Raw genomic sequence first — 57,671 nt, 5'->3', positions numbered from 1 at the left:
TTGTCATCCAACCCCCGGCTCCACTTGTTCAAGACAATCGAGAGCAGCAGTGTCCCTGCAAAAGCGATAAGCGAAAAACCGTAATGCAGTGCCATAACTGCTGGAACTTGTCCAAGCACGACGGCAAGCGCACCCATAATGGCTTGAATAAATGTAAATAAAAATGCGATCAAAGCATACCACCAAGCATCTTTACGTTCTTTCACATGACGCCATACCGCGATGAACAAGACTAGCACAAGAATTCCTACAAGTCCGCTCACAGCACGGTGCGAATATTCAATCATTGAAGTGATCGTATAGGCAGGTACAAATTTGCCATTGCACAGCGGCCATTCCGCGCCACATCCCTGACCGGAACCCGTCTTCGTGACTAATGCACCATTCAAGAGAACCAGCATCATCCCGATACAAGTAATATAAGCAAGCCACTTTAATGTATTCGCTCTCAATCCTTCACCCACTTACTCTCTCAAGAAGTAAATTTCACCATTTCTCATTATACCTGATTTCAAGTTGAAAACGAAGGCGGAATTGTGACAAAACACATTGTAAATGGACAAAAAAAGATATTAAAAAAAGCCACATCATCGTGAGATGACATGGCTTGTTCGAACTTATTTGGATTTCTTAACGGTATTTGCGACGGCGATTGCACGATCCAAGAATTCTTCAATCTCTTCACGTGTCTTACGCAGCTTACTTACGAACCGAATCAGCTCTTGGCCATCTACATAGGCGATAAAACTCGGAATCCCGAGAATGTTATATCGCTCGCACAAGTCCGGTAATTCATCGCGGTCAATATGAACGAAGGTGAGTTGATCGGCATACTTCGCTTCAACCTCCGGCATAAATGGATCGATAAAATGACAGTCCTTGCACCATACGGCTTTAAATACACCGATCGTTGGTTTCGACGAGGCGATGACCTCGTTAAATTGCGCTTCTGACGTTAATTTCTCCATTGTAAACACTCCTTCATTGGGAATTGAATTCCATTAGGAATCTGAAGATTGAACGGCTTGTCCACGCTGCAATCGCATCAATGGCTGGAATACCTTGCGAAGCGGACGCGGATAACTGCTAAGCTCCTGCTGCGTAACGACGCGGAACACGACCAGCATCACGGGATAGAGTACAATCAACACCAATCCGACTAAACTGGATGAGATGAAATACGCGATACGCGCATGCATAACATGAGTTAATTGATTGCCTGCCCATTCGATAAGGTAACCAATGCCTGCTAGGGCAATGACCGTCGTCAAGAAACCAGCCCACCGTGAGCCCAGGATCTGAAAATCGACGATTTGCTTGAGCGAACGTTGATTCAAATACATCGTAACGGCAAAGCAAAGCATCGTTGAACCGACAATCCCATAAATGCCGAAAACATAACCGAGCGTGAAACTTCCGGCTAACTTTACGGCAATACCAATCATCACGTGAAACATCGGTGTCTTAGGTCGTCCAAGACCGAAGAGAATCGAACCCGATACCATCATAACAATTTGGAAAATGGTACAGAACGTTAACAACGAAATAATTCCGCTACCATTCGTACTACTGAATAACAGACCATTCACGGAGAAGGCAGCCGTGCAAAGAATGAGCACGATTGGCGTCCCAGACAGAATCGCAATCCGAAGAGCTAAGGTTACCTGCTTATTCAGATGATCCATCTCTTTACGCGCAAAAGCGCTTGAAATAATCGGAATGATCGATGTACTTAGTGCGATCGCCAGAATCGGGGGAATACCTGCAATGGATTGCGCATTCATCGTTAAGACTTTAAGTGCTTCCTTCGCAAGAGGCTCGCCAATCTGTCCTTTCAGAATTGGAACGATTATACTCGAATCAATGAAGTAAATGATAGGTACTGCAAGCGATGTAATGACGATCGGAATCGAAAGCTTGAAAATATCCTTGTATATTTGACGAAGAGGCATAATAGCGCTCTTATCTTGCCCATTCCGGGCTAGTCCCGCTTCACGGTCTGCCTTCTTCAGCTTCCTAGCATAATACAACATCACGAGAAAGGCGCCGATACTGCCAAGCACACCGCCGAAGGAAGCGCCTGCAGCCATTTTCTCTTCACTGTAGCCCCACGTTAAGAACAGATACGCAAGACCAACAGCTGTTATTACACGTAAAATCTGCTCAATAATTTGCGATATCCCGCCGGGTGCCATTTGATTTCGCCCTTGGAAATAACCGCGCATCATCGCGATAACAGGGAACAAGATCAGCGCTGGCGCTAAAGCCCGAATAGCAAGCGTTGCCTCCGGAACAGAACTCATCTCTGCATAGACAGGCGCGAATATGTAGAGCAGCGCTGTGATGATCCCCCCCATACCTAGGCCGAATAGAATAGCAGCAAAATAAATCCGCTGCGCCTCTTGTGGGCGATTCAGCGCATATTTCTCGGACACCATCTTACCTAACGTGCTTGGAATACCGGCTGTCGCGAATGTCAGTAGCATTAAATAGACATTCGATGCCAATCCAAAGGCCGCCCCTCCGCTTACCCCAAGCATATGCTCCAAAGGCACCCGCTGTACCACACCAAGCACGCGTGCGATTAACGCAGCTGCTGCGAGTATGAGCGTCCCTTTGATAAATGATTCTTTTGCCACGACAACAATCTTCCCTTCTCCTCTACTTACGCACTAACAACCCAGATGATGAAGATTACGATCATAGCAAGCTGTAACACAATCTTCACGAGGGTGCTTGTGAACAAGCCCACTAATGAGCCAAAACCGACCTTAATCGCACGATTCATATCAGAACCCGTCATCATCTCACCAATCATTGCACCGAGCAGCGGCCCGAGCAGTAGACCTGCAACCGGGATCACAAAGGGGCCAATAATAATCCCAATCGTACTCCCAATAATGGATGCGCGTGAACCACCATATTTCTTAACACCCCAGGCGCTGACCACATAATCGGCGATGAACAGCACAATAACGATGACTGTCTGAATACTCCAGAACCATATTCCAAAAGGTTCGAAGCTAATACATAGTCCGTAAACGAAGTATGCCGCATAGATGGCCACTGCCCCCGGTAGAATCGGGTAGATTGTACCAGCCATGCCTACCGCGAATAAGACGACAACCAAGATCCAGCCGATGATCTCTAGAGTCATCTCGAACTCCTCCTATTTCAATAAATATTTACGGATCACTTCAGCGACACCGTCTTCTTCATTAGAAGCTACGACTTGGTCTGCCACTTCCTTCACTGTCTCTTGTGCATTGCCCATCGCAACCCCGAGACCAACGGCTTGAATCGCTGCTAGATCATTAATACTGTCGCCAACGGCAACCACTTCATGCATACCAATCCCGAGCAGCTCACATACATCCAGAAGTCCTGATGCCTTAGATATGCCCTTCGGATTTAATTCAATATTGGTCGGAGAAGAATTCGTAATCTCCAGCCCGCCCATTGCTCGAAGCTGGGATAAGATCTCATGACGCATCCCATCATCTTCAACGGTATATCCAAATTTGAGCCATTCTTTATCCTTGAAGATGATCTCATTATCCCAGCTCGAGCGCAGATAGATTTGACCTACCGAATAAGCCCAGAACCATACATCATAACGCTTCGCGATCTGATACAGCTCCTTCATGACTCCTGCATCCATCAGATGTCTGCGATGAAGCTGATAGGGTGCTGACCATACCTCGCCGCCGTTCACTGTAATCATCGGTGAGTCCAGTCCAAGCTGCTTCGCGTAAGGCATGGCAGAATCGAATCCACGACCCGTTGAGAAGCTGACCGTAATGCCTGCCTTCACAGCCTCCTGTATCCAATACGCTGTATCCGGTGTAATCTGCTGTTGATCATTTAATACTGTTCCATCCATGTCGAGTGCCAGCAATTTATAGTTTCCCATTGTCTCCTCCAATTCTCTATCTGATATTCCGCATTTGCTGCATATCGACATTTTACCATAGATCGTGTTAAAAAGTTAAAAAGACAAGGGCCATCAGAAACCGTTTCAGAGAGGAACTCCATTTACGCCCTTTACGCATCGCATCATCCCACCTCTCGTGAGGGGTTAATTTGTCCCCACATACTCCATTAAATGCAGGACCTTATCCGATTGTTCCGCCCCTCCAAAAAAGTTGGATATAGGAAACTATTGGACGAAAAAAAAGAGAGCAAATTTCTGCTCTCTTCTCACGCATGTGTTATACGAAATTCAACCCACCATTGAAGGGGAGTGGAACGGGAAAAACGTGGTTCAGGAGGGTTCTTAAATCCTCCTCCATGGAAATGGCTTCATTTGAACCGAATAGCACATCCAACAGATCTTCTGGTGTGACTTCGACAGATCGATCACCAACGGTAATTAATGTATGACCATTTTCCAATGACGATACAGCGATCTGTTCTGCAACCTCCGATGATTGCGTCGCCAGATACGGACGCAGTTGTTCGAGCAGTCGCTCTGAACGAATAATCTTCAACGTCCCTCCGCATTTCCGTTCTTCATGATGTACATGCTTCAATTGTTCTTGCATCTCGAGATCATGAGCAGGCACGGTGATGTTAAGCTCCGCTAAGCCTTGCGTTATCATCGCCTGCTCGAACATTGTACGGATCATTGCATGATCTCCTGCGTAATGATACACCTCAGGGCTGACCTCGGTCGATGCTGCTGCAGGGATACTGTAGACAATAAATGCCTGAACCTTACCTTCACGCTCAGCCACCAGTGAATGCATCGTATGCTTCCTATTGCTCGCGACCGCACTGGCCTCAATCAATTGCGCTAAGTCCCATAAGCTCTTCTCATACCGTATGGATTCACATTGGGTAAGATGATGAAGCTGGAACCAATCTGTCGATTGAATTTCCCTAATTACGAATTGATCTGTTGCCTCTCTGAGCTCCTGACTAGAGAAGTGGGATGAATCGTATCGATATCCATACACTCGTCCGAATGGGTAACAACCTGCCCGAGAATACAAAGAACGACTACCGGATACGAACAACATAGTTCCATCTGCATGATCGATATGTGAGAATATTTCACTCAATATATCCCCAGCAATCCCTTGTCCCCGATAATCGGGATGTGTACATACTGAGCCTAGACTATATACATTCAACGCTGCGGGGCCTATGCGAATCACAGCGGGCACGAGTCCCATAAATGAAACTAATCTCCCATCAACAAATGCACCATAGGATTGACCTAAACTACTGGAGAACACATAAGGATATGCTTCCCCCATCGAACGATGCTCATGATCCCGAAATGTAGCATCTGAGAGGGCAATTGCCTCTTTCCATTCTTGCTCAGATTGTAATCTTCGAATATCTGCCATACTATGAACCTCCCCATGCATTACTTGAACAGTTTGATTAACAACATACTTTGACAAAAGCAATCATTTTCCTGCCTGAATCATTCAAAAACAAAAAGAAACCCCAAACTTTCAGGGTTTTCTCAATCCTATTACGTCCGTAGTTCTTGTGTTATCTTCCACTATTGCTCGTGGAACCATTACTTCCGTTTTTATTCGTGGTTGTTGAATCTGTACCTGATGTACCCTTTTGTTGGCCATTCGCAGGTGTCTCTGGCTTCTTCGTCGGGTTCTTCGGCACGCCGTCGAGTCCCACTTCTGCATCATACGCATCGAAAATTTCACGTGCGATCGGGGCTGCCGCCTGTCCGCCGTATCCACCTTCCGGCACAACGACAGCAACAGCAAGCACTGGATTATCCGCAGGAGCATAGGCGATAAATACCGCATTCTCGACTGTTAGATTTCCACCAACCGTCTGTTGGGATGTACCTGTCTTACGATTATACGAATAAGGGAAGCCTTCAAATCCAGTTACTTTAACTTTACTCATTCCTGCTTCGATGGTCTTCCAATGGGAATCGTCAAATTTAACCTCGTTAAGTACCTCAGGCTGGAATTTCTTCACAGTATTACCGTCTGTATCTTGAATTTCTTTCACGAATTGCGGCTTTAATCGTTTACCATGATTCGCAAGCATCGTGACGTACTGTGCCAACTGCAGCGTCGTATATCGACCTTGCTGACCAAAGGACGCGTAAACCATTGCGGATTGATAGCTATCTCGTTCCGCAGAATTATAATAATCAATAATCCCTGTATTTTCATTCAGAAGACCGCTTTGAGTTGATACACCCAGCCCGAACTGCTTCATGTATTCATCCCATTTCTCGACGCTCTGTTTGCCGTAACGATTGATCAACCCATCACCAACCATCGAGGCCATAAATGCATTGGAGGATTTCTCAATCGCTTTACTGGCTGTAATCGGCCCATTTGCCTTACTCGAAGCATTTCTTACCTTTACCTCATGACCTTTTTTACCAAACTGGAAGAATCCATGGTCCTGATATACAGTACGTGAAGTAAATATTTGCTCCTGTAATCCGATTAATACGGATAGCGGCTTTATAACCGAACCTAGTGGAACAATTGAAGACGGATGCTTGTTCTGCTCCTTCTGCGTCTTATATTTCTGCGATACGGAACGAATCGTTCCATTCACATATCGGCTCTCAATTTCGTTATAATCATCTGTGCTAATTTTGCCCCCACGCCAAATGTTCGGATCATAATCCGGCATACTGGCCATGGCGACGACATTGCCTGTCTTCACTTCCATTGCTACCGCATAACCTGCACGAGGATTCGGTTTAAAACCGCGTGACGTGTAAGCATTATCATTAATTCGTTTAATCCCATCCATAATTGCCTGCTCGGTTTTCAATTGGACATTCTTATCCAAAGTTAAAATTAAGTTATCACCTTTAACTGGCTTCGTAAGCTCCATCGGTCCAATTATCCGGCCTGCGTTGTTAACAGGGAATTTCTTAATACCGTTCTTACCGCGCAGTTCCTTCTGGAACAATAGCTCCAGACCGTCAAATCCGACATCTTCGTTTTGCAAATATTTCTCGTCTGATTTAGCATCTAGATTGCTGCTCTCTTCTTCAATTTTTCTATAGTAGTCGAGACCACCCTGTGGATTGATCGCGGATTTATATTTCTTCAGATAACCGACCAATTGAACAGCCACTGTATCGGGATCATAATTCCGAATGCTTTCTTCGACAATATCGATGCCCTTGAATTCTTCCTTATGCTGCATGAAATAAGCGATTTCCTTCTGTGTCAGACCGGATTTAATCCGCCGAGGCACATAACCATAATTGAGCCGTGATTCGACATCCATCTGGTAGCGAATGTCGTCTTCGTTCATCTGAGGCACGTTCGGATCTCCGTATTTATCGAATACCTTTTTCAAGCTGGATATGATTTGATTTAATTCTGCCTTATTCTCGTCCAAGGTATAATTCTTATTTAGCGTAAAATATAAAGACTGTGTGGAGGTGGAATAAGCGATAGGCTCCATATTCGAATCATAAATCGATCCGCGAATCGGAGGAATAGAGACTTCCTTATAGCCCATACGATCCGCGAGCGCCTTCAATTCCGGCCCTTCGACGAATTGTAGAATAGCAAGTCTCACAATTAATACCGAGAAGACAATAAATGAAATGAAGAAAAATATATTAAGCCGCATAGAGAAGTTCCGTCGGTTCGTGATTTCCCGTTTTTGCTGGTCATCCATCGAATGATTGCTCATACTTCGTTAGTCCTTCCTTTTTACCAAATGTCCGTTAAAACTACCAGAAGTAGTGTACCATATTTCACCCCTCTATTGCATCTTTACTATGATTCTTCCCACACAAAAAAACGCCTCGATCACTCCATCGAAGCGTTTTCTATGTAACGAATGAAATATTACTTGGTCGCCTGCTCCATAAACGATTTGACCGTCGCATCATTTAGGCTCATTTCGCCGAGCGATATGCCACGGAATGACACCTTCACTTTATCTTCCTTCGCTTTTCCTGTAATTTCGAGGTTATCTGTCTTTATGCTATAAGTTCCGTCATCATTTTGTGTATATTCAGCATTTTTGGCTTCTTTCAGCATGGCGTTCGTCGCTTGATCTTTGAGTGTCTGAACAGCATCATCTTTGACTGTCGTAACAACCTTGTTAAGATCATCAATCGTATACCCGCTGTAGATCGCCACCCCAAGGATGATTCCGATTACGAGCACCCATTTCAATACCGTCTTCAGGAAGCTAACGACTACGAATAGGACAACGACTGCAACGGCAAGCAGCATCCAATTCTCTTCGAGAAACTTCATAATTACTTCTTGACTCATGGTATTCCCTCCTTTCCACATCTTAACATTATACATGATAGCCATTTTATTCGTAAATCTTACCTTTGAATTAAAATAAGGGCATAAGTTCGTCCCGCGAGGCGTACAAGTAGATAGCAGAGGAGATTACAAATAATTGTTCTTAGATTTTTGAACTACCTTTAAGGAGTGAGTGGCTGTGAAAATTGCTATATGGTTGTATCTGTTCTTATTCGTCGCTTTTTTTGATCTGCATGCGCAGTATCCTATATTAACACCTTTTGCAATTTCTCTCGGAGCCGCCCCGTCCTTTATCGGTCTCATGATGGGAATTTACTCATTCACACACCTGCCTGGTAACTTACTTGCCGGGATAGGCGTAGACCGTTACGGCAGCCGAATTTTCATTCTCGGAAGTTTATTTGGTGCGGGTCTAATTCTTCTGTTCCAAGCGCATGTGACGAATCCATGGCAACTGCTCGTACTCCGCTCCATCAGCGGATTCGTGCTCGCCTTCCTCTCTCCTGCCTGTATGTCGCTCCTCGCGAGACTTGCCCAAGATCATATCACGCAAGGAAAGCTCATGGCTGGAAATGGTCTAGTCCATACATTAGCCTCTGTTGTCTCTCCTGCAGCTGGCGCCCTCCTCGTAGCGAAAATAGGCTTCTCTCAAGCCTTTAATGTACTGGGCTGGGTATTAATTGCTATCGCTGCGATTGCCGTATTTGCCATTCATGATCGACCTGCAGCAGTCACTGATTCCCAAGAGGCGCTTACGCTCCCTGAAAATGCGCCATTACCGCAAATGCCGTGGCGATTCTTCATCTTGCCGCTTGCCATCTCCTGTTCACAAGGCATTCTGTTCTTTGAGCTGCCCCTGATGAAAGAAGCACTTGAATCCATCATGAAAGCTGGCGTTTTTTTCTCCGTCATCAGTCTTGGCGCTTTACTTACACTCAGCTTACTGTTCTTGAATCGATTTTCGCCTTATGTGAGAACATGGATCGGCAGTCTGTCTCTTGCCATTTCCTTTTTTGTTATCGCGATTCCTACGCCGTTCCCCTTAATCGTACTTCTCTTTGTTGTCGGGATGTCGAAAGGTATCATTTTCCCAGCTATGTCCTCCTACCTTATTGAACTGAGTGGCGGCACGCGTTATGGGCAGATGTTCTCCACGATGTCAATCGCATCGTCTATTGGTTATTTTTTCGGACCTTTATTAGCAGGAAATCTGCGCACCTTCGTCTCTCCTTATTTTATTGCATTTTTCATTCTAATGACCGCACTCGTCATACTGCCTGCGCATCATAGAACGCGCACGCAACTCACGCCAACATTACATGAATAGGGATTCACCCATTTTCATAGGCATGGGTATTCGCACAGCACGATAGCCCTCTCCACACATACTATAACATTGTCTCTAACAAGAGCTTGAAAGAGAGGTGACTTAAAATGGGTTTCGATAATTGTGGAATTATATCCCCAGTCGCTGTATCGCCAGTCGTTCCTTGTGGTCCTGCTGTAGGCGGTATTGGATGCGGTGGTTTGGGGACGACAACTGGTGTGATCTTGGTACTGTTCATCTTGCTCGTTATTATTCTTCGTGCTACACGCATCTAATGTTGTGACTCCTCGATTTTTGCGAACTTGCGATTCTTTCCTCTACCACTTGGCTCGCGATAAGCGGGCCCTTTTTTATATGATAATTTATCAGTTTCGGTTTCCCTCAAAGTACCTGAATCAGCTTTGAATTCAAAGCGCACTTTGTGGTGTAATTTTGCATAAAGCTTGTCTAACGCTGTACACTATTGATAAACGGCGCACGACCCGATTGTTAAATATCGACATTTCCCGGGGAATATATACAGATCAGAAACGAGGGATGCAGCATGGAGCCCATAATAATCGTCGAAGGAAAGAACGACCGTAGCCGGCTGAAGCGGTTATTGTCGCCTGACATCACCATACTCTGCACATACGGCACCCTGAGCACAGATCGTCTAGAAGAATTAAAACGGAAGGTTGGAGATGAGGCAGTCTATTTGTTCATGGACAATGACGCATCAGGCAAAAAAATACGAGCCATCCTGCGCGATGCGTTTCCTGATGCAGAACAAATCTATACAAGGCGTGGGTACGCGGGTGTTGAAGGAACACCTGATGAATACATCATTCAACAATTAGAAAAAGCGGGGTTGGAGGAGTATATACAATACCCCGACCCAACCCCGTTCTAAGAGATGAAGTTTTAAATCGCCTGCTTTGATAACGAAGTATCTTCTCGGGAAGCTAATTCGACATCGAATCTTGAACTCAACCGAAAACTCCTGTACTCACGTAGTCTCGCCTACGCTCCGTTTCCTCGTTTTCTAGTTTCATTCAACCTTCTCGGTTCTGAAAACAGACGATTTAAAACACCTATTTATTTTCTTTACTTATGCGCCGTATCGATGATCATGATGATGAAGACCACCATGAGATAGTTGATCGACATGAAGAAATGTTTCTTCGCCCAAATTTCGTCGACCTTTGCCTTAAACCCGCTAAAAGTCATGAATAACCATGCCGCGGAAAGTAATGTTGCAACGCACAAAAAGATCCAACCAACATATCCATATACATAGAATAAGATGGATACAAGCACGAGCAACGCGACATAAGGAATCATCTGGAACTTCGTGCGGCGAATACCTTTGACAACAGGTAATAATGGGAAACCCGCAGCACGATATTCTTCCACTCTACGGATGCCTAGCGCCCAGAAATGCGGCGGCTGCCATAAGAACAACAGAGCGAATAACAAGATCGCCCCCATATCTATAGCGTTCGTTACTGCCACATACCCGATAACCGGTGGCATGGCCCCCGAAATTGCACCCACGGATGTGCTCCATGTCGAAGTACGTTTAAGCCATAACGTATAAATTCCACCATATACCACCATTCCGACAAGACCAAGTACACCTGCTAATACGTTCGTGAATACGAAGAGGACGGCAAGCCCGAGAACCCCAAGCACAATGGAATACCATAACACAACAGTCGGTGTTAATCGGCCTGTTGGAAGTGCCCGGTCACGCGTGCGTGTCATTTTCATATCCAATTCACGATCGTAATAATTGTTAAAAGCACAAGAAGAAGCCATAACAAGCGTTGTACCAAGCAACATCCAGACGAGACTGACAAAGTTAATATCCCATTGCGATGCTAGCCAGAAACCGCCGAATGCAGCAATCAAATTCGAACGTAAAATCCCAGGCTTAATCACATTAATAAAGTCTTTCCAGGAGCCTGCTTGTATCGAAACTTGAGAAAGGGGTGCCGAGTCGGAAGAAGGAGCTTGGTAACTCAACTGTTTATCCACGTTTGAAGATCCTCCTCTAATAATTACAATTACACTACTGTGAGATTTATCATATCAAATGCATTCGATGTTTGACAATGTTCGCCGTCACAGTTCATCAATTTGACAATACATTGATAGGATTTAGTAAGTAATCGACGACTTCGCTCATATTAATATGTATTTCCGTTCATAATAAGTTTAAATATGGTAAATATTGAATAGAACATCATCATGAAGGAGAGAACGATTTGGATACAGGCACACATCTTGTTATGGGCCTTGGTATTGCAGGCCTATCCTATATCGATCCCGCTGTCGCAGCGGATCCTGCTCTGGCATCTGCCGTATTCTTTGGCGCAGTCATTGCAGGGCAAGCGCCTGATTTCGATGGATTTCTTCGACTCAAGAGCAACACCTTGTACATTCGTCATCACCGCGGCATTACGCATTCCCTCCCCTTCCTACTGCTATGGACAGTTCTGATTACGGGGATTTTCTCCTTCTTATGGGGCTTTGCATGGGGAAGCGCTGCGATCTTCCATCTCGGCTTTTGGGTCCTTCTATCGACTTGTTACCATGTCTTCTCCGACTTATTTAATACGTACGGAACACAGGCGGCCAGACCCTTCTCCTCCAAGTGGATTTCGTGGAATATCATTCACATCTTTGATCCGACTATATTCACGACCCATGTTATCGCCATTGTGTTATGGGCATTTGGACTCGCCAAACCCGAGGTCATCTTTCCCATTCTCTACGGGTTCATCGCAATATATTATGTATGGCGAACCGTCGTCCACTGGATTCTAGAACGCCGGTTACCAGAGATAGATCCTGACCATGAACGAGGGGATACGTACATCGCAATCCCAACCGTTTCACTAACGCATTGGCATATCGTCAAAACCAGACGGGACGGATGCTTTGTTCTTGGTCATTATGACCGTATAGGACTTCGATTTATGGAGACAGCTAAATGCGCTAAGCATGCGGCAGTCGAAGGATCCAAAGCAGATCCAACCGTTCAGTCCTTCCTCTACCTGACGAATTACGCTTGTGCTGAGGTGCGAGAAATCCGTGCTGGCTATATTGTACGCTGGTCCGATGTTCGCTATCGGCATCGCAAGCAGTATCCGTTCGTTGCTATTGTCATGATGGATCGTAAGTTCAAAACAATTGATTCCTATGTCGGCTGGATCAGTGACAGCCAAATTGAGAAAAAATGGAGCCTCTTGTTATCTTAGAATTGAAGAAGCACGCTATCTATTGACGCATTCGTTCGAATGCGTCAATATTATGTTCGAATGGAATTTGCCAAAAAGAAAGACCCAGAGCAGTCTGCTCTGAGCCTCTCTCTTATGGATGCTTAGCGAATGCGGTTCGATGAGGAGCCTGCAAGAGACTGCTCAGCGATTTGCACAAGGCGCTTCGTGATATATCCACCAAGGGATCCTGCTTCACGAGAAGTAACATCGCCATAGTATCCACTGGAAGGGATTGAAACACCCAATTCTTGTGCAGCTTCCATTTTCAATTGCTCAAGAGCTGCTGAAGATTGAGGTACAACTAAAGAGTTACGTCCATTTGCCATTCGTAAAAACTCCTTTCACCCTGCTTCTAAAATATGTTTGCTTGCAAGCTTGCAAACTTATTATGACCTTCTTCTAGAATGTTATTCTCAGATATTCAGCCAAATTTGATGGAGGGTATTTCCAAATGACAAAGTCGCTATCGCTCCTTTTTGCCGTCATTAATATCTTGTTCATGCTAGCTATCGCCATCTCCATTGCCATCAGTATATGGCTGGTCTTGTTATTCACGTTATGCCTCATTGGATTCATGGGATTTAGCTTCGCTATGAAAGCACGCCTCGATCGCAAAAAAGCGGAGTGAATCACTCCGCTTTTGCTTTAGTTTAGGATTTTAAGTTTTCGGGGGTTATTTAAGGGAGCAAAAAGCCCATCCGTTCCTTCACATCGCGTACGGTCTGATCTGCAACAGCAGCAGCACGTTCAGCGCCCTGACGCAGAATGTTATGAATCTCGCCAGACTCACGGATCTCACGATAACGCTGCTGCAGCGGCTCAAGGACCGATACAACAACCTCTGCTAAATCCTTTTTAAACGCCCCATAGCCTTGTCCCTCGTATTTCGCTTCAATCTGTTCAATGGACAACCCCGCACAATGCGAGTAGATGCTGAGTAGATTACTTACTTCCGGTTTATCCGCAGGATCGAATTTCACTTCACGACCTGAGTCTGTTGTTGCCCGGCTAATTTTCTTCCGTACCACATCTGGCGGATCCAGAAGTGCGATGAAGCTGCCAGGGTTCGGATTGCTCTTACTCATTTTCTTCGATGCGTCATCCAGTGACATCACACGCGCACCAATCTTCGGAATATAAGGCTCTGGTACAGTGAAATAGTCTCCATAACGACTGTTGAACCGACCTGCGAGATCACGAGTCAATTCCAGATGCTGCTTCTGATCATCTCCTACAGGTACTAGATCCGCGTTGTAGATCAGAATATCTGCAGCCATAAGCGCTGGATAGACGAACAACCCCGTGCCAATCGACTCTTTGCCGGCTGACTTATCTTTGAACTGCGTCATCCGCTCTAATTCGCCCATATAGCTTAACGTCGTTAATAACCAACCTAGCTCCGCATGTCCGCGCACATGGGATTGCATGAAAATGTTCGCCTTGGCCGGATCGATCCCTGCGGCCACATACAATGTTGCTACCGCCTCCGATTGTTCGCGCAGCGCAGCTGGATCTTGCGGCACAGTAATTGCATGCAAATCCACCACCATAAAATAACATTCATGATCATTCTGTAACTTCACGAAATTCTGCATCGCTCCAATGTAATTTCCGAGGGTAAGCTGCCCGCTCGGCTGAATCCCTGATAATACTTTTTTCATTTCCTATGACCTCCTTCATTCCTTATCAAACAATACAAAAAGGCCTCCCGCCGCAAGGGACGAGAGACCGTGGTGCCACCCTAATTTATCTGCTGCCAGTCATTCCTCAGCAGCAAATCTTTCGTATTCCGTAACGTGGAACTACGGCTGGCATACTAGACCCGGCTTACGTAAGTAAGCTCCATAATCGTTCTGCGCTCAGCACTCCAGGGTCCATTCGGTTCATGTGATACACCGGTTCGCAGCGTACACCGGCTTTCTGAAGTATCATTCCATCAACTTACTTATCCCTTTCACGGCTTTAAACAGATATTTGCGCTAATCATAACAATCTGACCCCTAATTGTCAATCAAGAAGGGACAGGCTGTGAACCTAGGTGCACTTATGACTTTACACGGAACATCTGGTATGATGAAGTAGTGAGATGTCGGTTATTATCAATAAAAGGAGTTGAGCAACTATGTATCAAGTGACGAAAGGCCAGTGGAGCGGACAAGATACATATATATTAAATAGCGATCAGCTTGCCGTTACGCTGCTGCCTGGGCTTGGAAATAATGTGATTCGAATTTGGGACAAAGTGCTAGAGCGCGATGTACTGCGTAAACCGGAAGAATCAGATTATGAGTTCTACATGCAGAAGCCTTATCACTTTGGGATTCCAATCTTGATCCCGCCTGGCCGTATTCGCAGAGGCAAATTCGAATATTCTGGCGTACAGTACCAATTCGACCAAAATACAGCCAACAATAATCATATTCACGGCCTGCACCGTACACAATCTTGGAAGGTTACCGATTTGCAGGAGCAAGATGATTACTGTTCGATTACGACAACCTTCTATACGAAAGAAGATCCAAATTGGATCCGTCAATACCCTACCCCATTGAAGCTCGAAGTCGTTCTTGAGCTCCGGGGCACAGAATTGAAGCAGACTCTGCATGTTCAGAATCTAGGAGAACAATCTGCTCCGTTCGGATATGGCGTTCATACGTGGTTCATGATCGATGGGACTCCAGATCAATGGAATGTACAAGTCCCCGTTGATGCAATCTATGCATTAGATGAAGAACTGATTACAACAGGCGAAGTTGTATCACTCGGTGAATTTAGCGAATTGCCTAACGGATTGAACTTACAAGGAGTCAACTTGGATACCGTCTTCCGCGGCACTCAAGATCAACCCTTCGAGGCTCAATTAACGCGCAATGACGGACTCAAGATCAAATATAGCGCAAATCAACCATACTTCAAACATTGGGTATTATATACAAAAGGTGAGGCCGATCAATTCATTTGCTTAGAGCCATACACCTGGTTAACCGATGCGCCTAACTCCAAATTCGGCAGTGATGTTACAGGATTAATCGACATGCAGCCGCAAGAGCAAATTGAGCTCACGATTACACTTGATATCGAACATCCATAACATAATAAAAAAGCAATGCCGGTTTACGCTTTACAGGCGATAACCATGGCATTGCTTTTTTTGATTCGAATTACATCCCATAAATACGTTGAATGCCTAATTCTTCGAACACAGCATCCATCGAAGATTCGAGGGGAGCGTCCGTAACACAAGCGTGCAATTGATCTAGTGGAGCTATCGAGAATAAAGAGGCTTTGTTGACCTTCGTGCGGTCGAATACCGCAATTGTATGCTTCGCACGGCTCATGAGCATTCGCCCTGTCTGTGCCTCGAGCTCAGAATACGTCGTAATCCCCTGCTCCGCAGATATCCCATCCACTCCAATGAATAACTTCTCAATATTCAAATGTGCGATCGTCTTCTCCGCAAGTGGTCCGCAAAGCTCAAAGCTCTTATTCCGCATAACCCCTCCGACGACAACGACTTGAATCCCTTCGCTATCAGCAAGTTCCATCGCGATATTGACAGCATTCGTGACGACGGTCACGCCATGACGCTGCTTCAGTTCCCTTGCAATGAGGAACGTTGTGGTACCACCAGTCAGACAAATGCTGTCTCCTTCTTCAATAAGCTCAACAGCTTTGCTGGCAATGGCTTCCTTCTCGAGCCACAAATGCTGCTTCTTCTCTGCAAAAGGCATTTCACGGATAGGAGAGATCCCATCGAATAGTGCCCCGCCAATCGTACGTATAATTTCGCCTTTGCGATCAAGCAGATCGAGATCTCGACGCGCCGTTGCCTCAGAGCAGTCGAACTGATCAATAATTTCCTGTATCGTGATACGACCTTGTTGTTTCAACAATTGCAACATTTGTTGTCTTCGTTGCTCGCCTTTGGAAGGGTTCAAGCCTGCCATCAATTATCACACCTACTATTTATATTTCTACGAATTGCGTAAGATTTCTTGGATCATCTGGATTAAGTCCTAATTTCATCGCTGTATAGTAGCCATTATACTGAATCCATGGTAAGTATAGCACACTTCTTGCTTCATCGCTAAGCGATTGTCCACCTGTTTCTAGTACAAGATCAGCAAAAGTGGTATCGCTTCCTGCAGCTGCCGTAATGATCACGACGGTTGCACCGTAGCCTTTCATTTCACGAGCGACTTTAAGCTCGAACTCACGTGCAGACTCCGACAACATTAATACAACTTGCGAGCCTGGTTCGATAATGGATTTCGGGCCGTGACGGAACTCAAGCGTACCGTAAGCCTCTGTCCATGTGCAAGTCATCTCTTTCAACTTCAAGCACGCTTCAAGTGCAAGTCCACCAAAGGCACCCATACCAAGGAACACTGTACGGGAGAATTCATGGGTCTGAACCCAATCTTTCATGACATCATCAGCTTTTTTGACCAGGGCTGCATCAAGGGCCAACACTTGCTCAAGTTCAGCCATTAATTCCGGTTTGCCTGCCACAAGAGCAATCGCTGCTTGCATCATGAATGTCATACTGCTAAGCGATTTCGTCATCACGGTACTTTTTTCTTTTCCTAATGGAGATAGAAGGCAATCCGTCATTTGCGCCATTTTACTCGTCTCATGACATGTGATACCGCAATGATCCCAGTTCGCAACGTCTTTGAACGAATCCAGAGCAATGATCACTTCATGAGATTCACCAGAACGAGATACCCCTACAATAAGAAGCTTCTTATTCACATTCAATGTCTGTTCACGGAACAAGAAGATGTCGGAGGATGGATACGCTGCCGCACTGCGTCCTGTCCATTTGCGGTAAGTAGCAGCCATTGTAAGCGCTTGATAGTAGGACGAACCTGATCCGATGAAAATAACTTCCTCGTACTTCTCATTTCCTATATATTGGGCCACCCAATCTTTCTGCTGTTGCAATTGTTCCCATGCTGCATTTAAAGCTTCGGCTTGAGCACTAATTTCCGTATACGTAAGTTCACCTGCACCAATTGACACTGTTAAAGTCCTCCTTTATAATCGAGTTAATGAAATTATAAATCATATTTTTGATTGTTTCAATCATTTTATTGGGAGGGTTTATGAAATGGGTCATTTGATATCATCAACAAGAATGCTTGAAGTCGCGCGGGCAAACGGATACGGTGTGACAGCCTTCAATGTCCATACATTAGAAATGCTGCAAGCCGTCGTCGAAGCAGCTGAGGAAGCACAAGCTCCACTCATTCTTCAGACAACGGTAGGAACTGTAAAACACTTAGGACCGGAATATATCGTAGCTGCTGCACAAGTCGCTGCCAAGCAGTCTTCCATCCCGATTGCACTGCATTTGGACCATTGTACGGACTATGAATTGCTTGTCCAATGTATTCGTGCAGGCTATACTTCCGTGATGATCGATGCGTCCATGCATCCATTCGAAGAGAACGTTCGCCGGACTGCTGAAGTGGTACGCGTTGCTCGTGCAGCAGGTGTGAATGTCGAAGCTGAGCTGGGCAAAGTCGGCGGCGTTGAAGATGACATTATCGTCAGTGAAGAAGATGCACGCCTTGCTGATCCTAACGAATGTGTGGAATTTGTAGAACGGACGGGTGTAGCTACATTTGCACCAGCGATCGGTACAGCGCATGGCATTTACAAAGGTGAGCCGAATATCGCATTCCATAAACTTGAGCAAATTTATAATCTCGTTCAAGTTCCACTTGTCTTGCATGGCGGTTCCGGTATCCCTGCTGAGCAAGTGAAACGCTGTGTCGCGCTGGGTATGGGTAAAATGAATGTTGCAACTGAACTGCGTATTGCATTCTCCGATGCGATTAAGCATATTTTCGAACAGAATCCTAATGAAAATGATCCGCGCAAATATATGGTTCCAGCAAAACAAGCTGTGAAGCAATTAGCTCTTGAGAAAATGCAGCTTACAGGTTGTGTAGGACGGGCGAAAGATGTCTACATCTAATCCGAATATGAATTCACGAATTGTGACCGTGACATTAAATGCAGCGATTGATAAGACTTACACGGTACCTCAATTTAATCTGAATTATGCCTTTCGCGTGAATGATATGGTAGCGACTGCTGGCGGCAAAGGAATTAATGTTGCCAGGGTCGCTTCGACCTTACAGCAGCCTGTTATCGCATCTGGTTTTGTTGCAGGTTCCCAAGGACGTTTCATTACGGAGGGACTGAATCAAGAAGGAATTACACATGATTTTGTTGAGGTTCCGGGCGAGTCGCGAGTATGTATCACCATCTTAGACCCTGCCAGACCCAATGAACAGACGGAGCTTCTCGAGCCTGGGCCGCGAATTACGCCAGACGCGATTGATGCGTTGTCGTTGAAATTGCAAGAGCTCGCGAAGACTTCTACCTGCATGGCTTTCTCAGGAAGCTTGCCGATGGGTTGTCCTACGGACACCTACGCAAGACTCATTCGGGATGTGAGGACCGGTAATCCGGATCTTCGGATTGTACTCGACGCAAGCGGTGATGCCCTCGTCGCTGGACTCGAAGCGAAGCCTTTCCTCATCAAACCTAATGAACATGAGATTGAGAAACTTGTCGGCAAGAGCATCCAGTCGCCTGATGAACTGCACGAGTGCATTCTCTCATTAATGGCTGACGGCGTCGATTGTGTCGTCGTGTCTCTAGGAAAAGACGGCGCGATTGCTGGCTATGAAGGCAAGCTATACCGCGTCACCTTCCCACCACTCGAGATTGTAAATCCCGTCGGAAGCGGCGACTCCATGGTCAGCGGTATGATAATTGCCCTAGAACGTGGCTATAGCATTGAAGATACGCTGCGACTAGGCTCTGCGTGCGGCAGTGCAAATGCGCTCATGATTGGTGCTGGCTCTGTTCAACCGATAGATGTCGAGCGATTGTTCGCGAATGTCCACGTCGAAGTAATTCCTGTTGAAGGCTAGAATATAATAGAACACCTCCAGAATTGATGTTCGATTCTGGAGGTGTTCTTCATTTTTGTACGTATGCGAATCACGAATTAAAATTAAATAATTATGAGTCCAAGTTCGATCCTGCATACACATTCGTATTACGTTGGTTCATTCGAATCATGACGTTCGCCATATTGTAATGCGATTCAAATTGTGCGCTTGCGATAAGCATCTGTTGGCGAATTGTAAAATCGAAACAAATTTCTCCGTGGGTCCAGCCCTTCTTGAAGTTCAAAGCCTCAATAGCCATATTGCGGAATGCTCTCTGCTGTGATGCATCTAGGCCCTTAGAAGGTCTACTCCCAGTGCTTTCGATACAATCAATCGGATTATGACGTATGCCAAATTTACCAATTGTATTGTTTCGAATTTGAAGGAATAATGTTCCCGAAGTTAAGGTACCTAGCTCCTCACCCAGTTCTTTAAACGCCATGTCTGTCTGTCTAGCAAGAGAAATTTGTTCTAAATTCAATTAATTCCCTCCCATTATGTTGTCAGTTTAGGTCATAATTTGTAGGACTTATTCCTCATTATACGGAAGAATTTTCCTTTTTACAACAATTTAATACATAATATTGGAATATATTTTAAATTGTGCAAATCGTTCTTATAGACCATATCTGAATTGACTGATATAATATGGATTAATCTTCCCATAAAGGAGCGTTCATATGAACTGGTTCCATTCTTTATCTTTTAAGCTTAAATTGCTAATTGGCTGTTACACGCTTGTAGGTATTTTCTCCCTTGCGACAATTATCCTACTCCTGACAGCTGGCGGTTCATTTATTCCCGGATTGATCGTCATTGTTGTGTTGGTCGCAGCTAGCTATCCGCTCATCAATTGGCTGGAACAGTTATTAACAGAACCGATTGTGAACATCTCTCGTGTTGCATTGAACATTTCCAAAGGGGACTTCTCCACCAAAATCAACGTATCATCGAATGATGCACTAGGACAATTAGGGCATTCGTTCAACAGTATGATCGATAAATTGAAAGAAATCCTGAATGATACATCGAATATTTCCCGACTCGTCGCTGACGCAAGCCGAGATATCTACTATAAGAACAACAACATGAAGCTTGTTATGGAACAAGTCGCCTCCTCTTCCAATGAGCTTGCTACAGGGGCATCGGAGATTTCGGAAGATGTCGCATCCGTATCGGAATCCATCAAGGATATCGAGAGCAAAGTCGAAGCTTATGCCCACTCGACCAAAGCGATGAATAATCGCTCCGAGCAGACGATCCAGCTCGTCGAGAAAGGTCGAAGCGCTGTCGAAAGCCAGAGCCACGGCATGGAGAAAAATATTGAAGCGACGGCGAATGTTGCGATGACGATAGAAGAATTGGCGAAGCAAGCCGATGGGATTACGAAAATTACGAGGACGATCTCTGAAATTGCTGAGCAGACAAATTTGCTATCCTTGAACGCATCAATCGAAGCCGCTCGTGCTGGTGAGCATGGCAAAGGATTCGCGGTTGTTGCTCAGGAAGTACGCAAACTGGCTGAAGAATCCTCCGCATCGACGAAAGAAGTCTTCCTACTCGTTCGCGGAATTGAGCAAGGTATTAAGAAAGCGATCACAAATATTCAGACGAATGAAAATATCGTTCAAATTCAGACCGAACTTATTCGTGAAACCGAGCGCGTATTCGCAGAGATTGTGAACAGCGTCAGATTCATTACAGAAGAAATTTATAACTTCTCCAAAGAAAGCGATGTCATGCTTGAAGGTGCACAGAAAATCTCAAGCACGATTGAGAACATATCGGCTATTACGCAACAATCTGCAGCTGGAACAGAGCAGGTCTCAGCTTCCATGAATGAACAGATTCAATCCGTTCTCGCCATGGTTGAGCAGACAGAGAAGATGCAGCAAGTCGTTGTTCAGTTGCAACGTACGATTTCCGTCTTTAAACTCTAATACATACATACGAATGAACAGGGCTGAACTTCAGTCCTGTTTTTTCAAATCAAATTATAGAAATGAGGCACCATAGATGAAAACACCTTATGAAATTGTAGATGCAACCTTAGCTGATCTGGATCGTATTGTTGAAATTTACAACTCCACCATAGCGGGACGCATGGTGACGGCGGATCTTGAGCCCGTCACTGTGGAGAGCCGTATGACATGGTTCGATGAGCATTCACCAGATTTCCGCCCTCTGTGGGTTTTGAAGCAGAATGGGCGAATTGCAGCATGGTTAAGCTTCCAATCCTTCTATGGCCGACCAGCATACAATGCGACAGCTGAGATTAGCATCTATATTGCTGAGGAATACCGAGGGCAAGGGATCGGAAATCTCCTCATTCAACGGGCGATTGAAGCATGTCCAAAGCTTGATATCCACACCTTGTTAGGGTTCGTATTCGGTCATAATGAACCTAGCTTGGCACTGCTTCGCAAGTTCGGTTTTGAGGCTTGGGGAACCTTGCCGCGGGTAGCGAATTTGGACGGGATCGAGCGTGATCTGGTGATCGTGGGGAGAAGAATTTAAATTAGGAGTGTGAGCATAGATGGGAGGAGATGGGGTCTCTCTACAGCCGATTCTTGTCCGCCCATTGCTTGATTAGATAAGTTGGATGCAATGGGCTCCCAAAGATCGGACGTAAACTCTTCCATGAGACCCCACCCTCCTCCTTTTAGCTCACAAGAGATTTAAATACTTCTACTCTAGGGGAGGAAGCCGGGAGTGTGAGCTATTGAGCATCCCATAGGGGAAGTGAGGGACTCCTTCCGGGCGCTTCTTGTCCGCCATTTACTTTGATGAGATAGAAGGCGGTAAATGGCTCCCAAAGATCGGACGCAGGCTCCTACACGAGTTCCCTCCCTTCCCTTTTATGCCCTATAGCTCACAAGAGATTTAAATTCTTCTCCGAAGTGGAGGAAGTAGGGAAAAGCAAAGGAGGCAGCGACCACGCTGCCTCCTTTTTGTTCAATTAATACTTCTTATACATGCCCACAGAACGAGGAGCCGTATGAGCAAAACCATATTTCTGATATAACTGATCCGCAGGAACATCAGCGATCAGACTCACATAGGAGTCCTTCGGTGCATTCGTATCCAAGTAATTCATGAGTTCAGCCATTATCGTTTTGCCATAACCTTTTCCTTGGTATGCTGGGTCCACGGCAATATCTACGATTTGATAAAAACAACCGCCATCACCAATGATCCTTCCCATTCCTATAAGCTGTTTATCCGCATTTCTCAACGATACGGCGAAGACGGAGTTTTTGCAGTCCGATCTTCGCACCTTCTATACTTTTCGGACTTAGTCCTGCTGTGACGCGGAGTGCCATATATTCATCTGCATCTGGTACCTGATGAATGACATCGATAGAAGGATTCATAGGCTTATTCTGTCATTGCCATGAACTCACGAACATCGGCGATCGAGAGATCTACTGCTTTTTGCCAGAATTCCGGCTTCGTCAGATCGACGCCTAAATGCTTCTGAGCCAATTCCTCAACCGTCATACGTGCTGTATCCCGCAGCAAATCGATATAACGCTGCTCGAATGCTGCACCTTCTTGCATCGCTTGCGCATAAATACCTGCGCTGAACAAGTACCCGAACGTATACGGGAAGTTATAGAACGGCACATCCGTGATGTAGAAATGAAGCTTCGACGCCCAGAAGTGCGGATGGTACTCGGAGAGTGCATCACAAAAAGCTTCCTTCTGTGCCGCCACCATCAGCTCATTCAATTCCTCAACTCCGACGAGTCCTTCTTTACGTTTCGCATAGAAACGCGTCTCGAACAAGAACCGTGCATGAATATTCATGAAGAATGCGATGGAGTTCTGAATTTTATTTTCGAGCAATGCCAACTTCTCATCGTCGCTCTTCGCCATCTTCACAACAGAATCTGATACAATCAATTCCGCGAAGGTTGATGCCGTTTCTGCCACATTCATTGCATATTCTTGCGCCATCGCTGGCAATCCATCGGTCACATGTTGATGATAGGCGTGCCCTAGCTCATGGGCTAACGTTGAGACATTTGAAGGCGTTCCCGCATACGTCATGAAGATCCGCGTCTCTTTGCTCACCGGCAATGAAGTACAGAATCCACCAGGACGTTTACCTGCACGATCTTCGGCTTCGATCCAACGCTTCTCGAATGCTTGAACCGTGAAATCCGCCAGTTTAGGGCTGAATTTGCGGAATTGTTCTTCAATGATCTGTGCACCTTCATCATAGGAAATCACTTGACTCGAAGCACCCACTGGTGCCTCGACATCCACCCAGCTTAGACGTTCCGTACCGAGAAGCTTCGCTTTCCGATTCAAATACTCGATGAAGATCGGTTTATTCTTAATGATGACATCCCACATGACATTCAATGTCTCTTCAGACATTCGGTTAATGGCAAGCGGCTCTTTGAGGATCGAATCCCAGCCGCGTTTCTCATATAATTTCAGACGGAACCCTGCCAAGTGATTCAAGGCATCGCCACAGAAATCTGCTTTCTCGCCCCATGCCTCTTCCCACTTTTTGAACATTTCAGCGCGAACTTCACTGCTGCCATCTGACAATTTATTGTACGCTTGACCGGCGGACAAATGCGTTGTCTTGTCGCCTTCTTGCCAAGGAATCTGTACGCTGCCGACAATTGTGTTATACAGCTCTCCCCATGCATGATACCCGGAAACCGCAAGATCCCCTGCAAGTGCTTCGAGCTCTGGAGACAGTTTTTCTTTGGCCCATTCGCGACGTTCATTCAAGTTAAATGCTACCTCAGCGATCTCTGACTGCTTCAGCCATTCGCTCCAGACTCCGTCATCCAACGAACGGATTTGCTCATCAAACACCGTCATGACGGACAACAACTGCGCATCGATTGTCGTAACACGTCCTACGAGCATGGTCGCTTTTTTATCCTTCTGATTCTCTGCTGTTAGACAAGAAGCGAAGGAAGCTGCCTCACGAACACGAAGCGTAATATCTTGAAGCGATTGAAGCGATGCTTTAAATGAATTCACGTCTGTAGAACCTGCAGCCGATGTTAGCTGTTGTTCGAGTCCCTTAATATCGCTCTCGATCTGTAGTAGAAATTGTGCGAACGAGTCCGAGGAGGATCCTCCTGCAAAGATGGATTCTAGATCCCATGTTTGTTGTAATGGTTGTTGCATGAATTTTTCACCTGTCCTTTTGTCCATTTCTGATGAATGGTATACTGGAATAGCATTGAATTGCATTTGAATTGACCCGAATTATTGTCCCACAAAGGAGGAACTGTATGAAACCTTTACAAATATCGCCTGAAACCGCTATCGCATTGTCTAAGAAGCTTGGTGTCCCGCTTGAGCATTTAATGCATATGCCGCAACATATTCTAATGCAGAAAATTGCCGATCTCGCCAAAGCTAATACAGCAATAACAGACGCCCCGTCTAAAGAGGATAAGCAATGATTCCGTTCGAAAATACATGGCCTTATGAACAGATCATGAACGATATTTACATCCACGCCTGCCCATTCTGTACCAAAGAGAATGTTCTCTTGCCCTTAAAGCCGAAGGAGCTGCAAGACATTCATGACGGGAAAAAGAAGCTGCTCGTCTTCCCATGCTGCTCGCATCGTGTTACCTTGGTCGATATGGATCATGACTATCTGCTAGCATCGGAACCTCTACGAGGACGGCGGTAGACTGGGAATCAAGATGAAGACGCAACAAAGCCGCAATCCAAACCTAGGACATTCCATTCTTCATGGTACGTGCGGCTTTTTGTTGCGTCCATTATGTATACAAGCACTACTTACTTCGCTTCGCTCATTTCCTCAGACAAATCCATATGCTGCTCCTGCATTTCTTCGCGAAGGAGTTTCCACTGTTCACGTGACGCATGAATCATCGCAGAATCAACAATATTCTTATCGTTGATTACACGAGAGAACCATTTCACGGCTTCATGATTGTTACCCACGCGGCGATATAATTCTCCGATGAGATACAATAACCTCGCGTTATTCGCACCCACCCCATCCAGCTCATAAACATGAATATACGCCTCAAGCGAGAAATTCAGGAATCTTTGCTCTTGTTCGGTATTCTCTTGATAACGATAGAGCCATGCAATATGCTGCAGCAGACTGGCAATAAGCCTTTCAGAATCTTGAATCGTCTGCGCGCACAAGAGCGCAAGTTGATAGGTCTCAAGTGCTTTCTCCCATGTCCGTTCCCCACCATACTCACGCTGGACCCAGCGCGGCTGAATTTGTTCAGCAAATGCTTTTCGCTGCTTATCTGTCAGCTTTTCCGTCCCATTCTCCGTCGAAGCATAGCCGCAATTCGGACAGACCCGTACAACATAATAATCCGGATTGGCATCTTTATAATGCGAACAGAAATCGGTATCTGTCTTGTACGGTTTCTTAAGACTTTGGCGTACGCGTGAAGTACGATATTCCATTTCACAGAAAATACAGTTCACTTTAATTTGATAAAGCGGTTCGAGCGCCATGTGCATGCCTCCAATACTGTCTAAGGTGTATTCACAAAATGATAAGCCGGACCTGATAATCTCTCTAACACAAAATTGCGCAGACTATCCTCAATTTCAATTTCTTGTAGCGCTTCGTTCATACACTGGAGCCAAGCATCCGCGTGCTCCTTCGTTACCGGGAAATGCATATGTCTAGCCCGCATCATCGGATGTCCGTACTGATCAGAGTATAAAGAAGGGCCTCCAAAAAACTGGCTCAAGAACATATACTGTTTCTCTTGCACAGGCATAATATCTTCTGGAAACAGCGGTCCGAGCAGCGCATTGCGCTGCACGCGTGGATAGAAGGCTGCCACCAAGCGACGAACAGAATCCTCACCACCCAAAGCTTCGTAAATTGTACTATTCGGTTTCACGTTCCACCCATCCTCTCTTTATCTTCGTTGCCTCATTATTATAACAAAAATAAACGCGCTGCATATCTGCTAAATGTTACTCGAGTATACGCAAAAGAAATCCGTGCCTCATAGACACGGATTTCCTTATCTCTTAGCCTCAGGCAGTCAGATAACAGCCCTACATCATGGTTCTAAAGGTCTAGCTATCCCACTCTTCTTCGCCGGGTGTTAAAGACGCTCTAATAACATAAACAAAAGCACATACGAGAATGCCCGCCACAAGACTCATCTTCATCACACCACTTTCTAAAAAATGTATTTCTGCCGTTGACCCCTCTTTTTTCGTATATAGTTCTATTGTAGCATAGGATGCGAAAAATTAAACGTGTTTTGTAACCGTTTTCTTAAACTATTTTTCATCCCTTGTCCTATCCAAGGGTCATGTTTGTCCTGCTTTTTTCATATATTGACTAGGAAGTACTCTAACATTTTGACGAGCAGGAGGCTTACCCATTTGCGATTACGATTAACAATGACACCTATCATTGCTTTGATAACATGTGCAATTGTCGTATTCATGATCATTTTTCCGAGCGCGACCCTGGAATCCTCAGTTCGCGGTCTTGCCATTTGGTGGGATGTCCTGTTTCCCGCTCTGTTTCCCTTCTTTGTCATTTCGGAAATGCTGCTCGGCTTCGGAATTGTCCATTTCGTAGGTACCCTATTGGATCCGCTGATGCGTCCGATTTTTCGCATTCCTGGGACAGGCGGGTTCGTCGTTGCGATTAGCTTCGCTTCCGGCTATCCTGTAGGTGCCAAATTAACGGCTCAACTCTGGGATCAGAAACTGGTCAATCGGGAAGAAGGGGAACGGCTTGTCGCCTTTACGACAACTTCGGACCCGATCTTTCTCATCGGTGCTGTATCTGTTGGCTTTTTCCAAGATGCCCGTGTTGCGCCTATTCTTGCACTTGCTCACTATGGTGCGGGGATACTTATTGGTTTTCTTATGCGATTTCATGGTGCACGTTCATCTTCGACGAAGCCCATGCAGCCCTCAACGGGAGTATCCAGTGAAAGCCGCATCCGACTTGCCATTCGCGCGATGCATCAGGCACGTCTTCGTGATGGCCGAGATCTAGGGAAGCTATTGAGCGATTCCCTCCAATCCTCCCTGAAGCTCATGATGGTCGTCGGCGGACTTGTCGTCTTTTTCTCTGTTATACTCGAATTACTCACCTCCGCACACGTCATGAACGGCATGTATAGTCTGATTCAGTCCATCTTGGGGTTGTTCGGCATGCCACCTGAAATGTCCAAATCGATTATGAACGGCATCTTCGAGGTTACACTCGGTGCAAAATCGGCCGGAACCGCGGGAATCGATATTCCGCTTGTTACCAAGCTTGCCGTTGCCGCATTTGTTCTTTCTTGGGGTGGGCTATCCGTACACGCCCAAGTTGCAAGCATTCTGAACGCAACGAACTTACGCTACTGGCCTTTCCTCATCGCAAGATTCGCACACGGGATCCTCGCCATGATCTTTGTCTTCTTATTCTACAAATCCTGACAAACAAACATTGTATTCTCTCTGCAGATTGATTATGATCTAATGAGGCAAGCATATCATTTTCACAAGACAAAGGGGCTCTTATTCCATTGAGATACAATGTGCAAAATCGTAATGATGAAATATCCAACCAACTCACAGCGAATTTTCATCGCTTGGCTGCGGATCGCGGTATGAAATTTGATGAGGAAGCACCCGAAGTTGTCGTATCGATCGGCGGCGACGGCACGATGCTGCACGCTTTTCATAAATATAGCGATCAATTGGATCGTATTTCTTTCGTTGGGGTCCATACGGGGCATTTGGGCTTCTATGCCGATTGGCAAGCCGATGAACTAGAACAGCTCGTTAACTTGATGGCAGGTACGAAGCTCCCAGACTCGATTACACCTCGCATTGTACAATATCCGCTCATTGAGCTAGAGATTGTCAGCGAACATGGCCTCGAGAAATATCAAGTACTGAATGAGTTTACGTTAAAAGGGGTCGACGGTACACTCGTAGCCCAAATCGATATCAATGATCAAATATTCGAAATGTTCCGTGGGGATGGCATCTGTATCTCAACACCATCCGGCAGTACGGCTTATAACAAAAGTGTCGGCGGCGCTCTGATCCATCCGAGTATTGAAGCACTGCAAATCGCCGAAATTGCGTCCATTAACAACCGGGTATATCGTACGCTGGGTTCCTCGCTGATTCTGCCGAAGCATCATCATTGCGATATTTACTCCAGCAAAACTCAACGTCTTATCTTATCACTCGATCATTTAACCATCGCGGTAGATCAACTACAGTCCATTCGTTGTGCTGTATCCGCTCAAAAGGTAAGCTTTGCAAGATTTCGTCCGTTCCCCTTCTGGAATCGGGTCAAACAAGCCTTCATCGGGCAAGGCTTTCAATAAGTAATTAACATTCAAACCAGGTCTGCGTACAACGAGATCTGGTTTTTTATTATGAAATATGTCCCAATGAAAAAAAACGAGACTCCCTATTCGGAAGTCCCGCTGCTCGCTTGTACGAGTGGTTGTGTTGATGATGATGGTTGTTGGCCTTTTTCTGCTTTCTCAGGCTTGCTGTCAGCCTTATTATCAACCTTTTGTTGCTGTTGCTGAGTCTGCTGCTGTTTCTTCGCATGCTGCTGCTTCTGCGCGGGCTGCCCGCCGCCATCCTGCTGCACCTTTTCAGGTTTATCCGATTTCTCGGACTTCTCGGACTTCTCGGATTTCTCTGGCTTGTCCGTCTTCTCTGTCTTTTCTGGCTTCTCAGGTTTGTCAGATTTCTCTGGCTTCTGCTCACGTACTTTCTCCACCACGAAATAAGCACATCCGAAGTTGCAATACTCATTAATGTAATCGACCATACTGGCAATCATCGTATCCTTGGTCGCTTTGGAGTTATTATCTCGGAAAAAGCCTTTAAGTCTGAGCTGATTGTATCCCCAGTCGCCAATGATGTAGTCGTAACGGTCGAGCACATCACTATACCGTTCTTTGAACGCTTCTGGGTTCCATCCGTTCTTATGATCCGTTATTACCTCATACGTTTTGCCGGTGATATGAATCAAGCCTACCCTCTCCTCGACCCTATGAACTGATTAACACTACATATAAGCTTATACTTGTTGTGCTGCATCTGCCTTCGACGCAGATTGTACTTGCTCATGTGCATGGTACGAACTACGAACTAATGGTCCGGATTCCACATGGCTAAATCCACGCTTCATGCCTTCTTCCTTCAATTTCGCGAACTCGTCTGGATGGTAATATTTCTCGACATTTAGATGCTTCTTCGTCGGCTGCAAATATTGACCAATCGTTAAAATATTACAACCCACGGTACGCAGATCATCCATCGTCTGAAGAATTTCATCCCATTCTTCGCCAACGCCAAGCATAATACTTGATTTCGTCGGGATCTGTGGCTGCATCTCTTTCGCACGACGCAACAGCTCCAGCGTACGATCATATTTCGCTTTGGCACGTACACGATCCGATAGACGTTCAACCGTCTCGACGTTATGATTCAGAATATCTGGCTTCGCATCCATTACCACGCGCAGCGCATCCTCATTCCCCATGAAATCTGGAATCAATACCTCGACACTGCAGAACGGCATTCTACGGCGAATCGCCTTAACGGTCTCTGCGAAGATCATCGCACCGCCATCTTGCAAGTCATCACGCGCAACCGAAGTGACGACGCAATGCTTAAGTCCCATCTGTTCTGTAGACTCAGCGACCCGTTCCGGCTCTTGCAAGTCAAGTTCCGTGGGCAATCCCGTATTTACCGCACAGAAACGGCAAGCCCGTGTACAAATATCCCCAAGAATCATGAATGTAGCTGTTCGATTCGCCCAGCATTCATAAATATTCGGGCAACGTGCTTCTTCACATACTGTATGCAATGTTTTGGAACGCATCATATTTTTAATTTCGGTATAATTCTCACCGGTTGTAAGTTTTATTTTGATCCATTCTGGTTTACGTTCTCGCTGTTCCGTTGTCATGCTGCTACCTTCTTTCGTATAACAATCACATTTGATTTGGCTCATACCTTCGTAATTATACCACATAATTAGCTTGGATAAAATGAACATCCTTGATTCAACCTAATGATATGATAAAAAAATTGGAGGGAACTGTTTGTGCTCTGGAACCATCGAACGTTACGGATCGGCTTACGTTGTCTGGCTGCGACAACAGCAATCAGTCTGTCGATTGTCTTGATTGACACCACTTCCCATCGTATAGCAGCACACGCTAAAGTTTACACTGAGCAAGCATCACAGCCGGACTCAAAGGAAGAGACTCTACGTAAACGAAAAAACATTTATGACAATATTCAAGCTAAGACACGTCTTTCCTGGAATCGACTGGCTGCCATTGACCAATATGAGCGCACGATTGCGAAGACACCGAAAAAGTCGGCTGCTACTACCATTCAACAACAAGCTACCAATCGAATTACCGCAATAGCTATTCAGGAACCGGCATGGAGCGGCTGGCTAAACCCAGACTATGCAGATCAGAATCCGAAGTCAATCTCGATCTATTCAGGACTTGGCAAAGACGGCTCCGGTGATGGAATTGCAGATCCGACCAACGATCTCGATCTCCTCTATAGCATCGCGTCCTACGTTAGCAGCTATGGCACCTCAGCGGACGATTTCAGCATCGGACTCTGGAATTATTACCATAACTCGAACGCTGTGACACGTATTAATCAGTTCGCCAACATCTACGCGACATTCGGCTATGGAGCCCTTGATGAGCATGCTTTCCCTGTCCCGCTTCATGCGGATTATTCATACCGCAGCACATGGGGGACTTCCCGCAGCTGGGGCGGTTTTCGTATCCATGAGGGAACGGATATCTTCGCAAGATATGGTGTACCTGTACGCAGCACCTGCTATGGGATCGTAGAGACAAAGGGTTGGAATCCATTTGGAGGCTGGCGCGTTGGAATTCGTGATTTGAGTAATTATTACCACTACTATGCGCACTTATCAGGATTCGAGAAGACGCTGAAAGTCGGAGATCTTGTCAAGCCAAGCCAAGTCATTGGCTGGGTCGGCAGTTCGGGATACGGCAAACCCGGTACACAAGGAAAATTTCCACCGCATCTGCATTATGGAATTTACCGTGATCGTGGATGGACAGAGTGGTCCTTCGACCCTTATCCACTCCTACGTAAGTGGGAGAACGATGAACGACGCGCATTGAAAAAGGCAGGCAACCAATAGAGGTTGACTGCCTTATTTTTCGTTCCAACAGAGAGATTATTTCTTGCCTTCTTGATTTGCATTAACATCGACAGCAACATCCGACGGTTGTTCATGCGAATCGGTAATGACCGTTGTCGTCGTGCCTTGTGATTTTTTCGATGCATCCTGTTCCGAAGAAGGTGTGTTAAGACCCGGTAACGCCAGGCTAGGCGCTCCACCACTATTGTCACCTATGGCTTTACCTTTATTGTCATAATAATATTGCGGAACATTGCCAACCACCATCATATAGGAGATCGGTATATTAGACTCGACCACTTCGGGTTCGGTATCGAACGGAATAATGATGGATACCTCTGCTACAATACGGATGTATACTTCGACCAGAACCATATTAATGCCTGCATCCTGCTGTTTTGTATTCAACTCCACTTTTACGGCGCCTTGCGGTTCTAAGCGAATTGGAATTTGAGGCCCGAAAGAGGCAATCACGGCGCTCCCTAATGCTTGACCGAGCGGAATATGCTCGTTCAAATCTTCAATGTTCTTCAAGGTACCCTCGACAACCTCTTTGGTACGAGAAGTAATTCGCATATTCTCCGCATAATTCATCATAAATCCAGCGACCTTGCCATCCCGATCCGTCTTCCAATCAATCAAATTCTGAAAGTTACTGCCGCTGGCAATTTGTTCCGAGATCGCATTATTGATGGCCTGGGTCGCGATTTGTTTAATCCGAATTTTGGCTAACGCCATAATTGGCGGCTTTAGATTTTTCTCTAAGAATATTAAAGATTGCAGCGATAGTAAGGTAAAGACAACGAGTGCGATAAAGAACAGCTTTCGTTTGCTCCCGGGCTTGCGAGTAGGCTTGCTTCGCCACCCTTTCCTAATCTGCATAGGCGTTCCTCCTGTGGGACACATCATACCGTTAACTCTAACAGTCTATGCGGCATGGCCCAGAAAAAGAAGAACAGGCTATCAGTGATAGTTCAAAAGTCATCTTTTGCCCACGAAGTGCTACAAGAAGCGAATTCGACATCGAATCTTGCGTTCATCCTTCTTCAGATTCTCACAACCTTAGCTGATACTTACGAAGCAAGTTTTCTTTGAAAACTCTTAGGTGCTGAAAAGCCGACTTTTTGAACACGCATTATATTCTTTTGCATCGCTTCGACATGAAGAAGAGCACGGCATACACCCGTGCTCTTCCCTTCTGATCATCATATGCAACTATGTAAATCGCCGTTGCCTAAGCGCCTCATATAGCAATACGGATGTCGCCATCGCAACATTAAGCGATTCCGCACGGCCCGGCATCGGGATAATAATCCGATCATCGACATAGGCTTCTGCCTCTGCCGATACCCCCTTGCCTTCATTCCCGACGAGCAACCATATCGATGGACGAAAATCATAGGCATAGCACGTGTGCTCCGCTTGCAAGCTGGTACTCACAATCCGTGCGCCACCTTGCTTGGCTGCAGGGAGTAATTCATTCAGATTCCCTTCCAGAATCGGCAAATGAAACATTGAACCCATCGTTGCGCGAATCGTCTTCGGATTGTACAGATCCACTGTGCCTTTCCCGAGAATCACTGCATCAGCCAGCACAGCATCCGCACTGCGAATGATCGTACCGAGATTGCCTGGATCTTGTACGCCATCTACGACGACGACTAGCGCATTCTCTCGTTCCATGAATGCGCCCATGTCCGAGCTTTGCTTGTGAACGACTGCGAAGACAGGCTGCGGCGTCTCGGTCGAACTGCATTTGGTGATGATCGCTGACGTAACACCGATCCATTCCACATCCAAGTGTGATGCCGTCAACTTCTCAATTTCCGCAGGCATGCCCTGTTCCAAGCTATACACGATACATTCAACCGATGCACCTGAGATGAGCGCTTCCTGTACCAGATGAATGCCTTCAATAATATATTTGTGTTCTTTATCTCGCGTTTTTTTCTCCAGAAGCTGCGCCCATTGCTTCACCCGCGGATTCTGTAAAGATGTAATTTCCATGTACCCCTCACCCATTCGAATAGTGAATCTCCATCTTCTGAAGATCTTTGTTAGCCCCGACAATAATGAGAATATCATCGGATTTGATGCCATCATCCGCATTTGGAGAAATGTTCATTTTCCCATTATTTTTAATCGCCATGACGTTGCACCCGAATTTCGCACGCACATCTAATTCCTTCAAGTTCTTGCCTACCATCTGAGGCGCGGCTTGCATCTCGATAATACTATGATCACTCGACAGTTCGATAAAATCCATAATGTTCGGGGAGACTAAATGATGCGCGACGCGAAGTCCCATATCCCGCTCCGGATAAATGACTTTATCCGCCCCAATTTTATTGAGCACTTTTCCGTGTAATTCATTCTGCGCTTTGACAATAATCCTTGGAACACCAAGATCTTTAAGAATCAACGTTGTCAAAATACTGGATTGAATATCTTGTCCAATCGAAACAACAACCACATCGAAGTTACGAATACCGAGTGCTTTTAACGCTTCTTCATCTGTCGAATCGGCAGATACGGCATGTGTGACAATATTGACGATATCCTGCACACGACCTTCATCACTATCGATCGCTAGAACCTCAAACCCCATATCGCTAATGGCACGAGCCACACTAGAGCCGAATCGCCCCATCCCAATGACTGCAAATTGTTTTTTAGCCAATTCTGTCACCTTCCCCGTAGAAATCTCAATTGTGCTTATTATACCACACAACCTTCGAACGCATAAAAGCACATTTTCTCAAGAATCATTCCGGTTAATCTTGGGCATAGTACACAAGAATCCACTCTGGAGGTGCAAGTACATGGGTATACAACTGGATTTGCGACAAGCTATTCTCCGTAAAGTACAGAATAAGACCGATGCCGAGATTGCCGACATGATTGAGGATTCAATCGATTATGACGAAAAGGCGCTTCCCGGGCTTGGCGTGTTGTTCGAGTTGATCTGGAAACAGGTTGATGACAAGACACATCATGAGCTTATCCATGCGCTGCAAGAGAAGCTCTCCACCGACGCCCCCGCTCACTCGTAAATAATCGCGAACCTTTCCCTATATTGGGAAAGGTTTTTCACATTTTCATCACATTTCTATGCAACAAATTTCGTAGAAAAGAGAAACGAAAAGCCTTCTGATACGTTCTAGTATAGTATTTACATAAAATAGGGTTCAGAAAGGTGACTTCTTTTTGAGCTGCCTTTATGGCGATGAAGGGGAAGTTGATAGATTCTTCGTCTAATTCCATAGCACCATACTAGAAAGGAGGCTGCATCTTGCTGCGTGTAGAACATTTATCCCACGTCTTTCGCAACGGGAGCGAAGACACCCCAGTCCTCAGAGACATTAATTTCACAATACATAAGGGCGAGATCGTCGCACTGCTCGGCAGTTCCGGTTCTGGTAAATCCACGCTGCTCAACTTGATGGCAGGTCTGATGAAACCGACAGAAGGAACGATCTTGATTGCGGATCAAGCCATTGAGAAGATGAGCGAAAATAAACTGGCCGAATTTCGGCGTACGAACATTGGCTTTATTTTTCAGGCCTATGAATTAATCTCGCACATGACCGTACGCGAGAATGTGGAGCTTCCTCTTGTATTCCAAGGGGTCAAGCCTAGCAGCCGTAAAGAGAGAGCTATATCCCTGCTCGAGAAGGTTGGACTCAAAGAAAAGACCGAGATGTTCCCTTCTCAGCTCTCCGGTGGACAGCAGCAGCGTGTCAGTATCGCGCGATCGCTTATTACGATGCCTTCCATTGTGTTCGCAGATGAACCTACAGGGAACTTGGATACAAAGACAGAGAATGAAATTATCGATCTACTCGTTGAATTGAACCAATCGCTTCAGCTGACCTTCGTCATCGTCACTCACGAGAAGGAAGTTGCTGATCGTACGAAAAGGATCATTCAATTGCGGGATGGCTATTTGATCGACCAGACGGTTGAGACGGGAGGTCAGGCCACATGAGAATACGCGATTATTTGAACATTGGTTGGGACCAGCTCAAACGGCGCAAAGTCGTTACGGCCATGTGTACCATCGGAATCGCCATCGGTTCCGCTGCTATTATCGTTGCCTTATCCTTAGGCGAGTCCGCACAGCAATACGCGCAGGAACAAGTCAATTCTTTTCTCAAAATTGATGAGATTACGATAACGAATGAAGCTAACACCTCTCAAGATAGCAGTTCATCCGATTCAGACCGTGGCGTCATTACGAAACAGAAGCTCGATATTATTGCGCAGCTTCCTCATGTCAAGGCCGTAGGAACCTACAAAAGTATTGGAAACTTCGGATTCAGTGTCGATGAGACCAAGGAAGGACGTCTAGAGCTGACTGCGACCAATTTGGAATCGCTCGAAGCGTTCGATAACAAATTCAAGCAAGGCGGCATCTCGGAGCAAGAGAATACCGTCGTGCTCAGTTATGGCGCGATGATGGGGCTTATGGATCAAGAAGCGATGGAGGCAAGGGACAAGCAAATCCGGGCCAACCCGAATGATGAAGCCCTCTGGGAGCAATTCCGAGAAATGGATAAAATCGTGACACCACTCTACCAGAAGCAGTTGAAGCTGAAAGTCGACGTCACCCAAGATCTGAACAATCCCAAAATCGTAGAAATCCCGCTCCGAGTTGTTGGCGTGCTAGCCAAACCATCTGGTGTATCGGATAATCAAGTCTCCTGGATGAAGGATGCTTATATCTCCCATGCACTAGCTGATCAAATTACCGACTTAATGAAAGCTGCGCGACCTGGCACCGAACTTTCTCCAGAGCTAAGCGCAGAATTCAACAAAGCTGTCGTCAAAGTCGATGACATCAAGAATGTCGAGACATTAGACAAAACGATCAAGAAACTAAGGTTAACACCTCAGAACAATTTACATCAGCAGGATCGACTCGCAGAACAATTCGCCATCGTTCGTACTGTTGCACTTGGGGTCGGGTTATTCGTCTTGTTCATTGCATCCATATCGATTGTTGTTGCCATGACCATGTCAACCTATCAACGAAGAAGACAGATCGGGATTATGAAGGTGCTTGGTGCGAACCTCGCGCAAATCCGCAACATGTTCATCGTAGAATCGGCACTCCTCGGACTTGTCGGCGGTGTGTTCGGCATTCTATTTTCCTATTGGGTCGTCTGGGGGATTAATGCACTCCTCATGGCAACCGAGGGCGGAGACCAGAGCATCCTCTTTATTTCCACCTGGATTCTTGGCGTTGGCATTTTCTTCGCCGTCCTGACCGGCATACTATCTGGCATTTACCCAGCGATCAGCGCATCGAGAACGGATGCTCTAACAGCCATCAAACGAGACTAGAACACGAACTATTACAGGAGAGTGACATCGATCATGAAAAAGAAAATATGGCTTGGGATCACGGCCTTAATCATTATTGGGATTAGCTTCGGTCTCTACAGCCTCAGCTCGCCGAAACCGCCTGTTGTTGCCGATGGGCTGGACTCGGCCTTGCAATTTGAAGTTACCAAAGAGAACTTATCCAAGACCATTGATGTAAAAGGCAAGTCCTCCTACCTCAATGAGACGGTCATTTATGCTCCTTATGACGCTTCCATCCTCAAATGGAATGTCAAGGACGGCATGCAGATCAAGCAAGGAGCGACGTTATTTTCCCTTGATCGTACGAAGATACATAATGAGATTGCGCAGCTCGAAGCGCAGCTTCAGAAATCTGCTCTTGAAGCCAGACTTAGTGACCTTCAGGCCAATGTTGCGGATACAGAAGCCACGTTAAGCCTATCTGAGGCGGACGCAAAGCGTGGGTTCGTGGAACGTGAGAAGAACAAAATTATGAATGAGCTGAACCAAGTGAATGACCAGATCAGCAAGACAGAGCTGGATTCGAAGCGCAAGAAGCTGCAGCAATCGGATTTCAAGACGCCAGCTTCCGGGATCTTCCTGTTCGATGATGCGAATGCGATTCCGAAGTCGGTGCGTGAGAATGACCGAATCGGTAAAATTGTCGACTTAGATAAGCTTCAGCTCGTGAGCTATGTCGGCGAACAAGATGTCTTTCAGATCAAAGAAGGCATGCCTGTCAAAGTAAAAATCAATGCGCTCAAGAACGTTACGCTTACCGGGAAGGTCGTTAGCGTATCGAAATTCGCGAAAACAGGCACCGAGCAGAATGCCTCCCAATCCGCACAGTTCCAAGTGAATATCAGCCTGTCCAAAAATGAAAACCTCATCGCGGGTCTCAGCTTAACGGGATCCATAGAGGTTGCAAATAAACCGGATGTATTGGTCATTCCGACAATTGCTGTACAACGTGAGAAAGATCAATATTACGTTATGCTCAAATCAGGAAATGGTCTGGAGAAGAAGTATATCAAAATTGGCCTTGAAACGCCGGATAAGACGGAAGTCGTTGAAGGATTGAAGGAGAAAGACACGGTTGTATTGCAGTAGATGAACCGGAATTATATTAATATTTCATACAAACCGATAAGGCACAACAGGATGCCTGCTAACACATTGGAGTAACGCCCGAACCATGTTCTAGCCATTCTCCTGCCGACGTTGGAGCCTACGCCGATGAATAATATAGAGAGTATACCAGTGATTACCGTCGTCCAGAGCGCTGATATTCCTGTTGCGCCGGCGCCAATGCCGGTAGCAATATTATTCAGCGTAAGCGCTAGGCCAAGTGCTAGAGATTCTTTCCATGAAATCACTTGATTATGATCCTGATCCGCATGGATCGGATTGCGCAGTACCTCAGATAAGGTAGGAGCTTCAAGCTCCTCCTTGGAGTCTGAGGACCGTATACTTCCCCATAGCGTCCAAATCCCGATAAGAATAATAACAAGCGCTCCTGACAAATTCGCCATGTCGCTTGAGATGAATTGGACCAGCCATTCACCCATCCGCATCGAGAAATAAGTACCGATCATTGTGATACATGCAATCAGAATATTCGGTAGCCAAGGAATTCGAGTTCTTTTCATTCCAAAAGACAAACCAATCCCCAAATTATCCAAATTGGAAGCAACTGCAAACATAATCACAGATATCCAATGCATATTCAATCACCTCTTCTATATCCCCTCCTACTCTATGCCCATTGTAAGAAGATGTGACAGAAACCGATATCTATTATCCAAATTGGATTGTGTCCGTCGAAGGAGCCACTACATTAGCATGAGGATCGATCTGCTCCATCAGCTTGATAAGCGCTTGCCGTTGCTGTTCCTCAAGCTCATTCGCCATAGCGCCTAACTCCGGACGCAACTGAAATTCAATCGACGTATCCCGCTTCAGCCACGCCGTATTCCTTCTTGCCGCACTACGCTGTACATCCTCGATCGTTGCCATAGGAACCGCGTGCGCTTCACCATATGCTGCAGAAATCGCAGCTTGACGGTACGATTGACGCAGCTCGAGCACAGGTCTGATCGTACCGATCCCAACCGTTACATTCGTTCCATACATGTAATCCAAGAGCTTATAGAGGCGTTCAGCACGTAATAATGCAGCTTCACCTAGCGAGGTCTGATCATCTTCAGTGATGAAGAAAACCGTCATATATCGATTCATCATAGGGCTAGATACACATGGAGCTAGCTGCTTCGCAAATTGATTCACAGCATCATAATATCTAGATAAGCGCATATGATTCTCCGTCGGGCTAATCCCCTCAATCTGGGGGAAAGCAATCATCATTGCATACCCTGTATTCCATTGAAGATTGAGAATTTCTGTAAGCTGCCGGAACTTGGTATCCTGCATCGCCTCCATCATAAGTGAAATGGCCAATAAATTCTCAGTAATCGAGATTAACGTTGTTGTAGGCTTCGAAGCCATACGGAGCTCTAACCGCTTCCATTGCTCCAGATCTAAATCCTGTACCTGTCTGCGAAGTGCATTTAGTAAGTCTTCATCCGAATCCCGAGCGTCCCGGAAAGCGTATAATATCCTGCATTGAGGGGCGAGCTGCTTCATCGCACAAGAGCGATCAACATCTGTATCATTCAACAACAGGATATCGATTCCCCTCTGCTCGATACACCGTATCATTATCTCTTCGTTTTCTACTCGAAGGAGCTGGAATATCCCTGGCAACCGCCGAGTAATGAGCTCCTCTAACCTATCCTGTTCCTCAGGCTCATCGTTTACGATGAGTAACCGATACATAGTAATTCCCTCCTTAGCTGCAATCCATAGTACCTGCTGCTGCGCTTTTTTCGCCTCACCCTCTTTCCTTGGATGCGCTTTCACGAATTGGTAATATGATACAGTTTATCATAAAAAAATAAGGTTATCGATAGCCAAAGCTGATCGATAACCTTAAGTTTTGATGAATGTTTTGTTACGGTGCTGTTTCAAGGAATTTTGCCGTTGGATTCTTGTCCATTGCCGTCCGCATCGCGTATTCATTCTCGAAGAGGACAACATAATTGCCCTTCTTATCCGTCACGAGCTGTGAATTAATACGGAACTTGCCTGAATCGATTTTATTCTCCTCATCGACAATCCAACGAGCAAATTGATATGACATACGCTGCAATTGCACATCGACGCCATACTCGCCCTTCATCCGGTATTCGAATACCTCGAATTGGAGTTGTCCGACGACGCCTAGGATCGTCTCATCGAAGCCGCTAGCCGATTGGAAGACCTGAATCGTACCTTCTTCTGTCAGCTGGTCAACACCTTTTTGATATTGCTTATGCTTCAATGCGTTCTTCACCGTTACTTTCGCGAAGATCTCCGGCGAGAACGTCGGCAGCTCATCGAATACAACCTCACTGCTCTGACTTAACGAATCTCCAATACGGAATATACCTGGATCGAATAAACCAATAATATCCCCTGGATATGCATATTCAACAATATCCCGGTCTTGTGCAAGGAATTGCTGCGGTTGCGACAGCTTAATGTCCTTACCCGCACGTACATGGCGTACGCTCATGCCGCGTTGGAACTTCCCAGAGCAGATACGCAAGAAAGCAATACGGTCACGGTGAGCCGGGTTCATGTTCGCTTGAATTTTGAAAACATATCCTGTGAACTTCTCATTCTCGAGCGGATCGATTGAACCAGCCGTACTGTTACGTGCTGTTGGCTTCGGTGCAAGCTCCAAGAAGTTCTCGAGGAATGTCTGCACCCCGAAGTTATTAATCGCGCTTCCGAAGAATACAGGTGTTAATTCACCGCGTTTGACTTTCTCGAGATCGAACGGATCACCCGCAACATCTAACAGCTCGAGCTCCTGACACAATTGATCATGCAAGAATTCGCCCGCCATCTCACGAATGACTGGATCCTCGTAGCTATCCACCTTGCGAACTTGAATTTCGGAATGATCATTTCCTTGGAACAATTCCACTTGGTTATGGACACGATCATAGACGCCGCATAAGTCACGGCCTGTGCCGATTGGCCAGTTCATCGGTACCGAACGAATGCCAAGCACTTCCTCCAGCTCTTCCATCAGTTCGAATGGGCTGCGGCCTTCACGGTCCAATTTGTTAATGAACGTGAAGATTGGAATCCCACGCTTCGCGCAGACTTGGAACAATTTCACGGTCTGAGCCTCGACCCCTTTGGCGACGTCAATCAACATGACTGCGCTATCCGCAGCTGTCAGCGTACGGTACGTATCTTCACTGAAGTCTTGGTGACCTGGCGTATCCAGAATGTTAATCCGATGACCTTTATAATCAAATTGCATCACAGAGGACGTTACCGAGATACCACGCTGCTTCTCGATCTCCATCCAGTCCGATGTTGCATGCTTGCTTGCCTTACGCGCTTTTACCGATCCCGCTTCGCGAATCGCGCCCCCGAATAAGAGCAATTTCTCCGTCAATGTCGTTTTACCAGCATCCGGGTGAGAAATGATTGCGAACGTGCGTCGTTTATTGACTTCAATCTGTAATTCTTCGGCTAATGTTTTGCTCATGCCCCATGTCCCTTCATCTACAAAATCATAACTTATATTGTAACATATTGAAGCGTGAAAATGTATTCGAATTGGAAGCGATAGCACCCATTTCATGAAAAAGACGCCTTCCTCTACCTCACGGCAGGAAAGCGTCTCAATATATCTCTTATTGGGCTGCCAATGCACGAATAACAACCGAAATGACTTGATCCTCACCTTGACGTTCATGTTCGATAACGACCCAATTGGCAGCTAGGGCTGATTTTAAAGCTTCAACATTCACTGAAGATAGACGAAGCTGATCTACACGTCCTTCACTCGCCGTGAAGTCACGCCCCGCTTCAACACCGAAACGCTCGAAGAGCCAGATTTTCAACCCGTTATTCGTATTGAAAGTAATCTTGTAGCCTTCGCGAATCGCTTGCTCTAGAGGCTCGCCATTCTCCTCTGCATAAGAGAGAAAATCATCATAGCTGTAATACTCTTCCTCAGCGACTTTAAGCGGTGATAAATCACCTGTATGAACCACGTTAAGCAGCACATCATCGGTTATACCGAAGCGGCGCGCCCGCTCCATCATAATCGCCGTATTCTGCGAGATTCTTACGATATTGCTCATAGCCAGCACATCCCTTCCCCATAATTCCAAGTTTCACTTAGTATAAATGACAGGCTGTATAATGACCTGGCGATATTTCTTTCCATTCCGGCTCTTCTGCACGGCAGTGATCTGTCGCGAACGGGCACCGGGAAGCGAACTTGCAACCCTGCATGTCATTCAGCGGACTCGGCAAATCGCCCTTGAGCAATTCGGACGGCATCGCAGCAGCCTTTGGATCGGGTACCGGAATGGCTGATAGCAGCGCTTGTGTATATGGGTGTGCCGGATGGGTGTAGAGCTCATCACTCGGTGCCAGTTCAACCAGCTTACCCAAATACATCACCCCGATCCGATTCGAGATATGTCGAACCATCGATAGGTCGTGGGCAATGAATAGGTACGTCAGACCGAATTCACCCTGTAAATCCTCCAGCATATTTACCACTTGCGCTTGTACAGACACGTCTAGCGCCGAGATCGGCTCATCACATAGGATGAATTCCGGATTGACGGACAGAGCCCTTGCGATACTGATCCGTTGTCTCTGCCCACCACTAAACTCATGCGGGTACCGATCAATATATTCAGATTTAAGCCCTACCTTATTGAGAAGCTCGAGCACACGCTCCTGACGATCCTGGCGGCTGCCGAACCCGTGAATCTCCATCGGTTCATTAATGATTTGCGAGACGTTCATGCTTGGGTTCAGTGAAGAATAGGGATCTTGGAAAATCGCCTGCATCCGCTTGCGGAATGGCTTAAGCTCCTTCTCCTTCATCTTCGCGACATCTTTGCCGTCGAACCAAATCTCACCGTCTGTCACCTCATGAAGACGTACGATGCTTCGGCCTGTTGTTGATTTCCCACAACCGGATTCGCCGACAAGTCCAAATGTTTCGCCTCGGTTGATATGAAAGCTGATATTATCAACGGCCTTAAGTACCTTCTTATCACGTCCGAAACCCCCGGAACCCATTGGGAAATATTTTTTCAGATTTCGAACATCGAGCAATACATCGTCCTTCTTAGTCATTGTACTTCCTCCCCTCGACCCTTAGCACCATGCTTCATGTCATCTGAGAGCAACCAGCAGAGTGAACGATGCCCTTCTTCTGGTACGAAATAAGGCGGCATCTCACGGCATTTGTCCATCGCATGCGGGCAACGTTCCATGAATGGGCAACCTGAAGGCGGATGAAGCAAGTTCGGCGGCGTCCCTTCAATGGACGCCAGGCGCTCACGCTGCCCTTCCTTTACGCGCGGAATCGAACGCAGTAAGCCTTGCGTGTAAGGATGGCTTGGACGTTCGAAAATATCCTCAACCGTGCCTTCCTCCATAATCATGCCGCCGTACATGACGATGACGCGGGTACATACTTGAGCAACGACGCCCAAATCGTGTGTAATCAGTAGGATCGAAGTCTTCGTGTTATCTCGCAGCTGCTTCATGAGCGTAAGAATCTGCGCTTGAATCGTCACGTCGAGTGCCGTCGTTGGCTCATCGGCAATGAGAAGCTCAGGCTTACAAGATAAAGCCATCGCAATCATAACGCGCTGACGCATCCCGCCGCTGAATTCATGCGGATATTGATCAATCCGCTGCTCTGGCGAAGGAATTCCTACTTCCCTCAACAACTCAATCGCACGTTTACGGCTATCTGCCTTACTTAATTTCTGATGCCGACGAATCACTTCAATCATCTGCGATCCAACTCGCTTCACCGGATTGAGCGAAGTCATCGGATCTTGGAAGATCATCGCGATTCTGTTCCCGCGAATTTGACGCAGCTGAGGTTCCGACATTTGGCGTAGATCTTGGCCGTGAAATAGAACCTTACCATCCTTAATGACACCAGGAGGCTGGATTAGCCCTAAGATGGATTTCGCAGTAATACTCTTCCCACTGCCTGACTCGCCAACGATGCCAATAACCTCGCCTTGCTGCACGTCAAAGCTAACCCCGCGGACCGACTCGACCTCACCATCACGCGTCATAAAAGACGTTTTTAAATTTTGCACGGATAATAATTCTGTCATACGTCTCACTCCGTTAAGTCATAATTCACGGGTTAACGCCGATTCACCTTCGGTTCGAATGCGACGCGGAATACATCCCCGAGAAAATTAAATGAAAGCACTGTTAATAGAATAAAAAGCCCTGGGAATATCGCCATATACGGCGCTTCCCCGATAAAGCCTTGCGCATTGTTCAGCATGCTACCCCATGAAGAGTTTGGTTGCTGAACACCAAGACCTAAGAAGCTGAGTGACGATTCCATCAAAATCGCGGACGCGATATTAATGGACGCCGATACAATAATGGTCGGCAGAATGCTCGGTACAATATGTTTCGTAATGATCCGCAGCGTGCTCTGACCCGATACACGTGCATACATCACATATTCCCGCTCCTTCACCGATAGTGTCTCCGCGCGGACAATCCGCGCAATACTCATCCAGCTGAGCAGCCCGATAATAATGATAATCGTCGGAATACTTGGTTTCAAATAAGCATTGAGAATAAGCATTAAGAAGAACGACGGAATAGACATCAGGACATCAACCATACGCATTAACAGGTTATCAATGAACCCGCCAAAATAACCACTGACCGCGCCTACGGCTGTCCCTACAACGACGGCAATGGCCATCGCCAAAAATCCGACACTTAAAGATACACGTCCCCCGTATAATGCCCTCGCAAAGTAATCCCGTCCGTAGTCATCCGTTCCGAACCAATGCGTCGCACTTGGCGGTAGCAACCGCTCTGTCGGGACAAGTTTGTTCGGATCGTAAGGGGACAAGAACGCGAACACGGCCCCGATGATGAAAATAGTAAGAATAATAAGGGCTACGATGCCCGTCTTTTGCTCTTTGAATTGTGCTTTTACATTACGCCATCTCATTCGATTCATCTGTCTAATCACCTCATCGTCTTGATACGCGGATCAACGACACTATATAAGATGTCCGCCACCAAGTTTCCAATCACGAGCATAAACGATGAGAACATCGTAATCCCCATAATCACGGGGTAATCCAGGCCGAATACCGAAGAGATCCCGAGGGAACCCATGCCCGGCCAAGAGAATACCGTCTCTGTAATGAACGCTCCTGCAATCAGATCTGCGAAGGACATCCCCAGGATTGTAATAATCGGGAGCAGCACATTCTTCAGGACATGACGCCAGAGAACACTGCGCTTGGTTGCACCATAGGCATATTGGATTTGAACATAATCTTCTTCTAGCTGACTGATCGCTTGGGAGCGAATATATCTTGAATACATCGATACATTGATAAACGTTAGGACCGCACACGGCAGAATACCATGCTTCACAATATCCCAGAAGGAATCCACGCCAATCGTACGCATCCCCATACTTGGCAGCCAGTGCAATTTCACGGCGAAAATATAAATCAACATGATCCCGAACCAGAAGCTTGGAATCGAGATCCCGATGTACGAAATCATGCTAATGCCGCGATCGAGCAGCCGATTTTTACGGGATGCCGCGATGATACTAAGTGGAATAGCAATAATCAGTGAAAGGAATAATGCTGAACCCATCAAGCCAATTGTCGCAGGCAGACGCTCTAGAATCAATTCCAACACCGGACGATGATTCGTTAAGGAATATCCGAAGTTGCCTTGCAGCACATTCTTTAGCCAGATGAAGTATTGCATAATGACCGGCTGATCCAGGCCCAGACTATGCCGAATTCTCTCGACGTCTTCCGCGCTCATATTCGGTGTGACGAATGAATTCACCGGATCCCCCGGTGCGAGCTTAATTAATGCGAATGACACGACGGAGATAAACCAAAGCAACGGGATCGATTGTAGAACCCGTTGCAAGATGTTTTTTTTCAAAGGTGTCCCCTCCGAACTGAACACTCGGCGTTGCCGCCGAGTGCCCGTGAAATGTTCTATTTAGTTACATACAATTTCGATAGATCCTCAAGCATAACAACCGGTTTCGTTACCGCTTCCTCCACACCGCCATAGCGTTTGTCGAGTGCTACTACACCTTTTGTATAAGCAATCGGGAAGACCGTCATTTCATTCGCAACGGTTTGTTGAATTTGTTTGTACAATTCGCCGCGTTTTGCTGTATCGGTCTGTACTGCTGCTTGATCCCATAATTTATCGAAGTCTGTATTTTTATAATGTGAATAGTTATAAGCTTCATTACTCATGTAGAGCGTACGGTAAGCATCTGGCTCAAAGCCCATGATATAACCACCGAAGGAGAGATCATACTCTTTGTTGTTCATATCCAAGGATTTGTTACCGAAAGCCGTAATATCAAGCGGCATCAATTCCACTTCGATACCGACTTCTTTCAACTTTTGTTGAACATATAGTGCTAAGCTCGTTTGCGGTTTGTTCGAGTTCGTATAAGCAAGTTTCAATTTCAAATTCGATACGCCTGCTTGCGCGAGCAATTCTTTGGCCTTATCCAAGTTGTGGTCATACTTCTCAACATCATTGGTCTGATATAACGTGTCTGGCGTAAGGATTGAAGCTGCTGGTTCTGCATACTCACCGGATGTGTAAGCTGCTGTAATCATTTCGTTCTTATCGAGCGCATAAGCAATCGCCTGACGTACTTCCTTCTTCTTCATAACATCCACATTCAAGTTAAATACCATGTAGGACAAGCGGCCTTCTAGGTAAGTTAGGATGTTGAAATTGCCTGTATTCTTAAGTGTATTTACATCTTGTGTGTCAATCATACGCATTTGAATTTCGCCGTTCTGAAGGGCAAGATTCGCAGCATTCGGATCTTTCGCTACACGGTATGTGACGGAATCCAATTTCGGTGCGCCGCCAACATACTTGTCGAAGCGCTCTAATGTTACATATTCCCCTGCACGGTATTCTTTAAATTTGAATGGACCAGAACCGACCGGGTTGCTGTTCTTTGGACTTTTCTCGATATCCGCTTCCCCTTCGAAGATGTGTTTAGGAATTGGGAAGATTTGAACGAGCATGCCTTCGAATGCTGCGGATACTTTCGGAAGAACGAAGTCCACCGTACGGTCGTCCACTTTCTTCATCGTTAACGGCTTGCCGTCATAGACGAATGAACCACGGAAGAAGCTATGCTGTTTCTCATCAAGAATACTGTTCATCGTGAAAATAATATCGTCAGCCGTCAATGGCTGTCCGTCGTGCCAAGTTAGACCTTCACGCAGTTTCAACGTGTATGTCAAGTTATCTGCAGATGGCGTCAAGCTCTCTGCAAGTACGAACGTCTTCTTGTCTCCATTAACGTTGAATAGTGGTGCATACAACGCTTGGTCAATCGTTAATGTAACACGATCTCCCGCATAAATTGGGTTCAATACTTTAGGATCATCCTGAACGGCAATGACGAGGCTGCCCCCATTTTTTGCTGTCCCGGCAGGTGCCGTTGATCCTTGATCTTCTGCCTTTTTGTCGCTTGAAGCACTACCGCATGCACTCATGGTTAGAATCACAAGTGCCATTATCGCAGCAGTCCACATATTTCTACGCTTCATATTCGTTTACCCCCTGTAACATCATGTCGAATATTGTCTTTGGTTAAAACTAGTATACCAGTATCTTTTCATAAAGCAACTATTTTTTCCGAGTTTACAGGTAGGAATTAAAATCACCCTAATACCACACGAAAAAAAAGGCACTCTGATAACATCAGAGCGCCTCCCTTCCAACGATGATCCTATTGTCCAATGAGAAGTGCACATGCCGGAGCCGCTTCAATTCCCGTCATTTTCAGTGGGCTGTCTTTTATGAATTTTTCCAGATCACTTCGTCCTCATCTTGCCCATTAACAGGCCACCAGTGGAAGCCGTCTTTGGCAAGAAGCTCATCCACCTTCTCAGGCCCCCATGAACCAGCTGGGTAATGTTCGATAGCAGATGGGTTCGCTGCCCATGCTTCGGCAATGCGATCAACGAATGCCCAAGCGGAGGACACTTCGTCCCAGCGTGTGAAATACGTAGAATCACCACGCGCAGCATCGAAGATTAGGCGCTCATAAGCTTCAGGCGAGTTAATGCCGACCAAGCAGCTCTGGCAGAAATCCATCGCAAGCGGTTGAATATCGGATTCCGATCCCGGTCTCTTCGCATTGATCTTCACATAGATGCCTTCCATTGGATTCACCCGAATGACGAGCAAGTTCGGCTCTAAGTTATGCTTCTGTCCGAGGTAGACATTCGTAGGCATCCGTTTGAATTCGACCACCACTTCTGTCGTCTTCACCGGTAGACGCTTGCCTGTACGAATATAGAACGGCACACCTGCCCAGCGGAAATTATCGACGAATACTTTGGCAGCGAAATAGGTCTCGGTATTGGACTCCGGATTGACGGATTCCTCTTCGCGATAACCTGGCAATGCCTTGCCTTTCAACGATCCGCTCGTATATTGTCCGCGAACGACATTCGCTTCCACTTCTTCCTTCGACGTATATGCACGTAGAGAGCGAAGCACTTTCACCTTCTCATCGCGAATATCCTCCGCAACTAACCGGCTAGGCGGCTCCATTGCGATCATCGTGAGCAGCTGCAGCATATGATTCTGTCCCATATCACGCAGTGCACCCGCATGATCATAGTATCCACCGCGCTCTTCGACACCAACCGTCTCGCCAAGTGTGATCTGAATGTTCGCAATATGTTTGTTATTCCATAACGGCTCGAAGAAGGAGTTCGCGAATCGAATGACTTCGATGTTCTGAACCATCTCTTTGCCAAGGTAGTGATCAATCCGGTAAATCTCCTCTTCACGGAACACTTCGTTAATCTGCTTATTCAGCTCTTCCGCCGATTTCAGATCATAACCGAATGGCTTCTCGATCACAAGACGATGCCAGCCTTGGGATTCAAGCATACCGCCCTTCCGCAAATTCTGTGATACACCGCTGAACAGCTCCGGCGCAAGTGCAAGATAGAATAGACGATTGCCTTCGATATTGAACTCTTGTTCGAGCACACGCGTCTGTTGATCGAGCTCCCGGAAACCATCAACATTATTAATATCTAGTGATTTATATTCAAAATGTCTAACAAAGTCATTCCAATCTGTATTGGCTTCTGGCTTGTAGCGGCAGAACTCCTTAATGGATTGAATAATATCCTCACGGAATTGATCATTCGTGCGTGGACGACGAGCAACACCGATTACCGCAAAACGCTCGCCTAGCTTGCCTTCACGATATAAGCTATAGATAGCTGGATACAACTTGCGACGTGCCAAATCTCCTGTCGCTCCAAAAATAAAAAAGACAGCGCCAGATGCTAAACTCGTTAGGTTATTCTCTATTTCGTTCATGGCTCCTCATTCTCTTCCTTATGTATTTTTATACAAAAAATTGACTCCCATCATCCAAGTGTTTCACATCTGTATCTTATGCCATTTTATCACAACCATCTCGTTGTTGCTATTCTCAGAAGACCAAATTTTTGCACATTCCTACATAATTTTTTTTGCATGTATTGCCTAATATTCCGTTGTTATAAGGGGAAGACCGATAGACACCCGCTCTTGATCTGTGCCGCTGATTTGATGAACAGCCATCTGAAGATGCAGCTCATGCTTACCACTTACGATACCTTGGCCCAACTCAGGGGCTGAATAAGATGCACTATAGGTGCCATTGTCTGTATATTTTTCCATTTGAATGAGTTTGACTTCCTTCGCAATTACTTGCTCCAGTTGTTCTACGGTTACTTGTGCTGAACCCTTCGCTTGTCGTTCTTTCTCGCCTTGCACAGTACCATTCCAGTTATAATCCAAACCCAAGTCATTCAATTGACGTACGAATTTTGCTTGTGTCGCCTGTACTTCTGAATATAATTGCTTCTCGGATTGTGTAGAATCCACCCGTTTTGCTTCAATCTGATAGACCCAGAAGAATCGGTTCGCTTCACGTTGAACAGCCATCCAGTTCACACGCGAACCATTTACTTGCCAGCTTGCGCTCACGATGACCTTTCCATTCTTCGTTTGTAGTTCGATTTTTTTCCCGGCAAGAAGTCCTTCGCTCCACGCCTCTACCTGACCCTTTAAAGACTTGCTACCATCCATGAATTCCATCTCGCCATTGATTTTCACAACCCAGCGCGTCGGCTGCGCTTGCATCGATTCACTTAATTTCCATAGCTGTGCGAGGCGGTGTTCTGCCGTGGAGACTCCATCGCGCTGCTTGAATCCGGTTAGCATTGTGGCACTTAGCCACACGAGACACAAGCACATACAGCCTACCATCCATTTCCGCATCATCACCAGTTCCCCCATTCACGTCTTCGATTCTATGAATCTAGTAAATAGGATATCCGTTCCACCTCTCCCTTATACGCCTCATGCAAAAATAGGCACTTCACTGCTAGGTAAGTAACCATACACGTTTATCCCCGTCTGAATAGATTATTGTGAACCACAGACAAATGCCGTATTCACATGAAACGGATCGTTAATTATAGGAGGTGTCGAACCTTATGATTCCGGTTTACCCTGTCAATGAAGAGAGCATTGGTCGTATAACAGGTCGAATGGTATGTGTCGTGACAAGCCATGGAGAGCGTTTTATCGGTCGGGTCGCAGGCTGCAGGAATGGCAAGATCGTACTGTTTGATGATGAAGATGAATCGCCTTTTAGCCCGCCGTCCCATGAACATCATCATGAAGGTCCTAAGCATGAAGAAGAGCATCATAAGAAACATAAGAAACATCATAAGAAGGGCAAGAAACATCACTCCGAACACAAACCCCACAAGCATAAAAAACACAAGCACCACAAAAAAAGCCCATGCCGTATCGCCAAAACTTCAAGCTTCATCCCTAACCATGACAATCGCCGCAGATTTTTCGAAATCGACCTTGCACTCATCTCCTTTCTTTTCCTGCTTGTGCTATAAAAAACGCAGAAGAACCCGGAATCGCTCACGACCGCAGCAATTCGGGTTCTTCCTGTTTGTTACTCAACTATTATTCGGCTAAACCATTCTTATACGCATAAATGGCGGCTTGTGTGCGATCGTCCACACCGAGCTTCGCCAGAATATTCGTGACATGAAATTTCACAGTCTTGATTCCAATGAACAGCGCGTCTGCAATATCTTGATTCGACTTGCCTTCGGCGAGGAGACGAAGCACATCCATCTCTCGCTCTGTTAAATCTTCGTGTGCAGCAGCATGCTGCTTCGGTTGACGAAGACGATTCATCATCTTCGATGCAACCTGGGACTCCAGTACGGATTGGCCTCGAGCTGCCGCTCGTATCGCCTCTGCAATCTCGGTCGCACGGGAAGTTTTCAAGAGATAGCTGAATGCCCCCGCTTCAATCACCGGATACATCTTCTCATCATCCAAGAAGCTCGTAAGCACAATAACCTTGCATTCTGGGTACAATTCAAGCAGCTTACGTGTTGTCTCGATTCCATCCATGCCTTCCATCACCAAATCCATCAATACGACATTTGGTCGGTATTCTTGGGCAAGACGGATACCTTCGATTCCATTGCTAGCTTCACCAACAACTTCGATCCCATCCTCTGTACCTAGAACTGCGGCAAGACCGATACGAACCATTTCATGATCATCCACGAGCAATACTTTAATCGGCGTCTCCAATCCCTTCACCCCATCCACTTTCCTCGTTTAATACCGGAATACGAATCTCTATTCTAGTCCCTTTGCCTGGCGCAGTAATTAACTGCAATGATCCACCAATTTCATTCACGCGTTCCTGCATCGTTGATAACCCATAAGAGGTCTGCTTCTTCACATCAAGCTCAAACCCAATCCCGTTATCTCGCAATAACAGGCGCACCCCATCCTGACGTTGATGCAACTTGATCTCCATCTTCGTTGCCTTCGAATGCCTTAATGTATTCGATAAAGCCTCCTGTACAATCCGGAATAGATGATTCTCAATCCCCTTCATTAAGGCAATGTCCTCATCCACCTCGTAGATAATCTCCATAGGAACTTTCGCTTTCATCTCGTGCAGGAGCTCTCTGAGACCTTCAGCAAGCGGCTTACCCTCCAAGTGTACAGGCCTCAAATGAAGCAGCAGCGCTCGCATCTCTGATTGGGCAACAGAAGCCATTTCTTCAATCAAGTTCACTTGCCGGAGTGCTCTGTCAAAATCTTCTTTCTCGAGGGTTCTGCCTACTGCGGTTGCTGTCATCGAGATCGCGAACAACTGCTGACTCACGGCATCATGAAGCTCCCTTGCAAGCCGCTGCCGCTCTTCAATAATAGCAGTAAAACGAGCCTTTTCTGCCAACTGCGCGTTGTTCGTCGATAGTCGTTGCAGCGAGCTCACTTGCTCTTCCCATTTCTTACTCATCCGACCTAACTGCTCTGCCAGTCGACCTACTTCGTCTTCACCTAGATCCGGCAGCGGGCGAGATAAATTTCCTTTCTCCATCTGAAGAACAGAATCTCTAAGCGTCTCCAACCTTCTACGCACATGGTAACTCTGATAGAACCCGAATATGGCTCCAAGCCCAATAGATATCGATACACCCGTAAGACTAATCCAGACGCCCTGCAGCCATGTCGTGAGCGGTTTCATATAGCCGTAGGACTGTAAGAAATAGATCGACGCTCCGAATAACAACATGGAGAAGAGGATCGTCTGGCCCATACTCCGTATAACCATATTGGTCGTTTTGGTCGTTTCCATGGCACCGATCCCCTTCCTGTTAATTAATTCGAATATCAATATCTCCTACGATATAGGAAATGACGAGTTTTACTTTTTGATCACACAAATCATAATGCGGTGACTTCCACACCCGTTTATTCATGAATCCTGCTTCCTTCTCATGGTTGAAATTAATCTGTCCCAAAACAACATTCGCTTCAAGCTCGAGCCCAATATCGTCTGGGATTGAGACATCAATATCCCCTAGCGCACCTTGAAGTACGACCGTGCACTCCTTCTCCTCCATAATGGCAAGTGATAGATCAAAATTCACTTCTCCCACGACATGCCAGAGGCTCATATTCCGCAATACCCATGGCTCGCGATCCCATTTCAAGCTGCTCATTAGATTCTGCTTCTGTATATATCGTTCATCTCGCTGCTCTTTCTTCGATTTTGCATAGAATAGACCGAGTGAGATTAAGATTATTCCGAGTAAAAGTGTAAAATGATCCAGCAGCAATAGAATGCCGCCAATGACAAAGAGCATATAGCCCCTTCGTGTATTTCCTCGTTTACGAATTTGATCTAAGCCTATGAAAAATAGAATGAGTGCGGCAATCGTCAAGAAGCTAATCCAATCGCCCAATAACATAAATAGACCTATACCGATCATAATAAATGCGATATTGCGATTTTTGCTTTGCATGTGCCGCCCTCCTCTCTTGATGGTATAAGGATGGAAAAGCCATGACAACGCAAATCTTGCGCTGTATGGCTTAACCTTTCATAGCATATCACAATTCGACATTATTACGAAATACTAATTTTGATTCAGTTTGTTCTTAAGTGCTTGAAGCTGCTCATCAACCATAAGTTCTTTGCTTGGATCTACAGGGGCTTGATAGCGTCCTGCTACACCGCCTGGTACGCGCATAACATCAGCTTCTGCTTCCAATTGCATGATTTTCTCTTCCATGCGGTGGAATCCGCGAGATGCGCTACCGCCTTCGATCGTATGCAAGCTGCTGATCGTAGCCATTTGTTTCTTCGCTTTCGCCATTTGAGCACGGGATGCAAGCTCATTACGCTTATTGCGCAGTTTGTAGAACTCATCCTTCATCTCATGAAGCTGCTGCATCAAATCTTTTGCTTGTTCGCTGGATTGCGTATGCAAATCCGTATATTCAGTTATTTTTTGGTCGTGGTACAATTTCTCTTCGAGCAATTTACGAGCAACTTCCTCTTGACCATTACGAAGTGCATGCTCTGCTTGACGCTCACGCTCACCGCTTAGTCGGATGGATTCTTCAAGACGTTGCTTCACGCGACGCTCGTTAGCCATTTGTTTCGCTACAGTAACCTCTGCTTCATGAATTTCACTTTCCATATCACGAAGATACTGGTTTAGCATTACCACCGGATCTTCAACCTTATCCAACAATTCATGTACCGATGCCTTTGTCATGTCCTTAATTCTTTTAAATACTCCCATTTTACTTATCTCCCTTCTCGAATTGCGCAACTTTGGCGCGTAATTGTTCTAATTCTTTTTGCATTGCTTTCTTCTCGATATCCTCCATCATAGAGTCGAACGATGAAGATGTTGTAGATGATGTAGTGTTTGTCTTTGGTGCGCCATACTTGTTCATGTCTGAATAACCGCCTGATGTATAGGAAGGTCCTGAACCATATGTTGGTCCTTGGCCGTAATTCGTTCCACTACCATACCTAGGTCCTTGATGATAAGGATTCAAGGGATCCATCGGTTCCTTTGGAACAACCAAGCTAGCGACAATATAGACGAACAACGCAGTTCCACCAGTACAGACAGTTACGATAATGAGCGCTAAGCGTATGAACGTTGAATCGATATTCATGTACTGCGCAATCCCACCGCATAGTCCCGATACTTTTTTGTCATAAATCGAACGATACAGCTTATTCATCCTTTGTTACTCCTTTCTATCATTCTCCAGCTTTTGCTTCAGACGATCGAGTTCTCGATCTAAGACACCTTGGATTTGAGTACCTGCCTGGTACATCATATCTTGGCCCATTCGCTTTATATCCCGCAGACTTCGCGTCTCAAGCTCAAGGTCCGATACTCGATCTTCGAGGCGATTGAACATGCGAGGAATCGTGTTCGATCCGTAAGCATGTGTACGTTGGTTCATTCGTTGTTGAATCCGAATATTCTCCATTCGCGCAACATAATATTGGCGTTTATCGTATACCGTCTGGTATTCGTTCTTTAGCAAATTCAACTGCTCTTCGAGTTCAATGATCGTGCTCTTGCTCTGTTCATATAGCTCCCCATATTGGGCTGCTTTTTCTTCGTGGATCATCTTCTCTTGAAGCGCCATCTTCGCAACATGTTCTTCGTCTGCCTTGAGTGCTAATAAGGCTTGCTGCTCACGTTTGTCTCGCATGCTCTCCGCTTGTAGTACTTGATTCTTAAGCTGGTTGGCGTGCATAAGCACTTGTTGATACAATTTCTCTGATTCTACGATTTCATGTTTAGTCGACATGAGGAATTGATCGATTAATCTTACAGGATCCTCTGAACGTTCCAAACGGTCATTCAATGTTGCTGCCGTAATATCACGTACTCTTTTCATCACACTCATGATTCTCTCGAACCTCCTTATTCGTTTAATATGCCGTATTAGTAAGTTCTATTGTTTCGCTTGTTACTTAGCATTGATACACCTACAACTATCAACCCTATAGCGAGTAACAAGCCGAAGATCCAAGCGAGCTTACTGAAAAGGATAATGGCGCCGAGGACCATGATGATCCATCCAAAATACCGACTACCATTCTTTACGCCGTAATACCCAAGGGCGATCATCAATATTGGAACCAAGTAAGCCATCAATCCGCTTAAGAAACCAAATGCGAACTTCCCTAGTAGGATGACAACCCCGAGTCCGATGAGCAAGGCTGCAAATCCTGTTTTATTATTTCGATTCATCGTCGTTCACCGCCTTTCGTTTCTCTCTTGCTTATGTCTTTATTTTAGGCGGTTTAAGACTTTTCCAAAACGGACCCCCGGCGGTTTTTAATCCTAGACCTTGGTCCAGTCCGATCACAGACCTTAGGGACGTATGAATTATTCATATCAATTGTATAATTCCGATTTTCATTGTAAGATATAGAAGGAATTTAAATTTGGGAATATATAGAAGATGCAAACCCTTTGTACATAGATGGCTCGGGAGGAATATCGTATGCTTAATCTTCAATCGCAATTCGCGAATATTCTATTAGGTCAACGATTAAAACACGATCTTTTTAACCATTCGGGAGTTCTTATCATTCCAGCGAAGACGGTCATCACCGAAGAACATTTGCAGATCGTATCCATGCATCACATTCCAATCTCGATTCATGATTTAGAAGAGATTACATTGTCCGAAGGAACAGATGGCTGTCAATTAATTGATCGCAGCGTTCTTATTATTCAAGATTTATATGAACGAGTAAGCTATAGGCGGGCCATTCCCATACTCGATATAAAGTCACACATTCTTCCGATTATTCAACACACCGTCAAGCATACAGACTTGTTCACATTACTCTCTTGGCTCAAATCTTCAGATGACTATACCTATCGCCACATGGTGGCTGTCTCCATTCTCTCCACGTTAATAGGCAAATGGCTTCAATTAAACGAAAAAGAACTTCAAGATCTTACGATGGCAGCCATCTTACATGATGTTGGCAAAATCAATATCCCTCTAGAGATACTTAATAAACCAGGGGCTCTCACCCCAGAAGAATTTGAAATCGTCAAAAAACATACGAAAGATGGCTATGAGTTGATCAAAGCTACATCTGGAACGACCATGCGCCAAGCGCTCGTTGCCCTCCAACATCACGAACGTCAAGATGGCAGCGGCTATCCACTCGGACTTCGTAGCGATAATATTGATCTCTATTCCCGCATCGTCGCTGTTGCCGATGTATTTCATGCCATGTCCTCTGAACGTGTCTATCGCAATGCATCACCCTTCTATACATTATTGAATGAATTGTATCAATTTGCTTTTGGGAAACTGGACGCCAAGATCGTCCGCTTATTCTTAGACCGATTAATGCAAGCGCTTGTAGGAAATGAGGTCCTCCTTACGGATGGTCGTCGAGCGATTATTGTTATGATCAATTCCCATGATCCGATTCATCCGTTAGTCCGTGTAGGTGATGCTTTCGTGGATTTGAGTAAATGCTCGATTCAGATTGAAGAGGTTCTTGCGTAGGTTTTAATTGAATTGGACACTGACGTATGCAATTCGATGCTGCGTCTTTTTCTTTTGATCAAATATATGTATAAACAGCAAAAACACCTTAAGGATTAAATCCCTAAGGTGTTCATCATTTCATTTTCATTTGAAGAAGTGGTGCCGGTGAAGGGACTCGAACCCCCACGGTTTCCCTCACGATTTTGAGTCGCGCGCGTCTGCCAATTCCGCCACACC

The 57,671-nt window shown here is 45.9% G+C and carries 64 protein-coding genes and 1 other annotated feature (1 of these 65 running past the window's edge); of the genes, 21 read left to right on the top strand and 43 right to left on the bottom strand.

Translation table 11 applies throughout. The annotated features are described in order from the left end of the window. From AC3WU2_RS27625 to AC3WU2_RS27590, 8 genes are all read right to left on the bottom strand, one after another. Positions 1-452, bottom strand: the 5' portion of a protein-coding gene (locus tag AC3WU2_RS27625) for a COX15/CtaA family protein (RefSeq protein WP_018758893.1). It extends 469 nt beyond the left edge of the window; 452 of the gene's 921 nt are visible here — the first part of the coding sequence; the start codon lies at positions 450-452; its stop codon lies off the left edge, out of view. 165 nt (positions 453-617) lie between these two features. Then, a complete protein-coding gene (locus AC3WU2_RS27620) occupies positions 618-968 on the bottom strand; it encodes a thioredoxin family protein (protein WP_379345109.1) in 351 nt (116 codons plus the stop codon). A gap of 33 nt (positions 969-1,001) precedes the next feature. Continuing rightward, positions 1,002-2,639: a putative polysaccharide biosynthesis protein gene (locus AC3WU2_RS27615; protein WP_492458140.1), complete on the bottom strand. Its 1,638-nt coding sequence runs from the start codon at positions 2,637-2,639 to the stop codon at positions 1,002-1,004. A 26-nt stretch (positions 2,640-2,665) separates the two neighbouring features. Further along, the gene (locus tag AC3WU2_RS27610) at positions 2,666-3,157 is read right to left on the bottom strand and encodes a DUF456 domain-containing protein (RefSeq protein ID WP_018758896.1); all 492 of its coding nucleotides are present in this window, start codon (positions 3,155-3,157) and stop codon (positions 2,666-2,668) included. Positions 3,158-3,169: 12 nt separating this feature from the next. Then, a complete protein-coding gene (locus tag AC3WU2_RS27605; RefSeq protein WP_492458139.1) occupies positions 3,170-3,913 on the bottom strand; it encodes a Cof-type HAD-IIB family hydrolase in 744 nt (247 codons plus the stop codon). A 298-nt stretch (positions 3,914-4,211) separates the two neighbouring features. Next, complete coding sequence (locus tag AC3WU2_RS27600) at positions 4,212-5,354, bottom strand: GNAT family N-acetyltransferase (RefSeq protein WP_492458138.1); 1,143 nt, start codon at positions 5,352-5,354, stop codon at positions 4,212-4,214. Between the two features lie 151 nt (positions 5,355-5,505). Continuing rightward, positions 5,506-7,659 carry a peptidoglycan D,D-transpeptidase FtsI family protein gene (locus AC3WU2_RS27595; RefSeq protein ID WP_492458136.1) on the bottom strand — a complete coding sequence of 718 codons (2,154 nt, stop codon included), beginning with the start codon at positions 7,657-7,659 and terminating at the stop codon, positions 5,506-5,508. 158 nt (positions 7,660-7,817) lie between these two features. Then, positions 7,818-8,252, bottom strand: coding sequence for a hypothetical protein (locus AC3WU2_RS27590; RefSeq protein WP_018758900.1), 435 nt, complete (start codon positions 8,250-8,252; stop codon positions 7,818-7,820). Between the two features lie 178 nt (positions 8,253-8,430). Here AC3WU2_RS27590 and AC3WU2_RS27585 point away from each other — a divergent pair, with 178 nt between their 5' ends. The 3 genes from AC3WU2_RS27585 (at position 8,431) to AC3WU2_RS27575 (ending at position 10,471) form a co-directional block, all read left to right on the top strand. Next, positions 8,431-9,579, top strand: a complete 1,149-nt coding sequence (locus AC3WU2_RS27585) for an MFS transporter (RefSeq protein WP_492458135.1) — start codon at positions 8,431-8,433, stop codon at positions 9,577-9,579. Between the two features lie 185 nt (positions 9,580-9,764). Beyond that, complete coding sequence (locus AC3WU2_RS27580) at positions 9,765-9,854, top strand: YjcZ family sporulation protein (RefSeq protein WP_492458157.1); 90 nt, start codon at positions 9,765-9,767, stop codon at positions 9,852-9,854. Positions 9,855-10,123: 269 nt separating this feature from the next. Beyond that, complete coding sequence (locus AC3WU2_RS27575; protein ID WP_492458134.1) at positions 10,124-10,471, top strand: toprim domain-containing protein; 348 nt, start codon at positions 10,124-10,126, stop codon at positions 10,469-10,471. A gap of 194 nt (positions 10,472-10,665) precedes the next feature. Here AC3WU2_RS27575 and cyoE read toward each other — a convergent pair whose 3' ends face one another. Continuing rightward, entirely contained in the window at positions 10,666-11,598 is a 933-nt protein-coding gene (gene cyoE / locus AC3WU2_RS27570) for a heme o synthase (RefSeq protein WP_492458133.1), read from the bottom strand. A 230-nt stretch (positions 11,599-11,828) separates the two neighbouring features. Here cyoE and AC3WU2_RS27565 point away from each other — a divergent pair, with 230 nt between their 5' ends. After that, positions 11,829-12,824, top strand: coding sequence for a metal-dependent hydrolase (locus AC3WU2_RS27565; RefSeq protein WP_492458132.1), 996 nt, complete (start codon positions 11,829-11,831; stop codon positions 12,822-12,824). Positions 12,825-12,946: 122 nt separating this feature from the next. Here AC3WU2_RS27565 and AC3WU2_RS27560 read toward each other — a convergent pair whose 3' ends face one another. Then, positions 12,947-13,171 (bottom strand): alpha/beta-type small acid-soluble spore protein, encoded by a 225-nt coding sequence (locus AC3WU2_RS27560; RefSeq protein WP_152396806.1) that lies wholly within the window; start codon positions 13,169-13,171, stop codon positions 12,947-12,949. A 125-nt stretch (positions 13,172-13,296) separates the two neighbouring features. On the opposite strand from AC3WU2_RS27560, the gene AC3WU2_RS27555 reads away from it, so the two are divergent. Then, a complete protein-coding gene (locus AC3WU2_RS27555) occupies positions 13,297-13,473 on the top strand; it encodes a DUF5325 family protein (protein ID WP_018758907.1) in 177 nt (58 codons plus the stop codon). Positions 13,474-13,522: 49 nt separating this feature from the next. Here the strand turns inward: AC3WU2_RS27555 and trpS are convergent, their stop codons facing one another. Further along, positions 13,523-14,506: a tryptophan--tRNA ligase gene (gene trpS / locus AC3WU2_RS27550; RefSeq protein ID WP_018758908.1), complete on the bottom strand. Its 984-nt coding sequence runs from the start codon at positions 14,504-14,506 to the stop codon at positions 13,523-13,525. Positions 14,507-14,558: 52 nt separating this feature from the next. Further along, positions 14,559-14,812 (bottom strand) — a binding site (T-box leader). A 155-nt stretch (positions 14,813-14,967) separates the two neighbouring features. Between trpS and AC3WU2_RS27545 the strand changes: the two genes are divergently transcribed. Beyond that, complete coding sequence (locus AC3WU2_RS27545; protein WP_018758909.1) at positions 14,968-15,936, top strand: aldose 1-epimerase; 969 nt, start codon at positions 14,968-14,970, stop codon at positions 15,934-15,936. 70 nt (positions 15,937-16,006) lie between these two features. Here AC3WU2_RS27545 and AC3WU2_RS27540 read toward each other — a convergent pair whose 3' ends face one another. Continuing rightward, positions 16,007-16,792: a DeoR/GlpR family DNA-binding transcription regulator gene (locus AC3WU2_RS27540; protein ID WP_314591191.1), complete on the bottom strand. Its 786-nt coding sequence runs from the start codon at positions 16,790-16,792 to the stop codon at positions 16,007-16,009. A gap of 19 nt (positions 16,793-16,811) precedes the next feature. After that, a complete protein-coding gene (locus AC3WU2_RS27535; RefSeq protein WP_492458131.1) occupies positions 16,812-17,870 on the bottom strand; it encodes an SIS domain-containing protein in 1,059 nt (352 codons plus the stop codon). A gap of 88 nt (positions 17,871-17,958) precedes the next feature. Between AC3WU2_RS27535 and AC3WU2_RS27530 the strand changes: the two genes are divergently transcribed. Both AC3WU2_RS27530 and pfkB read left to right on the top strand, forming a co-directional pair. After that, positions 17,959-18,831: a class II fructose-bisphosphate aldolase gene (locus AC3WU2_RS27530; protein ID WP_314591195.1), complete on the top strand. Its 873-nt coding sequence runs from the start codon at positions 17,959-17,961 to the stop codon at positions 18,829-18,831. Further along, a complete protein-coding gene (pfkB, locus tag AC3WU2_RS27525; protein ID WP_492458130.1) occupies positions 18,818-19,798 on the top strand; it encodes a 1-phosphofructokinase in 981 nt (326 codons plus the stop codon). The genes AC3WU2_RS27530 and pfkB overlap by 14 nt, the downstream gene beginning before the upstream one ends. 91 nt (positions 19,799-19,889) lie before the next feature. Here pfkB and AC3WU2_RS27520 read toward each other — a convergent pair whose 3' ends face one another. Further along, positions 19,890-20,300, bottom strand: coding sequence for a hypothetical protein (locus AC3WU2_RS27520; RefSeq protein WP_018758914.1), 411 nt, complete (start codon positions 20,298-20,300; stop codon positions 19,890-19,892). A gap of 199 nt (positions 20,301-20,499) precedes the next feature. On the opposite strand from AC3WU2_RS27520, the gene AC3WU2_RS27515 reads away from it, so the two are divergent. After that, positions 20,500-21,759: a methyl-accepting chemotaxis protein gene (locus AC3WU2_RS27515; protein WP_018758915.1), complete on the top strand. Its 1,260-nt coding sequence runs from the start codon at positions 20,500-20,502 to the stop codon at positions 21,757-21,759. Positions 21,760-21,835: 76 nt separating this feature from the next. Further along, the gene (locus AC3WU2_RS27510) at positions 21,836-22,336 is read left to right on the top strand and encodes a GNAT family N-acetyltransferase (RefSeq protein ID WP_492458129.1); all 501 of its coding nucleotides are present in this window, start codon (positions 21,836-21,838) and stop codon (positions 22,334-22,336) included. On the opposite strand, the gene AC3WU2_RS27505 is transcribed toward AC3WU2_RS27510, so the two are convergent. The 4 genes from AC3WU2_RS27505 to AC3WU2_RS27490 all read right to left on the bottom strand — a co-directional run bounded on the left by AC3WU2_RS27505 (position 22,333) and on the right by AC3WU2_RS27490 (position 24,979). Next, positions 22,333-22,461, bottom strand: coding sequence for a hypothetical protein (locus AC3WU2_RS27505; protein WP_492458128.1), 129 nt, complete (start codon positions 22,459-22,461; stop codon positions 22,333-22,335). The genes AC3WU2_RS27510 and AC3WU2_RS27505 overlap by 4 nt on opposite strands. Positions 22,462-22,778: 317 nt before the next feature. Further along, entirely contained in the window at positions 22,779-23,024 is a 246-nt protein-coding gene (locus AC3WU2_RS27500; RefSeq protein WP_492458127.1) for a GNAT family N-acetyltransferase, read from the bottom strand. Between the two features lie 13 nt (positions 23,025-23,037). Continuing rightward, positions 23,038-23,193 carry a hypothetical protein gene (locus AC3WU2_RS27495; RefSeq protein WP_492458126.1) on the bottom strand — a complete coding sequence of 52 codons (156 nt, stop codon included), beginning with the start codon at positions 23,191-23,193 and terminating at the stop codon, positions 23,038-23,040. A 4-nt stretch (positions 23,194-23,197) separates the two neighbouring features. Beyond that, entirely contained in the window at positions 23,198-24,979 is a 1,782-nt protein-coding gene (locus AC3WU2_RS27490) for a M3 family oligoendopeptidase (RefSeq protein ID WP_492458125.1), read from the bottom strand. Positions 24,980-25,086: 107 nt separating this feature from the next. Between AC3WU2_RS27490 and AC3WU2_RS27485 the strand changes: the two genes are divergently transcribed. Next, positions 25,087-25,260 (top strand): YycC family protein, encoded by a 174-nt coding sequence (locus AC3WU2_RS27485; RefSeq protein WP_492458124.1) that lies wholly within the window; start codon positions 25,087-25,089, stop codon positions 25,258-25,260. Further along, entirely contained in the window at positions 25,257-25,496 is a 240-nt protein-coding gene (locus tag AC3WU2_RS27480) for a hypothetical protein (RefSeq protein WP_492458123.1), read from the top strand. Before AC3WU2_RS27485 ends, AC3WU2_RS27480 begins: the two co-directional genes overlap by 4 nt. Positions 25,497-25,606: 110 nt before the next feature. Here AC3WU2_RS27480 and AC3WU2_RS27475 read toward each other — a convergent pair whose 3' ends face one another. Together AC3WU2_RS27475 and AC3WU2_RS27470 are read right to left on the bottom strand one after the other, a co-directional pair. Further along, a complete protein-coding gene (locus tag AC3WU2_RS27475) occupies positions 25,607-26,311 on the bottom strand; it encodes a DUF2225 domain-containing protein (protein ID WP_492458122.1) in 705 nt (234 codons plus the stop codon). 20 nt (positions 26,312-26,331) lie between these two features. After that, complete coding sequence (locus AC3WU2_RS27470; protein ID WP_492458121.1) at positions 26,332-26,709, bottom strand: globin domain-containing protein; 378 nt, start codon at positions 26,707-26,709, stop codon at positions 26,332-26,334. A gap of 514 nt (positions 26,710-27,223) precedes the next feature. Here AC3WU2_RS27470 and ylbJ point away from each other — a divergent pair. Together ylbJ and AC3WU2_RS27460 are read left to right on the top strand one after the other, a co-directional pair. Further along, on the top strand, positions 27,224-28,261 hold the full coding sequence (gene ylbJ / locus AC3WU2_RS27465) for a sporulation integral membrane protein YlbJ (protein WP_492458156.1): 1,038 nt from the start codon (positions 27,224-27,226) through the stop codon (positions 28,259-28,261). Between the two features lie 89 nt (positions 28,262-28,350). Beyond that, positions 28,351-29,166: an NAD kinase gene (locus tag AC3WU2_RS27460; RefSeq protein ID WP_379345061.1), complete on the top strand. Its 816-nt coding sequence runs from the start codon at positions 28,351-28,353 to the stop codon at positions 29,164-29,166. 86 nt (positions 29,167-29,252) lie between these two features. On the opposite strand, the gene AC3WU2_RS27455 is transcribed toward AC3WU2_RS27460, so the two are convergent. Then, positions 29,253-29,828, bottom strand: coding sequence for a YutD family protein (locus AC3WU2_RS27455; protein WP_492458120.1), 576 nt, complete (start codon positions 29,826-29,828; stop codon positions 29,253-29,255). A 48-nt stretch (positions 29,829-29,876) separates the two neighbouring features. Then, positions 29,877-30,770: a lipoyl synthase gene (gene lipA, locus AC3WU2_RS27450; protein ID WP_492458119.1), complete on the bottom strand. Its 894-nt coding sequence runs from the start codon at positions 30,768-30,770 to the stop codon at positions 29,877-29,879. A 138-nt stretch (positions 30,771-30,908) separates the two neighbouring features. Here lipA and AC3WU2_RS27445 point away from each other — a divergent pair, with 138 nt between their 5' ends. Beyond that, on the top strand, positions 30,909-32,006 hold the full coding sequence (locus AC3WU2_RS27445) for a M23 family metallopeptidase (RefSeq protein WP_492458118.1): 1,098 nt from the start codon (positions 30,909-30,911) through the stop codon (positions 32,004-32,006). 36 nt (positions 32,007-32,042) lie between these two features. Here the strand turns inward: AC3WU2_RS27445 and yunB are convergent, their stop codons facing one another. From yunB to AC3WU2_RS27430, 3 genes are all read right to left on the bottom strand, one after another. Continuing rightward, entirely contained in the window at positions 32,043-32,888 is an 846-nt protein-coding gene (gene yunB, locus AC3WU2_RS27440; RefSeq protein ID WP_492458117.1) for a sporulation protein YunB, read from the bottom strand. A gap of 333 nt (positions 32,889-33,221) precedes the next feature. Then, the gene (locus AC3WU2_RS27435; protein ID WP_492458116.1) at positions 33,222-34,013 is read right to left on the bottom strand and encodes a TrmH family RNA methyltransferase; all 792 of its coding nucleotides are present in this window, start codon (positions 34,011-34,013) and stop codon (positions 33,222-33,224) included. 7 nt (positions 34,014-34,020) lie between these two features. Then, entirely contained in the window at positions 34,021-34,686 is a 666-nt protein-coding gene (locus tag AC3WU2_RS27430; RefSeq protein WP_018758930.1) for a potassium channel family protein, read from the bottom strand. A gap of 142 nt (positions 34,687-34,828) precedes the next feature. Here AC3WU2_RS27430 and sspI point away from each other — a divergent pair, with 142 nt between their 5' ends. From sspI to AC3WU2_RS27410, 4 genes are all read left to right on the top strand, one after another. Continuing rightward, a complete protein-coding gene (sspI, locus tag AC3WU2_RS27425) occupies positions 34,829-35,059 on the top strand; it encodes a small acid-soluble spore protein SspI (protein WP_018758931.1) in 231 nt (76 codons plus the stop codon). 239 nt (positions 35,060-35,298) lie between these two features. Then, the gene (locus AC3WU2_RS27420) at positions 35,299-35,994 is read left to right on the top strand and encodes an ABC transporter ATP-binding protein (protein WP_492458115.1); all 696 of its coding nucleotides are present in this window, start codon (positions 35,299-35,301) and stop codon (positions 35,992-35,994) included. Then, on the top strand, positions 35,991-37,352 hold the full coding sequence (locus tag AC3WU2_RS27415) for an ABC transporter permease (RefSeq protein ID WP_492458114.1): 1,362 nt from the start codon (positions 35,991-35,993) through the stop codon (positions 37,350-37,352). The genes AC3WU2_RS27420 and AC3WU2_RS27415 overlap by 4 nt, the downstream gene beginning before the upstream one ends. A gap of 33 nt (positions 37,353-37,385) precedes the next feature. Continuing rightward, positions 37,386-38,462, top strand: a complete 1,077-nt coding sequence (locus AC3WU2_RS27410; RefSeq protein WP_314591231.1) for an efflux RND transporter periplasmic adaptor subunit — start codon at positions 37,386-37,388, stop codon at positions 38,460-38,462. An 11-nt stretch (positions 38,463-38,473) separates the two neighbouring features. Here AC3WU2_RS27410 and ytaF read toward each other — a convergent pair whose 3' ends face one another. The 11 genes from ytaF to AC3WU2_RS27355 all read right to left on the bottom strand — a co-directional run bounded on the left by ytaF (position 38,474) and on the right by AC3WU2_RS27355 (position 50,819). Beyond that, on the bottom strand, positions 38,474-39,076 hold the full coding sequence (gene ytaF, locus AC3WU2_RS27405; protein ID WP_492458113.1) for a sporulation membrane protein YtaF: 603 nt from the start codon (positions 39,074-39,076) through the stop codon (positions 38,474-38,476). A 73-nt stretch (positions 39,077-39,149) separates the two neighbouring features. Beyond that, on the bottom strand, positions 39,150-40,187 hold the full coding sequence (locus AC3WU2_RS27400; RefSeq protein WP_492458112.1) for a hypothetical protein: 1,038 nt from the start codon (positions 40,185-40,187) through the stop codon (positions 39,150-39,152). 175 nt (positions 40,188-40,362) lie between these two features. Beyond that, the gene (locus AC3WU2_RS27395) at positions 40,363-41,958 is read right to left on the bottom strand and encodes a peptide chain release factor 3 (protein ID WP_492458110.1); all 1,596 of its coding nucleotides are present in this window, start codon (positions 41,956-41,958) and stop codon (positions 40,363-40,365) included. Between the two features lie 148 nt (positions 41,959-42,106). Next, positions 42,107-42,559: a hypothetical protein gene (locus tag AC3WU2_RS27390; protein ID WP_492458109.1), complete on the bottom strand. Its 453-nt coding sequence runs from the start codon at positions 42,557-42,559 to the stop codon at positions 42,107-42,109. Positions 42,560-42,596: 37 nt separating this feature from the next. Further along, a complete protein-coding gene (locus AC3WU2_RS27385) occupies positions 42,597-43,574 on the bottom strand; it encodes an ABC transporter ATP-binding protein (protein WP_492458108.1) in 978 nt (325 codons plus the stop codon). Beyond that, positions 43,571-44,578 (bottom strand): ABC transporter ATP-binding protein, encoded by a 1,008-nt coding sequence (locus AC3WU2_RS27380; protein ID WP_492458107.1) that lies wholly within the window; start codon positions 44,576-44,578, stop codon positions 43,571-43,573. Before AC3WU2_RS27380 ends, AC3WU2_RS27385 begins: the two co-directional genes overlap by 4 nt. A gap of 32 nt (positions 44,579-44,610) precedes the next feature. Next, positions 44,611-45,456, bottom strand: a complete 846-nt coding sequence (locus AC3WU2_RS27375; RefSeq protein ID WP_379351481.1) for an ABC transporter permease — start codon at positions 45,454-45,456, stop codon at positions 44,611-44,613. Between the two features lie 8 nt (positions 45,457-45,464). Continuing rightward, positions 45,465-46,415 carry an ABC transporter permease gene (locus AC3WU2_RS27370; RefSeq protein ID WP_492458106.1) on the bottom strand — a complete coding sequence of 317 codons (951 nt, stop codon included), beginning with the start codon at positions 46,413-46,415 and terminating at the stop codon, positions 45,465-45,467. A 56-nt stretch (positions 46,416-46,471) separates the two neighbouring features. After that, the gene (locus AC3WU2_RS27365; protein ID WP_492458105.1) at positions 46,472-48,070 is read right to left on the bottom strand and encodes an ABC transporter substrate-binding protein; all 1,599 of its coding nucleotides are present in this window, start codon (positions 48,068-48,070) and stop codon (positions 46,472-46,474) included. 250 nt (positions 48,071-48,320) lie between these two features. After that, on the bottom strand, positions 48,321-49,868 hold the full coding sequence (gene zwf, locus AC3WU2_RS27360; protein WP_492458104.1) for a glucose-6-phosphate dehydrogenase: 1,548 nt from the start codon (positions 49,866-49,868) through the stop codon (positions 48,321-48,323). A 168-nt stretch (positions 49,869-50,036) separates the two neighbouring features. Next, positions 50,037-50,819 carry a YwmB family TATA-box binding protein gene (locus AC3WU2_RS27355; protein WP_492458103.1) on the bottom strand — a complete coding sequence of 261 codons (783 nt, stop codon included), beginning with the start codon at positions 50,817-50,819 and terminating at the stop codon, positions 50,037-50,039. A gap of 215 nt (positions 50,820-51,034) precedes the next feature. Between AC3WU2_RS27355 and AC3WU2_RS27350 the strand changes: the two genes are divergently transcribed. Then, a complete protein-coding gene (locus AC3WU2_RS27350; RefSeq protein WP_492458102.1) occupies positions 51,035-51,454 on the top strand; it encodes a hypothetical protein in 420 nt (139 codons plus the stop codon). 70 nt (positions 51,455-51,524) lie between these two features. Here AC3WU2_RS27350 and AC3WU2_RS27345 read toward each other — a convergent pair whose 3' ends face one another. The 7 genes from AC3WU2_RS27345 to AC3WU2_RS27315 all read right to left on the bottom strand — a co-directional run bounded on the left by AC3WU2_RS27345 (position 51,525) and on the right by AC3WU2_RS27315 (position 56,167). Then, a complete protein-coding gene (locus AC3WU2_RS27345) occupies positions 51,525-52,169 on the bottom strand; it encodes a response regulator transcription factor (protein WP_492458155.1) in 645 nt (214 codons plus the stop codon). Further along, on the bottom strand, positions 52,153-53,229 hold the full coding sequence (locus AC3WU2_RS27340) for a sensor histidine kinase (RefSeq protein ID WP_018758948.1): 1,077 nt from the start codon (positions 53,227-53,229) through the stop codon (positions 52,153-52,155). Before AC3WU2_RS27340 ends, AC3WU2_RS27345 begins: the two co-directional genes overlap by 17 nt. Before the next feature lie 19 nt (positions 53,230-53,248). Continuing rightward, positions 53,249-53,899 carry a cell wall-active antibiotics response protein LiaF gene (gene liaF / locus AC3WU2_RS27335; RefSeq protein WP_492458101.1) on the bottom strand — a complete coding sequence of 217 codons (651 nt, stop codon included), beginning with the start codon at positions 53,897-53,899 and terminating at the stop codon, positions 53,249-53,251. Positions 53,900-54,013: 114 nt separating this feature from the next. After that, positions 54,014-54,685, bottom strand: coding sequence for a PspA/IM30 family protein (locus AC3WU2_RS27330; RefSeq protein ID WP_314591261.1), 672 nt, complete (start codon positions 54,683-54,685; stop codon positions 54,014-54,016). Position 54,686: 1 nt separating this feature from the next. Beyond that, positions 54,687-55,139 (bottom strand): PspC domain-containing protein, encoded by a 453-nt coding sequence (locus AC3WU2_RS27325; RefSeq protein ID WP_018758951.1) that lies wholly within the window; start codon positions 55,137-55,139, stop codon positions 54,687-54,689. A 6-nt stretch (positions 55,140-55,145) separates the two neighbouring features. Next, positions 55,146-55,820 (bottom strand): PspA/IM30 family protein, encoded by a 675-nt coding sequence (locus AC3WU2_RS27320; protein WP_379351473.1) that lies wholly within the window; start codon positions 55,818-55,820, stop codon positions 55,146-55,148. Between the two features lie 38 nt (positions 55,821-55,858). Continuing rightward, positions 55,859-56,167 (bottom strand): LiaF transmembrane domain-containing protein, encoded by a 309-nt coding sequence (locus tag AC3WU2_RS27315; protein WP_018758953.1) that lies wholly within the window; start codon positions 56,165-56,167, stop codon positions 55,859-55,861. Between the two features lie 256 nt (positions 56,168-56,423). On the opposite strand from AC3WU2_RS27315, the gene AC3WU2_RS27310 reads away from it, so the two are divergent. Continuing rightward, positions 56,424-57,452, top strand: coding sequence for an HD-GYP domain-containing protein (locus tag AC3WU2_RS27310; RefSeq protein ID WP_492458100.1), 1,029 nt, complete (start codon positions 56,424-56,426; stop codon positions 57,450-57,452). Positions 57,453-57,671: the final 219 nt, after the last annotated feature.

This window comes from Paenibacillus sp. EB106-05-06-XG162, assembly GCF_058791655.1.
This window is presented reverse-complemented; position numbering and strand designations above follow the sequence as displayed.

Bases quoted from the DNA above. Each gene is read 5' to 3' on its own strand.
- AC3WU2_RS27620 (WP_379345109.1), bottom strand. From the start codon at position 968: ATGGAGAAATTAACGTCAGAAGCGCAATTTAACGAGGTCATCGCCTCG.
- AC3WU2_RS27610 (WP_018758896.1), bottom strand. From the start codon at position 3,157: ATGACTCTAGAGATCATCGGCTGGATCTTGGTTGTCGTCTTATTCGCG.
- AC3WU2_RS27605 (WP_492458139.1), bottom strand. From the start codon at position 3,913: ATGGGAAACTATAAATTGCTGGCACTCGACATGGATGGAACAGTATTA.
- AC3WU2_RS27600 (WP_492458138.1), bottom strand. From the start codon at position 5,354: ATGGCAGATATTCGAAGATTACAATCTGAGCAAGAATGGAAAGAGGCA.
- AC3WU2_RS27595 (WP_492458136.1), bottom strand. From the start codon at position 7,659: ATGAGCAATCATTCGATGGATGACCAGCAAAAACGGGAAATCACGAAC.
- AC3WU2_RS27590 (WP_018758900.1), bottom strand. From the start codon at position 8,252: ATGAGTCAAGAAGTAATTATGAAGTTTCTCGAAGAGAATTGGATGCTG.
- AC3WU2_RS27575 (WP_492458134.1), top strand. From the start codon at position 10,124: ATGGAGCCCATAATAATCGTCGAAGGAAAGAACGACCGTAGCCGGCTG.
- AC3WU2_RS27560 (WP_152396806.1), bottom strand. From the start codon at position 13,171: ATGGCAAATGGACGTAACTCTTTAGTTGTACCTCAATCTTCAGCAGCT.
- AC3WU2_RS27555 (WP_018758907.1), top strand. From the start codon at position 13,297: ATGACAAAGTCGCTATCGCTCCTTTTTGCCGTCATTAATATCTTGTTC.
- trpS (WP_018758908.1), bottom strand. From the start codon at position 14,506: ATGAAAAAAGTATTATCAGGGATTCAGCCGAGCGGGCAGCTTACCCTC.
- AC3WU2_RS27545 (WP_018758909.1), top strand. From the start codon at position 14,968: ATGTATCAAGTGACGAAAGGCCAGTGGAGCGGACAAGATACATATATA.
- AC3WU2_RS27540 (WP_314591191.1), bottom strand. From the start codon at position 16,792: ATGGCAGGCTTGAACCCTTCCAAAGGCGAGCAACGAAGACAACAAATG.
- AC3WU2_RS27530 (WP_314591195.1), top strand. From the start codon at position 17,959: ATGGGTCATTTGATATCATCAACAAGAATGCTTGAAGTCGCGCGGGCA.
- pfkB (WP_492458130.1), top strand. From the start codon at position 18,818: ATGTCTACATCTAATCCGAATATGAATTCACGAATTGTGACCGTGACA.
- AC3WU2_RS27515 (WP_018758915.1), top strand. From the start codon at position 20,500: ATGAACTGGTTCCATTCTTTATCTTTTAAGCTTAAATTGCTAATTGGC.
- AC3WU2_RS27510 (WP_492458129.1), top strand. From the start codon at position 21,836: ATGAAAACACCTTATGAAATTGTAGATGCAACCTTAGCTGATCTGGAT.
- AC3WU2_RS27505 (WP_492458128.1), bottom strand. From the start codon at position 22,461: ATGGAAGAGTTTACGTCCGATCTTTGGGAGCCCATTGCATCCAACTTA.
- AC3WU2_RS27500 (WP_492458127.1), bottom strand. From the start codon at position 23,024: ATGGGAAGGATCATTGGTGATGGCGGTTGTTTTTATCAAATCGTAGAT.
- AC3WU2_RS27495 (WP_492458126.1), bottom strand. From the start codon at position 23,193: ATGAATCCTTCTATCGATGTCATTCATCAGGTACCAGATGCAGATGAA.
- AC3WU2_RS27490 (WP_492458125.1), bottom strand. From the start codon at position 24,979: ATGCAACAACCATTACAACAAACATGGGATCTAGAATCCATCTTTGCA.
- AC3WU2_RS27485 (WP_492458124.1), top strand. From the start codon at position 25,087: ATGAAACCTTTACAAATATCGCCTGAAACCGCTATCGCATTGTCTAAG.
- AC3WU2_RS27480 (WP_492458123.1), top strand. From the start codon at position 25,257: ATGATTCCGTTCGAAAATACATGGCCTTATGAACAGATCATGAACGAT.
- AC3WU2_RS27475 (WP_492458122.1), bottom strand. From the start codon at position 26,311: ATGGCGCTCGAACCGCTTTATCAAATTAAAGTGAACTGTATTTTCTGT.
- ylbJ (WP_492458156.1), top strand. From the start codon at position 27,224: ATGACACCTATCATTGCTTTGATAACATGTGCAATTGTCGTATTCATG.
- lipA (WP_492458119.1), bottom strand. From the start codon at position 30,770: ATGACAACGGAACAGCGAGAACGTAAACCAGAATGGATCAAAATAAAA.
- yunB (WP_492458117.1), bottom strand. From the start codon at position 32,888: ATGCAGATTAGGAAAGGGTGGCGAAGCAAGCCTACTCGCAAGCCCGGG.
- AC3WU2_RS27435 (WP_492458116.1), bottom strand. From the start codon at position 34,013: ATGGAAATTACATCTTTACAGAATCCGCGGGTGAAGCAATGGGCGCAG.
- sspI (WP_018758931.1), top strand. From the start codon at position 34,829: ATGGGTATACAACTGGATTTGCGACAAGCTATTCTCCGTAAAGTACAG.
- AC3WU2_RS27415 (WP_492458114.1), top strand. From the start codon at position 35,991: ATGAGAATACGCGATTATTTGAACATTGGTTGGGACCAGCTCAAACGG.
- AC3WU2_RS27410 (WP_314591231.1), top strand. From the start codon at position 37,386: ATGAAAAAGAAAATATGGCTTGGGATCACGGCCTTAATCATTATTGGG.
- ytaF (WP_492458113.1), bottom strand. From the start codon at position 39,076: ATGCATTGGATATCTGTGATTATGTTTGCAGTTGCTTCCAATTTGGAT.
- AC3WU2_RS27400 (WP_492458112.1), bottom strand. From the start codon at position 40,187: ATGTATCGGTTACTCATCGTAAACGATGAGCCTGAGGAACAGGATAGG.
- AC3WU2_RS27395 (WP_492458110.1), bottom strand. From the start codon at position 41,958: ATGAGCAAAACATTAGCCGAAGAATTACAGATTGAAGTCAATAAACGA.
- AC3WU2_RS27390 (WP_492458109.1), bottom strand. From the start codon at position 42,559: ATGAGCAATATCGTAAGAATCTCGCAGAATACGGCGATTATGATGGAG.
- AC3WU2_RS27385 (WP_492458108.1), bottom strand. From the start codon at position 43,574: ATGACTAAGAAGGACGATGTATTGCTCGATGTTCGAAATCTGAAAAAA.
- AC3WU2_RS27380 (WP_492458107.1), bottom strand. From the start codon at position 44,578: ATGACAGAATTATTATCCGTGCAAAATTTAAAAACGTCTTTTATGACG.
- AC3WU2_RS27375 (WP_379351481.1), bottom strand. From the start codon at position 45,456: ATGAATCGAATGAGATGGCGTAATGTAAAAGCACAATTCAAAGAGCAA.
- AC3WU2_RS27365 (WP_492458105.1), bottom strand. From the start codon at position 48,070: ATGAAGCGTAGAAATATGTGGACTGCTGCGATAATGGCACTTGTGATT.
- zwf (WP_492458104.1), bottom strand. From the start codon at position 49,868: ATGAACGAAATAGAGAATAACCTAACGAGTTTAGCATCTGGCGCTGTC.
- AC3WU2_RS27355 (WP_492458103.1), bottom strand. From the start codon at position 50,819: ATGATGCGGAAATGGATGGTAGGCTGTATGTGCTTGTGTCTCGTGTGG.
- AC3WU2_RS27350 (WP_492458102.1), top strand. From the start codon at position 51,035: ATGATTCCGGTTTACCCTGTCAATGAAGAGAGCATTGGTCGTATAACA.
- AC3WU2_RS27340 (WP_018758948.1), bottom strand. From the start codon at position 53,229: ATGGAAACGACCAAAACGACCAATATGGTTATACGGAGTATGGGCCAG.
- liaF (WP_492458101.1), bottom strand. From the start codon at position 53,899: ATGCAAAGCAAAAATCGCAATATCGCATTTATTATGATCGGTATAGGT.
- AC3WU2_RS27330 (WP_314591261.1), bottom strand. From the start codon at position 54,685: ATGGGAGTATTTAAAAGAATTAAGGACATGACAAAGGCATCGGTACAT.
- AC3WU2_RS27325 (WP_018758951.1), bottom strand. From the start codon at position 55,139: ATGAATAAGCTGTATCGTTCGATTTATGACAAAAAAGTATCGGGACTA.
- AC3WU2_RS27320 (WP_379351473.1), bottom strand. From the start codon at position 55,820: ATGAGTGTGATGAAAAGAGTACGTGATATTACGGCAGCAACATTGAAT.
- AC3WU2_RS27315 (WP_018758953.1), bottom strand. From the start codon at position 56,167: ATGAATCGAAATAATAAAACAGGATTTGCAGCCTTGCTCATCGGACTC.
- AC3WU2_RS27310 (WP_492458100.1), top strand. From the start codon at position 56,424: ATGCTTAATCTTCAATCGCAATTCGCGAATATTCTATTAGGTCAACGA.